Below are 57,671 nucleotides of genomic sequence, written 5' to 3' on the forward strand. Positions count from 1 at the left end.
GCAGGAACGGTCACGGTGCCGGTGGTCTTGCCCGCTTCGATAGTGATGACAGCACCGTTCGACAAGGTCACGGTGACTGGCGAGCCAGCAGCGTTGGTCAGGGTGGCGGTGTAGATGATCGAACCGCCTTCAGCCACGGTGCCGGTCGCGCTGAGCGACAGGTTGGTGGTGTCGATGGTGTCGGTGACAGTCGTCGAAACCGGCGTCTTGTCGGCCACGAGGTTTTCGTAGTTGCCGCCGCTGACGTTGGTGATCGAGTTGGTCAGCGGTGCATGGCCGGTCAACACATCGTTCGGTGCCGTGGTGGTTACGGTGCCAGTGGTTTTGCCGACTTCAATGGTGATCGACTGACCGTTCGACAGGGTCACAGTCACTGGCGAGCCAGTCACCGGGGCACCAACGGTCGCGGTGTAGGTGACAGTGCCGCCTTCGGCCGCGGTTGCGGTCGCGGTCAGCTTCACGGTCGTGGTGTCGATGGTATCGGTCACGCTGGTGACAGCTGGTGTGTTGCTGGTCACCAGATTCTCGAAGTTGCCACCAGTCGCGTTGCTGATCGTTGCCTGAACAGTGCCAGCGTCCTTGTAGACGTCATCGGCTGGCGCAGGAACGGTCACGGTGCCGGTGGTCTTGCCCGCTTCGATAGTGACCACGGCGCCGTTGGACAGGGTCACGGTCACTGGCGAGCCCGCGGCACTGGTCAGCGTCGCGGTGTAGACAATCGAACCGCCTTCAGCGACCGACGGGGTAGCGCTGAGCGACAGATTGGTAGTGTCGACGGTATCGGTGACGTTGGTCGAAACCGGTGTCTTGTCGGCTACAAGGTTCTCGTAGTTGCCACCGGTCACGTTGGTGATCGAATTGGTCAGCGGCGCGTGGCCAGTCAGTGCGTCGTTTGGCGCAGTGGTGGTCGTGGTGCCGGAGGTCTGGCCGACGCCGATGGTGATGGTCTGACCGTTGGCCAGCGTCACCACAACTGGCGAGCCGGTAACCGGCGCGCCTACGGTAGCGGTGTAAACAACGTTGCCGCCTTCAGCCGCTGTGGCGGTGGCCGTCAGCTTCACGGTGGTGGTGTCGATGGTGTCGGTGACACTGGTCACGGCTGGCGTTGTGTTCGGCACCAGGTTTTCGAAATTGCCACCGGTAGCGGTGCTGATCGTTGCCTGCACGGTGCCGGCATCTTTGTAGACGTCGTCCGCTGGCGCCGGAACGGTCACTGTACCAGTGGTTTTGCCCGCTTCAATGGTGATCACGGCGCCATTCGACAGCGTTACAGTCACTGGCGAACCAGCGGCGTTGGTCAAGGTTGCGGTGTAAACAATCGAGCCACCTTCGGCCACGGTTCCGGTCGCGCTCAGCGACAGATTGGTAGTGTCGACGGTATCGGTGACGTTGGTCGAAACCGGTGTCTTGTCGGCCACGAGGTTCTCGTAGTTGCCACCGGTCACGTTGGTGATCGAGTTGGTCAGCGGCGCATGACCGGTCAGTGCGTCGTTGGGTGCAGTGGCGGTCGCGGTGCCGGTGGTCTGGCCGACGCCGATGGTGATGGTCTGACCGTTGGCCAGGGTCACGACAACCGGCGAACCGGTTACGGCTGCACCGACAGTGGCGGTGTAGGTGACGGTGCCGCCTTCAGCCGCCGATTCGGTGGCGGTCAGTTTGACCGTGGTGGTGTCGATGGTATCAGTGACGTTGGTCACGGCTGGAACGGTGCTCGGTACCAGATTCTCGAAGTTGCCACCGGTTGCGTTCGAAATGGTTGCTTCGACTTTGCCTGCATCTTTGTAGACGTCATCCGCTGGTGCTGCGACGGTGACGGTGCCGGTGGTTTTACCCGCTTCGATGGTGATCACGGCGCCGTTGGACAGGGTCACGGTCACTGGCGAGCCAGCGGCGTTGGTCAGCGTGGCGGTGTAGATGATCGAGCCACCTTCAGCGACCGATGGGGTAGCGCTGAGCGACAGATTGGTGGTGTCGACGGTGTCGGTCACAGTCGTGTTGACCGGGGTTTTGTCGGCCACGAGGTTTTCGTAGTTGCCGCCAGTTACGCCAGTAATGGCGTTGGTCAGCGGCGCATGACCGGTCAGTGCGTCGTTTGGCGCATTGGTGGTCACAGTGCCGGTGGTCTTGCCAACTTCGATGGTGATGTTTTGACCGTTGGCCAGCGTCACGACGACAGGCGAACCGGTAACTGGCGCGCCAACGGTGGCGGTGTAAGTAACGGTGCCACCCTCAGCTGCCGATTCGGTAGCCGTCAGTTTGACGGTAGTGGTATCGATGGTATCAGTGACGTTGGTCACGGCCGGTACGGTGCTCGGTACCAGATTCTCGAAGTTGCCACCGGTTGCGGTCGAAATGGTCGCTTCAACCTTGCCTGCGTCTTTGTAAACGTCATCAGCCGGAGCTGGGACGGTGACGGTGCCGGTGGTTTTACCCGCTTCGATGGTGATCACGGCGCCGTTGGACAGAGTCACGGTCACTGGCGAACCAGCGGCGTTGGTCAGCGTAGCGGTGTAGATGATCGAGCCACCTTCAGCGACCGACGGGGTAGCGCTGAGCGACAGATTGGTGGTGTCGACTGTGTCGGTCACGGTGGTGCTGACCGGAGTCTTGTCGGCAACGAGGTTCTCGTAATTACCGCCAGTCACACCGGTAATCGAGTTGGTAAGCGGCGCATGACCGGTCAACGCATCGTTCGGGGCGGTGGTGGTCACGGTGCCGGTGGTTTTACCCACTTCGATGGTGATCTGCTGACCATTGGACAGCGTTACGACCACAGGCGAGCCAGTCACAGGGGCGCCCACAGTGGCGGTGTAGGTAACAGTACCGCCTTCAGCCACGGACGTATCGGCAGTCAGTTTGACCGTCGAGGTATCGATGGTGTCGGTCACTTCGGTCACGGCCGGCGTCGTGCTCGGCACCAGGTTTTCGAAGTTGCCGCCAGTCGCGGTAGAAATGGTCGCCTCGACTTTGCCGGCGTCTTTGTAGACGTCATCAGCCGGGGCTGGAACGGTCACGGTGCCAGTGGTTTTACCGGCCTCGATGGTGATCACGGCGCCGTTCGACAGAGTCACGGTCACTGGCGAACCAGCGGCGTTAGTCAGGGTCGCAGTGTAAATAATCGAACCACCCTCAGCCACGGTGCCGGTCGCGCTCAGCGAAAGGTTGGTGGTGTCGACGGTGTCGGTGACGTTGGTCGATACCGGAGTTTTGTCGGCGACCAGATTTTCATAGTTGCCACCGCTGACTTCGGTAATCGCATTGGTGATCGGCGCGTGGCCGGTCAATGCATCGTTCGGTGCAGTGAAGGTCACGGTACCGGTGGTTTTGCCCACTTCGATGGTGATGTTCTGACCATTGGCCAGGGTCACGACGACAGGCGAACCCGTCACTGGCGCGCCAACAGTGGCGGTGTAAGTAACGGTGCCACCTTCAGCCGCCGACTCGGTCGCGGTCAGTTTGACGGTGGTGGTGTCGATGGTATCGGTAACGTTGGTAACCGCCGGTACGGTGCTCGGCACCAGGTTTTCGAAGTTGCCGCCAGTCGCGTCCTTGATGGTCACTTCGACTTTGCCGGCATCTTTGTAGACGTCATCGGCAGGCGCGGCGACGGTCACGGTGCCTGTAGTTTTGCCGGCCTCGATGGTGATCACCGAGCCGTTGCTCAGGGTCACGGTCACTGGCGTGCCGGCCGGATTGGTCAGGGTCGCGGTGTAGGTGATCTGGCCACCTTCGGCCACGGTACCGGTTGCAGACAGCGACAGGTTGGTAGTGTCGACGGTGTCGGTCACGGTGGTGCTGACCGGAGTCTTGTCGGCGACCAGATTTTCGTAGTTACCGCCGCTGACGTCGGTGATCGAGTTGCTCAGCGGCGTGTGGCCGTTCAATGCATCGTTCGGTGCAATGGTGGTCACGGTGCCGGTGGTTTTGCCGACTTCAATGGTGATGTTTTGACCGTTAGCCAGCGTTACCACGACAGGCGAACCAGTCACCGGCGCGCCAACAGTCGCGGTGTAAGTAACGGTGCCACCTTCAGCCGCCGACTCGGTCGCGGTCAGTTTGACGGTGGTGGTGTCGATGGTATCGGTAACGTTGGTGACGGCCGGAACGGTGCTCGGCACCAGGTTCTCGAAGTTGCCACCAGTCGCGTCCTTGATGGTCACTTCGACTTTACCGGCGTCCTTGTAGACGTCATCGGCAGGCGCTGCAACGGTCACGGTGCCAGTGGTTTTGCCAGCCTCAATGGTAATCACTGCGCCGTTGGACAGAGTCACCGTCACCGGGGTGCCGGCCGGGTTGGTCAGCGTCGCGGTGTAAACGATTGAACCGCCTTCAGCCACCGAGTCGGTCGCGGTCAGGTTCAGGTTGGTGGTGTCGGTGGTGTCCGACACTGCGGTGTCAGCCGACTTGCCGTCGGTCACCAGTTTTTCGTAGTTGCCGCCAGTCGCGCCGTCGATGGTCACACTCAACGAGCTGCCGCCCGCCAACGGGCTGTTCGGCGCAACAAAGTTCACGGTGCCGGTGGTTTCACCGACAGCGATGGTGATGGTCTGGCCATTGGACAGGGTTACGACGACCGGCGAGCCAGTCACTGGCGCGGTCACGGTCGCGGTGTAGACCACTGTTTCGCCTTCGGCGACGTTTGCGGTGGCAGTCAGCGACACGGTGGAGGTGTCGATGGTGTCGTTGACGGTGGTGACCGCCGGAGTCGTGCTGGTGACGAGGTTTTCGAAGTCGCCACCGGTTGCGCCCTTGATGGTCGCTTCAACGGTGCCAGCGTCTTTGTAGACGTCATCTTTCGGTGCGTCGACGGTCACGGTGCCGGTGGTTTTACCGGCCTCGATGGTGATCACCGAGCCATTGCTCAGGGTCACGGTGACGGGCGAGCCTGCTGCGTTGGTCAGTGTGGCGGTGTAGGTGATCTGGCCGCCTTCGTTGACCGAACCGGTCGCAGTCAGCGAAAGGTTGGTGGTGTCAGTGGTGTCGGTGACGGTGGTGCTGACCGGGGTTTTGTCTGCGACCAGGTTTTCGTAGTTGCCGCCGGAAACGTCGGTGATCGAGTTGGTCAGCGGCGCGTGGCCGGTCAACGCGTCATTTGGCGCGGTGGTGGTGACGGTGCCGGTGGTTTTGCCGACTTCGATGGTGATGTTCTGACCGTTGGCCAAAGTCACCACGACCGGCGAACCGGTGACTGGCGCGCCGACAGTGGCGGTGTAAGTGACGGTGCCACCCTCGGCAGCCGACTCGGTGGCCGTCAGTTTGACGGTCGAAGTGTCGATGGTGTCAGTGACATCGGTCACCGCGGGCGTGGTGCTCGGAACGAGATTCTCGAAGTTGCCACCCGTTGCATCCTTGATGGTCACTTCGACCTTGCCGGCGTCTTTGTAGACGTCATCGGCTGGCGCAGCGACGGTTACGGTGCCAGTGGTTTTGCCCGCTTCGATGGTGATGACTGAGCCGTTCGACAGGGTCACGGTTACCGGTGTGCCGGCCGGGTTGCTCAGCGTTGCGGTGTAAACGATCGAACCGCCTTCAGCCACGGTGCCGGTCGCGGTCAGCGACAGATTGGTGGTGTCGACAGTGTCGGTCACAGTGGTGCTGACCGGCGTCTTGTCGGCGACCAGGTTCTCGTAATTACCGCCGCTCACATCAGTGATCGCGTTGCTCAGCGGCGTGTGGCCGTTGAGCGCATCGTTCGGCGCGGTGGTGGTCACGGTGCCGGTGGTTTTGCCGACTTCAATGGTGATCTGCTGACCGTTGGCCAGGGTCACGACCACAGGCGAGCCGGTCACCGCAGCGCCAACAGTGGCGGTGTAAGTAACGGTGCCACCTTCAGCTGCCGTTTCGGTCGCGGTCAGTTTGACCGTGATGGTGTCGACGGTATCGGTGACCTCGGTGACGGCCGGAACGGTGCTTGGCACCAGGTTCTCGAAATTGCCGCCCGTGGCAGTCGAAATGGTTGCTTCGACTTTGCCAGCGTCTTTGTAGACGTCATCAGCCGGGGCTGCGACGGTCACGGTGCCAGTGGTTTTGCCAGCCTCGATGGTGATCACAGCGCCGTTCGACAAGGTCACGGTGACTGGCGAGCCAGCGGCGTTGGTCAGTGTCGCGGTATAGGTGATCGAACCGCCCTCGGCGACCGAATTGGTGGCGCTGAGCGACAGGTTGGTGGTGTCGACGGTGTCGGTGACGCTGGTCGAGACCGGCGTCTTGTCGGCCACCAGGTTTTCGTAGTTACCGCCGCTGACGTTGGTGATCGAGTTACCCAGTGAGGCCTGACCAGTCAGCGCGTCGTTTGGCGCGGTGAAGGTCACGGTGCCAGTGGTTTTGCCGACTTCGATGGTGATGCTCTGGCCGTTGGTCAGGGTCACAACGACAGGTGAACCGGTGACCGGTGCGCCAACTGTGGCGGTGTAAGTAACGGTGCCACCTTCAGCCACGGTGGTGTCTGCGGTCAGTTTGACGGTCGAGGTATCGATGGTGTCAGTGACTTCAGTCACCGCGGGCGTGGTGCTCGGAACGAAGTTCTCGAAGTTGCCGCCGGTAGCGTCCTTGATGGTGACTTCAACTTTGCCGGCGTCTTTGTAGACGTCATCGGCAGGGGCTGCAACGGTCACGGTGCCGGTGGTTTTACCAGCCTCGATGGTGATCACGGCACCGTTCGAGAGGGTCACGGTGACCGGCGTGCCAGCCGGATTGGTCAGCGTCGCGGTGTAGACAATCGAACCGCCCTCAGCCACAGACCCGGTCGCGGTCAGCGACAGGTTGGTGGTATCGACGGTGTCGGTCACCGAGGTCATGGCCGGCGTTTTGTCGGCCACGAGATTTTCGTAGTTGCCACCGCTGGCGCCGTCGATCTTCACGGTCAGCGTGTTGCCGCCGGCCAGTGCATCGTTCGGTGCGGTGAAGTTGACGCTGCCACTGCTGGCGCCGACCGGGATGGTGATGGTCTGGCCGTTGGACAGGGTCACGACGACTGGCGAACCGGTGACCGGCGCGGTGACGGAAGCGGTGTAAACCACCACGCCGCCTTCCACGGTGCTGGCGGTGGCGGTCAGCGAAACAGTGCTGTTGTCGATGGTGTCGGTAACGTCGGTAACGGCCGGAGTCTTGTCGACCACCAGATTCTCGAAGTTGCCACCTGTGGTCTTGGTGATGCTGGCGTCGACTCTGCCGGCGTCCTTGTACACGTCATCGCCAGGTGCGGCGACGGTCGCGGTGCCGCTGCTCGCGCCCTTGGCGATGTTGATCACCGCGCCGTTGCTCAGGGTCACGGTCATGGCCGAGCCGGCCGGATTGGTCAACGTCGCGGTGTAAACGATCGAACCACCCTCGGCGACCGAGCCGGTGGCGCTGAGGCTGATGTTGGTGGTGTCGACGGTATCGGTGACTTTGGTGACGACGGCCGAACGGTCGGCATCGACTTGTTCGAAGTTGCCGCCGCTGTGGCTGGCAATCGCGGTCTGTACCTTGCCGCCGTCGATGTACGGAGTATTCGCAGGCGCGGCGAAATTCACCGAGCCGCTGGTGGCGCCGGCGGCGATGTTGATCACTGCTCCGTTGGCCAGAGTCACGGTCATGGCGGTGCCGGCCGGGTTGCTCAGGGTCGCGGTGTAGGTGATCTGGCCACCTTCGCTGACGGTGTCGCTGGCGCTCAGGGTCAGCGTGGTCTTGTCGATGGTGTCATTGACGGTGGTGCTGACCGGGGTCTTGCTGACATCGAGTTTTTCGAAGTTGCCGCCGCTGGCATCGGTCATGGTCACGGTGAGCTTGCTGACGTCTTTATAGACGTCATCGCTTGGCGCAGCGATGGTCACCGAACCGCTGGTCTTGCCGGCCTCGATGGTGATGGTCTGGCCGTTGCTCAGGTTGACGGTCACCGGCGTTTGCGCGGCGTTGGTCAGGGTCGCGGTGTAGGTGATCGAGGTGCCTTCGAGCACGTAGCTTTCGGCACTGAGGGTCAGGTGCGTGGTGTTGATGGTGTCGGCGACGTTGGTCACCGCTGGCGTCGGGTTGGCCACCAGGTTTTCGAAATTGCCGCCCGAGGTTTCCTTGATGGTCACTTCGAGCTTGCCAGCGTCTTTGTAGACGTCATCGGCCGGCGCCGGAACGGTCACGGTGCCGGTGGTTTTGCCGGCTTCGATGGTGATGGTTGAACCGTTGCTCAGGGTCACGGTTACCGGGGTGCCGGCCGGATTGGTCAGCGTCGCGGTGTAGACGATCTGCCCACCTTCGTTGACGTTGCCGGTGGCGGTCAGCGAAACGGTGGTGGTGTCGACGGTGTCGGTGACGGTGGTGCTGACCGGGGTTTTGTCGGCGACCAGATTTTCGTAGTTGCCGCCGCTGACGTTGGTGATCGAGTTGGTCAGCGGTTCATGGCCGGCCAGCACGTCGTTCGGCGCGGTGGTGGTGACGGTACCGGAAGTTTTGCCGACTTCGATGGTGATGCTCTGGCCGTTGGCCAGGGTCACCACGACTGGCGAACCGGTCACTGGCGCGCCAACAGTTGCGGTGTAGGTGACGGTGCCACCTTCAGCGGCAGTCTCGGTTGCGCTCAGTTTGACCGTCGAGGTGTCGATAGTGTCGGTGACTTCGGTGACGGCTGGAACGGTGCTCGGCACTAAGTTTTCGAAGTTGCCGCCAGTCGCGTCCTTGATCGTGACTTCGACCTTGCCGGCGTCTTTGTAGACGTCATCGGCAGGAGCTGCGACGGTCACGGTGCCGGTGGTTTTGCCGGCTTCGATGGTGATCACCGAACCGTTCGACAGAGTCACGGTTACCGGGGTGCCGGCCGGGTTGGTCAGCGTCGCGGTGTAAACAATCGAACCGCCTTCAGCCACGGTACCTGTTGCGCTGAGCGTCAGGTTGGTGGTGTCAGTGGTGTCGGTGACGGTGGTGCTGACCGGGGTTTTGTCTGCGACCAGGTTTTCGTAGTTGCCGCCGGAAACGTCGGTGATCGAGTTGCTCAGCGGCGCATGGCCGTTCAGCGCATCGTTCGGTGCGGTGGTGGTCACGGTGCCAGTGGTTTTACCCACTTCGATGGTGATGTTCTGGCCGTTGGCCAGGATCACGATAACTGGAGAACCGGTAACCGGTGCACCGACGGTGGCGGTGTAGGTGACGGTGCCACCCTCGGCAGCCGACTCGGTGGCCGTCAGTTTGACGGTGGTGGTGTCGACGGTGTCGGTGACGTCGGTCACCGCTGGGGTAGTACTCGGAACGAGGTTCTCGAAGTTGCCGCCCGTTGCGTCCTTGATGGTCACTTCGACTTTGCCGGCGTCTTTGTAGACATCGTCGGCAGGGGCCGCGACGGTTACGGTGCCGGTGGTTTTACCGGCTTCAATGGTGATCACCGAACCGTTCGACAGGGTCACGGTAACAGGCGAGCCTGCGGCGTTGGTCAGGGTCGCGGTGTAGGTAATCTGGCCGCCTTCAGCCACGGTGCCGGTCGCACTCAGTGTCAGGTCGGTGGTGTCGGTAGTGTCAGTGACGGTAGTGCTGACCGGGGTTTTGTCGGCGACGAGGTCTTCGTAATTGCCGCCGCTCACGCCCGTGATCGCGTTGGTGATCGGTGCATGGCCGGTCAACGCATCATTCGGTGCAGTAGTGGTCACGGTGCCAGTGGTTTTGCCGACTTCGATGGTGATGTTCTGGCCGTTGGCCAAAGTCACGATCACTGGCGAACCGGTCACTGGTGCGCCAACAGTGGCGGTGTAGGTGACGGTGCCACCTTCAGCCGCCGTTTCGGTCGCGGTCAGTTTGACGGTGGTGGTGTCGACGGTATCGGTGACTTCGGTGACGGCCGGAACGGTGCTCGGCACCAGGTTCTCGAAGTTGCCGCCGGTGGCGTCCTTGATGGTCACTTCGACTTTGCCAGCGTCTTTGTAGACGTCATCGGCAGGGGCGGCGACGGTCACGTTGCCAGTGGTTTTGCCCGCTTCGATGGTGATGACTGCACCGTTCGAAAGGGTCACGGTCACCGGGGTGCCAGCCGGATTGGTCAGCGTCGCGGTGTAAACAATCGAACCGCCCTCAGCCACGGAACCGGTCGCGCTCAGCGACAGATTGGTGGTGTCGGCAACGTCAGTCACGGTGGTCGAGACCGGGGTTTTGTCCGCTACGAGGTCTTCGTAGTTACCGCCAGAAACGCCGGTGATCGAGTTGGTCAGCGGTGCATTGCCGGCCAGCGCGTCGTTTGGTGCGGTGGTGGTCATAGTGCCGGTGGTTTTGCCGACTTCGATGGTGATGCTCTGGCCGTTGGCCAGGGTCACAACGACAGGTGAACCGGTGACCGGTGCGCCAACTGTGGCGGTGTAAGTAACGGTGCCACCTTCAGCCACGGTGGTGTCTGCGGTCAGTTTGACGGTCGAGGTATCGATGGTGTCAGTGACTTCAGTCACCGCGGGCGTGGTGCTCGGAACGAGGTTCTCGAAGTTGCCGCCGGTAGCGTCCTTGATGGTGACTTCAACTTTCCCGGCGTCTTTGTAGACGTCATCGGCAGGGGCTGCAACGGTCATGGTGCCGGTGGTTTTACCAGCCTCGATGGTGATCACGGCACCGTTCGAGAGGGTCACGGTGACTGGCGTGCCAGCCGGATTGGTCAGCGTCGCGGTGTAAACAATCGAGCCGCCCTCGGCCACGGAACCGGTGGCGGTCAACGAGAGGTTGGTGTCGTCGATCGAATCGGTCACGGTGGTGGTCGCTGGTGTCGTGTTCGGCACCAGGTTCTCGAAGTTGCCACCGGTTGCACCGGTAATGGTGGTGCTGACAGTGCCGCCATTGTTGTAGACGTCGTTCGGCGCGGTTGGCACGTTGACGCTGCCGCTGGTCTTGCCGGCTTCTATGGTGATGGTCGAGCCGTTCGACAGGGTAATGGTCACCGGCGTTTGCGCGGCGTTGGTCAGGGTCGCGGTGTAGGTGATCTGGCCGCCTTCGACCACGGTGCCGGTGGCGGTGAGGCTCACGCTGGTGGTGTCGACCGAGTCGGTCACGGTGGTGGTCGCTGGCGTCGTGTTCGGCACCAGGTTCTCGAAGTTGCCACCGGTTGCGCCGGTAATCGTGGTGCTGACGGTGCCGCCATTGTTGTAGACGTCATTCGGCGCGGTCGGCACGTTGACGGTGCCAGTGGTCTGGCCGGCCTCGATGGTGATGATCGAGCCGTTCGACAAGGTGACGGTGACCGGGGTCTGCGCCGGGTTGGTCAGGGTCGCGGTGTAGGTGATCTGGCCGCCTTCGACAACGCTGCCGGTAGCGGTCAGGGTCAGGCCGGTGTTGTCGATCGAGTCGGTGATGGTGGTCACCGCCGGCGTCGGGTTTGGCACCAGGTTTTCGAAGTTGCCACCGGTGGCACCGGTAATCGTCGTGGTGACGGTGCTGCCGTTGTTATAAACGTCGTTGGCCGGGGTCGGCACATTGACGGTGCCCGTGGTCTGGCCCGCGCCGATGGTGATGGTCGAGCCGTTCGACAGGGTGACGGTCACCGGCGTCTGCGCCGGGTTGGTCAGGGTCGCGGTGTAGGTGATCTGCCCGCCTTCGGTGACACTCGGCCCGGCCGTCAGGGTGACGGTGGTGGTGTCGATGGTGTCGGTGACCTGGGTCGTGGCCGGGGTGGTCGGCGGGGTCACGGTGATGCCGTTGCCGCCGCTGGTGCCGGTGACCGTCACGTCGATTTGCGATGGATCGTTATAAACCGTGTCGTTCGGTGCCAATGGCACGTTGACGGTGCCCGTGGTGGAGCCGGCCGGGATCACAATCACCGCACCGTTGGACAGGGTGATGGTCAGGTCGGTCAACGGCGCCTGAGTCAGGGTCGCGGTGTACACCAGCACGCCGCCGGCTTCGGTGATGGACGGCGTGGCGCTGAGGCTCAGGGTCGACTCACGCAGGGCGTTGGTGGTGGTGTCGGTGGTCTGGCCGCCGGTGATGTTCTGCGCGGCTTGCGCGCCAGAGTTGATCCCCGCTGTCGGGAAGCCAATGGTCGGGTCGACGCGGCCAGCGGTAGCGTCGAGCATTACGAAGCTGTGGCCACCACCGGCGGCGCCGCCAGTGCCTGCCGCGCTCGGGCCGGCAGCGGTGGCATCCAGGGCGGTGGTCGGGTCGACGCCCGCGGCAATGGCTTGCTGCAGTTCAGCTACCGACGGCGCAGCCTGCGCGGTGGCTTCGGCCAGGTCAGTGCTGGAGTCGGGCGCGGTGGCGCTCCATTGAGTCTCACGGCCCAGATCGAGGGTGCGGCCATCAGCCAGTTCAAGCGACACGGCGCCGGAGAGACCGGTGTCAATCTGATCGCCGACAAACAGTCGGTCGCCTTCAACGAGAACGCGACGCACGCCCTCTGGGGACACCACGAATACCTGACCAACAATGCTTTTGACGATGGCAACAACACTGCTCATTGAAGACTCTCCGGGGTGTCACGTTCAGTTGACTTCCATAGCCTGACGGCGTCTGCGCCGATTCAGTCTGGACGTACTTTAAAAATTTGCGAAACAAGTTTGACGCGCTTTTTCGTCAATAATTTGGCTAGATTCTTTCGCTATTAACTTTATGCCAAACTATTGACCTTCTGGGTGCCATCCTAAACAATCGCCCCACTAATGTCACATTGATATTTCCGCGGCGACCTGTCCTACAACGTGTGATCCAGTTCCTGTTTTGAACTTTCCGACATACGGTCATTCCGGTTGCCAATCATCCGACGCAGCAGCACGTTTCGCTGTGATTCAAGACAAGTAGTTCTGGGAAATCTTTACCATGCGTTCGCACCTGTTCAAGGCTCTACCCTTCGCTCTCGCCGCCTCATTCGTACAAGCACAATCCTTACCAGAAGCCATGCAACAGGCGCTGGATGTCCATCCGGAAATCCAGGCAGGGGTCAACAGTCGTTTGGCCGCGGATTATCAGTTAAAGGCGGCGAAAGGGGGATACCTGCCCAAGGTCGATCTGCTCGGCGGTTATGGCCGTGAAGGCACCGACAGCGTAACCACCCGCGCCAACGGTGGCGGCAATCACTGGGAAACCCTGAACCGCAGCGAGTCAAGTTTACGTCTCTCGCAAATGGTCTTTGACGGTTTTGCGACGTCGAGCGAAGTCGGCCGTCAACAAGCCACCGTCAACTCCCGCGCGTACTCATTGCTCGGCACTTCCGAGCGCACCGGTCTGACTGTCGCCCAGGTTTACCTGGACGTGCTGACCCGTCGCGAATTCGTGCGTCTGGCTGAAGAAAACCTCAAGAGCCACCAGCGCATCTACGATCAGATCCAGCTGCGCACCCAGCGCGGTGTCGGCAGCGGCGCCGACCTCGATCAGGCCGAGGCGCGGATGGCTCAGGCCCGCAACAACCTGATCACCGAGCAAACCAACCTTGCCGACTCGGAAACCAACTTCCTCAGCGCCGTTGGCCAGATGCCCGATCAACTGGAGCGTCCGGCGCCGTTCATGGCGATGATGCCGGCCAATCTCAACGAAGCGCGCCAGCAGATGCTGGAAAACAGCCCGATCCTGCGTTCGGCCGAGTCCGACATCGCTGCTGCCGAGAAGCAGTACGAAACCGCGAAGTCGACGTTCTACCCGCGCTTCGATGCCGAGCTGGGCCGCACCGCCGACAACGATCTCGATGGCCAGAACGGTCACAACAACGAGTGGCAAGCCATGCTGCGCATGCGCTTCAATCTCTACTCCGGTGGCAGCAACAAGGCGGATCTTGAGTCCAAGTCGTACCTGTCGAACCAGGCGCTGGACATCCGCAACAACGCCTTGCGTCAGTTGAACGAAGAACTGGGTCTGGCGTGGAACGCCCTGAACAACGCCAATGCCCAGGTGCCGATCGCCCAGCAATATGTCGATCACAGCACTGCGGTGCGTACCGCTTACCAGCGTCAGTTCAGTCTCGGCGAGCGTACCTTGCTCGATTTGCTCGACAGCGAAAACGAGTTGTTCACCGCTTCGCGGCGTCTGGCTGAAATCAAAAACATTCAGTTATTTACTCAGTACCGAATCAAGGCGACCATGGGCGAATTGCTCAAGAGCCAGGGAGTGGTCGCACCGTTGGCATCCGTTGTGCAGAACGACGTGAAGCCCAAGGTCCAGCTACCCGGGATGAACTGAGTTGTCCCTTTTCAACTGTTAAAGAGTGTCGAGCGTGGAATCAGAAGTCAGTCGAGTTCATCTCAGTCATGATCCACGCGCGTTGCACGACGATCCGTTACTGGATGGTCTGCTCGCCCTTTGCATGCTGCACCAGAAGCCCGCCAGCGCGGCGATGCTGACCACCGGCCTGCCGCTGCCCAAACAACGTCTGAGCGTCGAGTTGCTGCCCCGCGCGGCGGCTCGCGCAGGCCTGCAAGGTCGGGTGTTGCAACGCAAGCTGGAAGAGATTCCGGCGATTGCGATGCCGGCGTTGCTGCTGCTCAAGGATGGCCGCAGTGCCGTGCTGTTGGGCTGGCAGGGCGAGAGCGAAGCGCGGGTGCTGCTCAGCGAAAGCGATGGCGGCGAGTCGCTGGTCAGCCGGGAACTGCTCGCTGACGATTACACCGGCAAAGTCTTCTTCGCCCAGCCGCAACACAAATTCGACGTCAACCACGGCACGCTGATTCCGCGTGCGCGCTCGTGGTTCCGCGACACCCTCAAGCGCTCGCGCTGGCTGTATGCCGATGCGATCGCCGCGAGTTTCCTGATCAACATCATCGCCATGGCCGCGCCGCTGTTCGTGATGAACGTCTACGACCGCGTGGTGCCGAACCAGGCTGAAGCGACCCTGTGGGTGCTGGCGCTGGGCATCACCGGTGCTTATCTGTTCGACCTCATCCTCAAGAGTCTGCGCAGCCTGTGCCTGGATCTGGCCGGGAAGAAAACCGACCTGATTATTTCGGCGACACTGTTCGAACGCATCGTTGGCATGGCGATGAAATACCGCCCGGCACGGGTCGGCAGTTTCGCGCAGAACATCCACGAGTTTCAGAGCCTGCGCGACTTCCTCGCGTCGCTGACCCTGACCAGTCTGATCGACTTGCCGTTCACCATTTTGATCTTCATCGTCATCGCCATACTTGGCGGGCATCTGGTGTGGATTCCGGTGCTGGCGTTTCCGATTGCCCTGGCCATCGGTTATGCGTTGCAGAAGCCGCTGGTGGCAACCATGGAACGCACCATGGCGCTGGGCGCCGAGCGTCAGTCGAGCCTGATCGAAACCCTCGCCGGCCTCGACGCGGTCAAGGTCAACAACGCTGAAAGCGAACGCCAGTATCAGTGGGAACAGACCATCGGCACCCTCAGCCGCCTCGAACTGCGGGTGAAAATGCTCTCCGGTCTGGCGATGAACATCACCCTGCTGATCCAGCAACTGGCCGGGGTGATCATGATCGTCTTCGGTGTGTACCAGATCATCGACGGCCACCTGAGCATGGGCGGTCTGATTGCCTGCTACATGCTCAGCGGTCGCGCACTGAGTCCGCTGGCGTCGCTGTCCGGTCTGCTGACCCGCTATCAACAGGCGCGCGTGACCATGACCTCGGTCGACCAGATGATGGAGTTGCCACAGGAGCGCAATTTCGAGGAGCGCCCGCTGAGCCGCAAGGTTCTGCAAGGCGCCATCGAATGCCGCCAGCTCAACTTCACTTACCCGGAACAACAGAACCCGGCGCTGAAGAACATCAACCTGGTGATTCGTCCCGGCGAGAAGATCGGCATCATCGGCCGCAGCGGCTCGGGCAAGAGTTCGCTGGCCAAACTGCTGGTCGGCCTCTATCAGCCAGATGACGGTGCGTTGCTGGTCGACGGTGTGGATATCCGTCAGATCGACGTCAGCGAGCTGCGCTACAACATCGGCTACGTGCCGCAAGACATCCAGCTGCTGGCCGGCACCCTGCGCGACAACCTGGTGTCCGGCGCCCGTTACGTAGAAGACGAACTCGTCCTGCAAGCCGCCGAACTGGCCGGCGTTCACGAATTCGCCCGTCTGCACCCGCAAGGTTATGAGCTGCAAGTGGGTGAGCGCGGGCAGAACCTGTCCGGCGGCCAACGGCAGAACGTGGCACTGGCCCGGGCGCTGTTGCTCAATCCGCCGATCCTGTTGATGGACGAGCCGACCAGCGCCATGGACAACACCGGTGAAGAACGCCTCAAGCAACGGCTCGCCGCCGTCATCGAAAACAAGACCGTGGTGCTGGTGACGCACCGTGCCTCGCTGCTGTCGCTGGTGGATCGTCTGCTGGTGGTCGACCGCGGGCAGATTCTCGCCGATGGGCCGAAAGCCGCAGTGATGGAAGCGTTGAAGAAGGGGCAGATCAGTGTTGCTTAAGTCGGGTTTCAAGGATTCGATCCGTCGCTACTTCAAAGGCTCTGCTTCGTTGCAGGGGCAGCCGTTGCCAGAGGTCAACAAGGCGCTGATCGAAGACGCCCCGCGCGTCGTGCGCCTGACGATCTGGGCGATCATCGGCTTCTTCGTGTTCCTGCTGCTCTGGGCCAACTTCGCCGTGATCGACGAAGTGACCAAAGGCGACGGCAAGGCGATTCCGTCGTCGAAGATCCAGAAAATCCAGAACCTCGAAGGCGGGATCGTCTCCGAGCTGTACGTCAAGGAAGGCCAGATCGTCGAGGCTGGCGCACCGCTGATTCGTCTGGATGACACGCGATTTGCCTCCAATGTCGGCGAAACCGAGGCTGATCGCTTGTCGATGCTGCTGCGGGTCGAGCGTCTGAGCGCCGAGGTCGATGACCGTCCGCTGAATTTCCCCGAAGACGTGCTCAAAGCTGTGCCGGGTCAGGCCAAGAGCGAAGAATCGCTCTACATCAGCCGCCGTCAGCAGTTGCACGACGAAATTGGCGGCTTGCAGGAGCAGTTGATCCAGCGTCAGCAAGAGCTGCGCGAGTTCACTTCCAAGCAGGCGCAATACCGTCAGCAACTCGGCCTGCAACGTCAGGAAATCAATATGTCCGAGCCACTGGTGGCGCAGGGCGCGGTTTCCCCGGTGGAAGTGCTGCGGCTCAAGCGTGCCGAAGTGGAAACCCGTGGTCAGCTCGACGCCACCACACTGGCGATTCCTCGCGCCGAATCGGCGATCAAGGAAGTGCAACGCAAGATCGACGAAACCCGCGGCAAATTCCGCAGTGAAGCGCTGACTCAGCTCAACGAAGCCCGCACCGACCTGAACAAGGCCCAGGCCACCGGCAAGGCACTGGAAGACCGCGTTAGCCGTACGCTGGTGACATCGCCGGTGCGCGGCATCGTCAACAAGTTGCTGGTCAATACCATCGGCGGCGTGATCCAGCCGGGCAGCGACATGGTCGAAATCGTCCCGCTGGACGACACGCTGCTGGTCGAGGCGAAGATTCGCCCGCAAGACATTGCCTTCCTCCATCCGGGACAGGAAGCGATCGTGAAATTCACTGCCTACGACTACACCATTTACGGCGGGCTCAAAGCCCAGCTGGAGCAGATCGGCGCCGACACCATCACCGATGAAGACAAGAAAACCACCTACTACGTGATCAAGGTGCGCACCGAGCGCAGCCACTTGGGCACCGATGAGAAGCCTCTGCTGATCATCCCGGGGATGGTCGCGTCGGTGGACATCATTACCGGCAAGAAATCGGTGTTGAGTTATTTGCTCAAACCGATCATTCGCGCCCGGGCTGAAGCACTGCACGAGCGCTAGATTTTCATTGGCCTTGCCGGCCTGGTCGCGAACAAGCCCGCTCCCACCGTGGATCTGTGTTGAACGCTTATTTTGTGTTCAGCGCGCACCCCTGTGGGAGCGGGCTTGCTCGCGAAGGCGTCAGTTCAGACACCGCGTACCTGTCAGTAAGTGACAAAAACCGTCACTCACCAAATCGTCCATTCCTCACCAACCGCCATATCGTTATTCGCTAACGGTATTTAATTTCCACTTCTTATATCTATAAAGTCACTCTTCTGCGTACCTGCCGACCAATCGGCGCGCCGCACGACCCGAACCAACACGCAATCCAGCGTGAGTTTCTGATCGACGAGCGCGCCTGTGAGCGCGCCGTGCGTGGGAGATTGAAAGATGTCCGCAGCCACTGCCACCCCAAGCGCCGCGACCGCCGCGCCGCAAACCTTCGATATTCGTCCGTTCAGCGGTGCTGTCGGCGCCGAAATCATCGGCCTCGACCTGACTCGTCCGGTCAACGATGAAGACTTCGCCCGCATTCACCGCGCGCACCTCGATCATCACGTCGTGGTGTTCCGTGACCAACGCATCTCCCCGCAACAGCAGATCGATTTCAGCCGCCGCTTCGGCGTGTTGCAGATCCACGTGCTCAAGCAGTTCCTGCTGGCCAATCACCCGGAAATTCTCATCGTTTCCAACATCGTCGAAAACGGCCAGAACATCGGCCTCGGCGATGCCGGCAAGTTTTGGCACTCGGACCTTTCCTATAGAGAGCTGCCGAGCCTCGGCTCGATGCTGCACGCTCAAGAGCTGCCGTCCGAAGGCGGCGACACCCTGTTCGCCGACATGCACAAAGCCTGGGACAGCCTGCCCGACGCGCTGCGCAATGCCGTCGAAGGCCGCTCGGCTGCGCATTCCTACACTGCGCGCTACAGCGAAACCAAATTCGAAGGCAACTGGCGCCCGACCCTGACCCCGGAGCAATTGGCTCAGGTCGCCGAGGTCGTGCACCCGGTGGTCCGCACCCATCCGGAAAACGGCCGCAAGGCGTTGTTCGTCAGTGAAGGCTTCACCACCCGCATCGTCGGCCTGCCGGAAGACGAGAGCCAACAACTGCTCGCCGAGCTCTACGCCCACAGCGTGTTGCCGCAGAACATCTATCGCCATCAATGGCAGCCCCACGACATGGTGTTCTGGGACAACCGTTCGCTGATCCACCTCGCCGCCGGCTGCCCTGCGCACCTGCGCCGCAAGCTGTATCGCACGACCATTCAGGGCGACGCGCCTTTTTGATTTGCCGGAGATCCGATCATGTCCAAACGTCTTCCATTCGCGCCGCTGGCAGCGGCCATCGGCCTCGGTTTCAGCCTGATCGCCGGCAGCCTGGTGGCGCCGACCGTGGCTCACGCCGAAGGTGAAATCCGTATCGCCGAACAGTTCGGCATTGTTTATTTATTGCTCAACGTGGTGCGTGATCAGGAATTGATCGAGAAGTACGGCAAGCAGGAAGGCCTCGACATCAAGGTCGACTGGACGCAATTGTCGGGCGGCGCGGCGGTCAACGACGCGCTGTTGTCCGGCTCCATCGACATTGCCGGCGCTGGCGTCGGGCCGTTGCTGACTATCTGGGATCGCACCCACGGCAAGCAGAACGTCAAAGCCGTGGCCTCGCTGGGCAACTTCCCTTACTACCTGGTGAGCAACAATCCCAAGGTCAAAACCATCGCCGACTTCACCGAGAAGGACCGCATCGCGGTGCCGGCGGTGGGCGTTTCCGTGCAGTCGCGCTTCCTGCAATACGCGGCGGCCAAACAGTGGGGCGACAAGGAATTCAATCGCCTCGACAAGTACACCATCGCCGTTCCGCACCCGGACGCCACCGCTGCGTTGATTGCCGGCGGCACCGAGCTGACCGGGCATTTCTCCAACCCGCCGTTCCAGGATCAGGCGCTGGAAAATCCGAACGTGCACGTGGTGCTCAACTCCTATGACGTGCTCGGCCCGAACTCGCCGACCGTGCTGTTCGCCACCGAGAAATTCCGCAACGACAACCCGAAAACCTACAAAGCGTTCGTCGAAGCCCTGACCGAAGCCGCGCAATTTGCGCAGAACGATAAAGGCGCGGCGGCGGACACTTACATCCGCGTGACCAAGGCCAAGATCGACCGCGCCGCGTTGCTGAAAATCATCGACAACCCGCAGTTCGAATTCAGTGTCACGCCGAAAAACACTTATCCACTCGCCGAATTCCTCTACCGCGTCGGCGCGATCAAGAACAAGCCAGAGTCGTGGAAGGACTACTTCTTCCAGGACGCCAAACCGCTGCAAGGGAGCTGATCGACATGAACGCCCCTTTGCAAGGCCACGCGGCCAGCAACCTGGTCGCCAGCACGCAAGCGCTGCTGGCGGTCGACAACGTCAGCCTCGAGTACCGCACACCGCAACGTGTCGTGCGCGCCACGCACCAGGTCAGTTTCGAAGTCGATCAGCAGGATCGCTTCGTGCTGCTCGGCCCGTCCGGCTGCGGCAAATCGACGTTGCTCAAAGCCGTCGCCGGGTTCATTGAGCCATGCGAAGGCGAGATCCGCCTGCAAGGCCAGCGCGTCGATAGGCCGGGGCCGGACCGGATTGTGGTGTTTCAGGAGTTCGATCAACTGCCACCGTGGAAAACGGTGAAGCAGAACGTGATGTTCCCGCTGCTCGCCTCGCGCACCCTGAAGAAAAAAGATGCCGAAGAGCGTGCGCTGCATTACCTGGAAAAGGTCGGCCTGGCGGCGTTCGCCGATGCTTATCCGCACACCTTGTCCGGCGGCATGAAGGCGCGGGTGGCAATTGCCCGGGCGCTGGCCATGCAGCCGAAAATCCTCCTGATGGACGAGCCGTTTGCTGCGCTGGACGCCCTGACCCGACGCAAGATGCAGGAAGAGTTGTTGCTGCTCTGGGAGGAAGTGCGCTTCACCTTGTTGTTCGTCACGCACTCGATTGAAGAAGCGCTGGTGGTCGGTAATCGCATCCTGTTGCTGTCGCCGCATCCGGGGCGAGTGCGCGCCGAAGTGCATTGCCACCAATACGATCTGCAAAGCCTCGGCGGTGTGGCGTTTCAGGCGTCGGCGCGGCGCATTCATCGGCTGTTGTTCGACGAAGGGCAGTCGCCGGAAACCGAGCGTGACCACGATTTCAACGATATTCGCATCGCTTATTGAGCGGCCAGGAGGATTGCCCGATGAGCCATTCATCGTCAGCACGACAAGAATTCGAAACGGTTCTGCAGCCGTTGACCAGCGTACCGGTCGAGCGTGAACTGCCGCTCGGCCAACGGCTGTGGCAACAGGGTTGGCTGCGTAAAAGCCTGATCCTGATTTTGCTCGCGATCATTTGGGAAATCGTCGCCCGGGTGCAGAACAATGATTTGTTGCTGCCCAGTTTCGTGCAGACCAGTCAGGCGCTATACGACGGCCTGCTCAGTGGCGAGTTGCTGGGCAAGGTGTGGATATCGCTGGTCGTGCTGCTCAAGGGCTACCTGATCGGCATCGTCCTGGCTTTCGCCCTGACCACGTTGGCGGTTTCGACCCAATTCGGTCGGGACCTGCTGAGTACGCTGACCTCGATGTTCAACCCGTTGCCGGCGATTGCGCTGTTGCCGCTCGCATTGCTGTGGTTCGGTCTGGGTCAGAACAGCCTGATTTTCGTGCTGGTGCATTCGGTGTTGTGGGCGCTGGCGCTGAATACCTATGCGGGATTTCTCGGTGTGTCGGAAACCCTGCGCATGGCCGGGCGCAACTACGGGCTGAAGGGTATGCGGTTTGTGCTGTTCATCCTGATTCCGGCAGCGCTACCATCGATTCTCGCCGGATTGAAAATAGGCTGGGCCTTCGCCTGGCGCACGCTGATCGCCGCCGAACTGGTGTTCGGTGCCACCAGCGGCAAGGGTGGCCTGGGCTGGTACATCTTCCAGAACCGCAATGAGCTGTACACCGACAAGGTTTTTGCCGGTCTGGCGGTGGTGATCCTCATCGGTCTGCTGGTGGAGAACCTGGTGTTCGACACACTGGAGCGGGTGACGGTGAAGCGCTGGGGCATGCAGCGCTGATTTTCTGATCTGCTAGCATTGCGTGCGAATCAATTCAGATCGGCCACGAGTGCTCAGCATGCAACTCCCGGACATGAACCTGTTGGTTGCCCTCGACGCCTTGCTCGACGAGGGCAGCGTGGTCGGCGCTGCGCGGCGGATGAACCTCAGCCCGGCGGCGATGAGTCGTACGCTGACGCGTATCCGTGAAGCCATCGGCGATCCGATTCTGGTGCGCGCCGGACGTGGTTTGGTGCCCACGCCCAAGGCGCTGGAGTTGCGCGAACAAGTGCGCGATGTGGTCGAGCAGGCGGCCTTGCTGTTTCGCTCGGCCGACGAGGTGGATCTGGGCACGTTGCGTCGGCGTTTCAGTATTCGCGCCAATGATTTTTTCATCGGAGTCTACGGCGGCAAGCTGTTCGACACGCTGGATCAGATGGCGCCGCACTGCGAGTTGCGCTTCGTCCCCGAGGGCGATGGCGACGATGAAGCGTTGCGCGAAGGGCGTATCGATCTGAGCGTCAGCAACACCCGCCCGGTGACGCCGGAAGTAAAGGTGCAGAACCTGTTTTCGACCCACTTCGTCGGGCTGGTGCGTGAGGATCATCCGCTGCTCGACGGCGAAATCACCGCAGAGCGTTATGCCGGATTTTCCCACATCAGCATGTCGCGTCGGGGCATTGCCCGTGGCCCGATCGACACGGCGCTGAATGCCTTGGGCCTGGAGCGTCGGGTCGCGGTGATCGCGCCGAGTTTCCATGCGGCGATGTTCGCCTTGCCCGATTCCGATCTGATCCTGCCGGTGCCCAAGGAAGCCCTGCTGAGCGTGCGCCGTCTGGGCCTGAAACTGCGCTCGTTCAACCTGCCGATCCCGTTGCCGACCCTGATGCTGACCCAGGCCTGGCACCCGCGCTTCGACAAGGATCCGGCACACCGCTGGCTGCGTGAAACCCTGAAGACTTGCTGCGACGAAACCTGGCTGGCAGCACAGCCCTGAAGCTGCAACGAATCCCGGTGGGAGGGGGCTTGCTCCCGAAAGCGCCGCCTCAGACAACAGAGTGTTGAATGACACGACGCCTTCGGGAGCAAGCTCCCTCCCACAATGGAAAGAGTGGCTCCAGCACTTCCTTCCCTCGTATGGCCTCTGCATTGTTGCGTCTAGCGCACTTATAACCTGCCAATAAGTCAATTTTCGTCAGCACTAAGCCCTACTAAGATGCTCCGGTATTTTTCTATCCGGAGTTTGCTTGCATGACATCCCTGACGGTCACGGCGCCGATCGCTGCGGCCGGCCCGGCGAAGGCGGCCACGCCTGCGGTGTTCGGAGCGCGGATCATCATCGGTCTGGTCGGCGTGCTACTGGCCGTGCTGGTCTCGGGCCTCAACGAGATGGTGACCAAAGTCGCCCTCGCCGACATCCGTGGCGCACTGGGCATTGGCTACGACGAGGGCACATGGCTGGTGGCCTGTTACGCGGCGGCTTCGGTGGCGGCCATGGCTTTTGCGCCATGGTGTTCGGTGACGTTTTCGCTGCGCCGCTTCACGCTCTGCGCGATCAGCCTGTTCACCCTGCTTGGCGTGCTCTGTCCATTCGCACCGGACTACGAAAGCCTGCTGCTGATGCGCACCCTGCAAGGCCTGGCCGGCGGCGCGTTGCCGCCGATGCTGATGACCGTGGCCCTGCGCTTTCTGCCGGCCAATTTTAAACTCTATGGCCTGGCCGGTTACGCGCTCACCGCGACGTTCGGCCCTGGCCTCGGCACACCGCTGGCCGGGTTGTGGAGTGAGTACGTCGGCTGGCAATGGACGTTTTGGCAAATCGTGGTGCCGTGCCTGATCGCCATGGCGATGGTGGCTTACGGCATTCCACAGGATCCGCTGCGCCTTGAGCGCCTCAAGACATTCAACTGGGTCGGCCTGCTGCTCGGTTTTCCAGCGATCTGCATGTTGGTGATCGGCTTGTTGCAGGGCAATCGGCTGGACTGGTTCGAGTCGAAGCTGATCTGCGGCTTGCTCGGCGCCGGCACGCTGCTGCTGGTGGCGTTTCTGATCAATGAGTGGTCGCAGCCGATTCCGTTTTTCAAGTTGCAGATGCTCGGCATCCGTAACCTGTCGTTTGCCTTGATGACCCTCGCGGGTGTGTTGGTGGTGTTGCAGGCGGTGGTGTTGATCCCGTCAAGTTATCTGGCGCAAGTGCAGGGTTATCGCCCGGTGCAGACTGCGCCGATCATGCTGATCGCGGCGTTGCCGCAATTGATCGCGCTGCCGCTGGTGGCGGCGCTGTGCAACCTGCGATGGGTCGATTGTCGCTGGGTGCTCGGGATCGGCTTGAGCATGCTGGTGATGTCCTGTCTGGGCGGGTCGCAGCTGACCTCGGAATGGATTCGCGACAATTTCTACGTCCTGCAATGGCTGCAGATTTTTGGCCAGCCGATGTCGGTGCTGCCCTTGCTGATGCTCTCGACCGGCAGCATCCAGCCGATGGACGGGCCGTTCGCCTCGGCGTGGTTCAACACCGTGAAAGGCCTGGCGGCAGTGGTCGCGACCGGGGTGATCGAGGCGCTGACCACGTCGCGGCTGCATTTCCACTCGACGATGCTGATCGACAACCTCGGCAACTCACCTCTGGCGGATCGCAGCGATCCAGGCCTTGCCCATCGCCTGCACGAACAGGCGGTGGTGCTGACTTCTTCCGATCTCTACCTGTGCATGGTTGGCGTCGCAGTGGCGTTGATCCTGCTGATTTTCTGGCTGCCGACGCGGATCTTTCCGCCCCGCGCGCCGACCTGATGGCTGTACTGAAACAGAAGGTTTTATGACGACTCAAGCAAAGCAAAAACTCGCGGTCGCCGTGGCGGTTGCATTGGCTGTCGGTGTGCTGCTGTATCTGGCCGTACCGGGCCTGTTTGGCAAACGTACTCAGCAAAACACCAACGATGCCTTCGTCTCCGCCGACTACACCCTTGTGGTGCCGCGTGTGGCCGGATTCATCAAGGAAGTGCTGGTGGAGGATAACCAGCAAGTGAAGGCCGGGCAGTTGCTGGCGCTGATCGATGATCGGGATCTGCGCGCCGCCGCTGAAGCCGCCGACGCGCAAACCCTGGTCGCGCGTGCGCAGTTGCAGAACGCCAAAGCGACGCTGGAGCGCCAGACTTCGGTGATCGCGCAGGCGCAGGCGTCGGTGGTGTCGGCTAAGGCCGAAATGGCCTTCGCCCAGCAGGAATTGAACCGCTACAACCACCTCGCCGGCGTCGGTGCGGGCACCGTGCAGAACGCGCAACAGGCGCGCACCCGGATCGATCAGGCGTCTGCGCGACTGGACACGTCTACGGCGAAACTGGCGGCGGAGCGCAAGCAGGTTGAGATATTGACGGCGCAGCGCGATGCCGCCGAAGGCACTTTGAAACACGCCCAGGCGGCGCTGGAAATCGCCAGTTTCGAACTCTCTTACACGCGCATCACCGCACCGCAGGACGGCATGGTCGGCGAGCGTGCCGTGCGGGTCGGCGCGTATGTGACGCCGGGCAGCAAACTGCTGGCGGTGGTGCCATTGCAGCAGGCCTATGTGGTGGCCAATTTTCAGGAAACCCAACTGACGGACGTGCAGCCGGGGCAGCAAGTGCAGGTTCGCGTGGACAGCCTCGGTAGCGAAGCCCTGAACGGGCGGGTCGAGAGTATCGCCCCGGCCACGGGTGTGACCTTTGCTTCAGTGAAGCCGGACAACGCCACAGGTAACTTCACCAAGGTGGTTCAGCGGATTCCGGTGAAGATTGTGCTGGCGCCGGGTCAGCCACTGGCCGAGCGTCTGCGGGTGGGGATGTCGGTGGAAGCGAGTATCGATACCCGCAGCTCGGCGACGTCGGTGCGTGAGGTGACTCAGCGATGAAAGATGTTGAATCGGCTGACGCCTTCGCGAGCAAGCCCGCTCCCACAGGGGCAATGCATTCCAAAATGTGGGAGCGAGCTTGCTCGCGAAGAGGCCAATGGCAGCGACTCACTCTGGGTGCCTTGCTCGCAGTAAGTCTCACCGCATGCTCAGTAGGCCCGGACTTCCAGAAACCCGAAGCTAAGCAAATCGCCGACTGGGCAAAACCCGAAAAGTCAGCCCCCAGCCAGGCCGTCAGCGAACCCCTCAACGAGCGCTGGTGGGAAGTCTTCAATGATCCGCAACTCTCGGCGCTGACCCAACGCGCCGTGCGCAGCAACCTCGACCTGCAACTGGCCAGCAGCCGCTTGCAGCAAAGTCGCGCCGCGCGCCAGGTCATCACGGCTGATCGCTATCCGAGCACTGCGGCCACCGGCAGCTACGGGCGCAAACGCAATAGCGGCGAAGGCCTGAGCGATCCGTCCGGTCACAACGGTGACTCGGCTTTCAATCTGTGGGATACGGGGTTCTCCGCTTCCTGGGAACTGGATTTCTGGGGCCGTGTGCGCCGCGAAACCGAAGCCGCCGACGCCAACCTCGAAGTCGCCGAAAATGACCGTCGTGGAGTGCTGCTGGCGGTGCTTGCCGACACTGCGCAGAACTACGTTCAACTGCGCGGCGTACAGAACACCCGCGCCGTCACCGAGCAGAACCTCGAGGTGGCTCGGCACAGCCTGAAACTCTCGCAATTGCGTCTGAACGACGGCGTGGCGACCGATCTCGACGTCGCCGAAGCCGCCGCGCAAGTTGCGGCCATCGAGTCGCGCTTGCCTGCGCTGGAGCAACGCCAATCGCAGCTGATCAACGCGATCAGCCTGTTGATGGGCGAACCGCCGCAAGCGCTTACGAAAGAGTTATCCACAGACGCGTCGGTGCCGCAGTCGCCGCTGCAAGTCGCCATCGGCCTGCCGTCGCAACTGGCCGAGCGGCGTCCGGACATTCGTCAGGCCGAAGCGCGTCTGCATGCCGCCACCGCCAATATCGGCGTGGCCAAGGGGGATTTCTATCCACGCATCACCCTGTCCGGCAACCTCGGCTCGCAAGCCATGCAACTCAGCGATTTCGGTTCGTGGGGCTCGCGTGCCTTCGGCATCGGTCCGCAATTCAGCTTGCCGCTGTTCGACGGCGGACGCCTGCGCGGCATGCTGCAACTGCGCGAAGCCCAGCAGCAGGAAGCAGCGATTGCCTATCAGCAAACCGTGCTGCGTGCCTGGCACGAAATCGACGATCAACTGACCGCCTACAACGCCAGTCAACGCCGTCGTGACAGCCTCGCCGAAGCCGTACGCCAGAACCAGATCGCCCTGCGCACCGCGCAACAGCAATACGTCGAAGGCGTGGTCGACTTCGTCAACGTCCTCACCGTGCAAGGCGCGTTGCTGGCCACGCAGGAACAGTGGGTGGAAAGCTCGACCGGGGTTTCGCTGGCGATGGTGGGTTTGTACAAGGCGTTGGGCGGGGGCTGGGAGTCGGTGTATCCGGTGGGGGAGATGGCGCAGCGTTGACGCTCGCGCGGAAAACAAAAAAGCAGGTTGTGCAGCGTTTTGGCTGCTCAACCTGCAAAGTTTTCGATTTTGATTTGCCCATCAGGAAAGGTAGCGATGATTTCAAGCTCGCCGCCCATCGCGCGGATGTAATTGCGCAACGTGCTGATGTACATATCAGTGCGTCGCTCCATCTTCGAGATCGCCGCCTGATTGATGTGCAAGGTCTCGGCAAGTGTCGCCTGACTCAAAGCCTTGGCCTGTCGCAGTTCGTTCAGCGGCATTTCCTTGATGTGTTGTTGGTAGATCGAATCGGCATGTGCCCGGGCTTCGGGTGTCATACGCGCTTCGAGTTCGGCAAATTTCTTAGCCATCTTTGTAACCCTCTTTGCGCAATGTATCGAGGTGCGGGAACGAGAACATGAAGGTTAAGAAATATTCCTTCAAGGTTATATCTTCTATAGGTTGGCCTTGATCGTTACACAAAATTTCGCCAGCCCCTCGGATGAGTGATGGCCTTTCGCTTGACGCTAACTTCCGCTGTCGTAGACTCCGCACATCCGTCAGGGAGTAGCGGTTATGCGGCGTTTTCGTGGTTGGGTTCTCGGATTGACCTTAATAACGTGTGCAGTTCAGGCGCAAATGCCCGGGCCAGACGATCCGCTGCTGGATAGCCCGGCGTCCGCTGCGGCCGCCGCGAGCAGTGAAGCGCGGGGTGTGTTGCGCGCTCGGGATCAGGCGACGCTGGCCAGTGAGTTGTCGGGGCGGATTGTCGAATTGCCGTTCAGCGAGGGCGAGTCGTTCAAGAAGGGCGATACCCTGGCGCGATTCGATTGCTCGGCCTATCAAGCTCAGCTCAATGCGGCGCAGGCGGCCAGTCGTGGCGCAGGTGAAGAGCTGGCGCACAACAAGCAACTGGCGGCACTCAATTCCGTCGGGCGTTTCGAAGTGGCGCGGGCCGAGGCCAAAGTCAGCGAGACCCAGGCGCAATCCCAGGTTTATCAGGTGCAGGTCAAACGTTGCAGCGTGGTTGCGCCGTTCGACGGGCAAGTGGTCGAGCGCAAGGTGCAGCGCTATGAAAGCGTGCCGGCCGGCGCGCCGCTGCTCGATGTCGTCGACAACCGCACCCTGGAAATTCATTTGCTGGTGCCGTCGCGCTGGATGGCCCGGCTCAAGCCCGGCCAGACCTTCAGCTTCGTTCCCGATGAGACCGGCCAGCCGATCGACGCCACTGTAAAACGCCTCGGCGCGCGGATCGACGAGGGCAGTCAGACGCTGTTGCTGGTCGCAACACTGCCCGAAGCCAAAGGTTTGCTGGCGGGCATGAGTGGCACCGCACGTTTCCCGGAGCTTAAGTGAACGCCCCGGTAAGTGGTGGCGCCGAGCAGGTGTTCGCACGGTTTCTTGACCTTGAACGCCAGACCCGCGCGGCCCGTGACGCCTCGCAACTGGCCTACAGCCTGGTCAACGATGGCCAGTCGCTGTTCGGTTTTCGCCATGCGGCATTGTTGATTGCCGGCAAGGTGCAAGCGGTGACGGGCGTCAGTGCAGTCGAACCGAACGCGCCGTTTGTGGCATTCGTCGAGCAAGCCGTGGCGCAGTTGTTCAAGCAGGATGTACTCAAACAGGCCCGGGTGATTACTCCAGAGCTGGTCAGCGACTCGATTCAGGCGGACTGGCGCAGCTTGTCCGCTGCGCAGGTGTTCTGGCTGCCGCTGATTGATCGCGAAGGTCAGGTGTTCGGCGGTTTATGGCTGGCCCGCGATGTGCCGTGGAACCCTTCCGAACAAGTCTTGCTCTCGCAACTCGGCGATACCTACAGCCACGCGTGGCTGTCGCTGCAGCCGCGCAAACCGTGGCGGTTGCGCTGGACGCGTAAACGCCAGGTGGCGCTGGTCGCGGTGCTGTTGCTCGGACTGCTGATTCCGGTGCGCCAGTCAGTTCTGGCGCCGGCTGAAGTGGTGCCCTTGGGCGGGCGCGTGGTGGCGGCGCCGCTGGATGGGGTGATCGCCGAATTTCTGGTCAAACCCAACACGCCGGTGAAAACCGGCGACGTCCTGGTGCGTTTCGAAAGCACCACGCTGAAGGCGCAGGCCGACGTCGCCGAGCGGGCACTGGGGGTGGCCGAAGCTGAACTGAAATCCAATTCCCAACGCTCGTTTGCCGATGCCGAATCGAGTGCCAAAGTCGATTTGCTCGCCGCCCGCGCCGAGCAGAAACGCGCCGAACGTGATTACGCCCGTGAGTTGCTCAATCGCAGCGAAGTGCGCGCCGAACGGGACGGTATCGCGGTGTTTGCCGATGCCGAGCGCTTGACCGGCAAACCGGTGCAGACCGGCGAACGCTTGATGGAAATTGCCGACCCGAACCAGGCTGAATTGCGCATCGAACTGGCCGTGGGCGATGCGATTTCGCTGGAACCAGGGGCCGACATTGCGCTGTTTCTCGACAGCGATCCGTTGAAGCGTCATCTTGCCTCGCTGGAGCGCTCGGCCTACGAGGCGCAACCGACGGCCGGTGGGCAACTGGCGTACCGCCTGGACGCGAAATTCGCCGACGTCCCACCGCGTATCGGTCTGCGCGGCACCGCTAAAATCTTTGGCGACCGTGCGCCGCTGGCGCTCTACCTGCTGCGTCGGCCTCTGGCCGGTCTGCGCCAGAGCGTAGGCCTGTAAATGCACCTGCCGAGCCTGCGTGCCGACCTGCAATTGTCGCCCGCGGCGCCGGCATTGGACGGTTCGCCGCGCTGGACCCTCGCCGACCCGGTGCGCGGACGTTATTTCAAACTGGGCGCGGCAGCGATGCGCCTGTTGCGCCACTGGTCGTTGGGTGAGGCCGAGCAAGTCTTGCGCGCCGCCAATCGCGAACCGGGCCTGCCGCTGGACGGCAGCGAGCTTGAGCAGTTGCTGGCGTTTCTGCGCGGTCACGATCTGATCAGTGCGCTCGACGATCAACAGCGCGCCAGCTATCAACTCAAGGCCTTGGCGCAGAAACAAAGCCTGTGGCAGATCCTCCTGCATCAATACCTGTTTTTCCGCATTCCGCTGTGGCGCCCGGACGCGTTTCTCAATCGTGCCTGGCCATGGCTGCAGCGCTTTGGCCCGAAGCTTTTGCGTTACGGCTTGCCGGCTACGCTTGGCCTGGGCCTGTTTTTGGTCTCGCGGGACTGGCAGCGTTTTGTCGGCACGTTTCCGCACCTGTTCAGCCTCGGTGGGGCGCTGGCGTTCGGTGTGGCGCTGTTCTTTGCCAAGCTGTGTCACGAGTTCGGCCATGCATTCATGGCCAAACGCGCGGGTTGCCGGGTGCAAAGCATGGGCGTGGCATTCATGGTGCTGCTGCCGATGTTCTACACCGATGTCAGCGATGCGTGGCGAGTCAATGATCGCCGTGCGCGACTGCTGATCGGGGCGGGCGGTGTGCTCGCGGAGTTGCTGTTGGCGTGTATCGCGCTGCTGGCCTGGTCGCTGCTGCCCGATGGCCCGGGGCGTACGGCGGCGTTCATGCTCGCCAGTGCGACGTGGATCACCACGCTGGTGGTCAATCTCAACCCGTTCATGCGCTTTGACGGTTATTTTCTGATCAGTGACTGGTGGGAAGTCGACAACCTTCAGGGCCGGGCTTTCGCCTTGTGCCGCTGGCGCTTGCGTGAGTTTTTGTTCGGCTACGGCGCGCCTGCGCCGGAGCCTTGGTCGCCGAAGATGCAACGGCGTTTGCTGATCTGGGGGTACGGCTCGTGGCTGTGGCGTGCGGCGTTGTTTTTCGGGATCGCGCTGGCGGTCTATCACCTGTTCTTCAAGGTGTTGGGGATCTTCCTGATGCTGGTGGAACTGGTGTGGTTCATTTTTCTGCCGATCATGCGTGAGTGGCGCCAGTGGTGGGCGCGCCGTGAACAGGCGCATGGGCCGCGGGTGCTACTGAGCAGTCTGGCGGTACTCGGTTTGTTGCTGGCCTTGATCGTGCCGTGGCGCAGCGCTGTTGAGCTGCCGACGATGCTTGAAGCCGGGCGTGCCAGTGCCTTGCATGCGCCGGTGGCGGCGCGGGTCAAAGCGCTGAAGGTAACGGACGGGCAGACAGTGGCTCAGGGCGATGTGCTGATCGAACTGGAGTCGCCGGATCTTGATTCGCGGCAGGCCATCGTCCGTCGCGAGATCCAGATTCAACAGTTGCTGATGCGCCGTCAGGCTGGCCGCAGCGAAACCGCCGCCGATGCCGGCATCATCGAGCAGCGCCTCGCCGAGGCGGTCGCCGAATTCCGTGGGCTCACCGCTCAGCGCGAACGCTTGCTGCTGCGCGCGCCGCACGCCGGTACGGTGCGCGATCTGCTGCCGAACCTGAGCGTCGGCCGCTGGCTGTCGAGCAAGGATGCCTTGGCGCGGGTGGTCGAGGACGGCGCGCGGTTGCGCGGTTATCTGGCCGAGGCCGAGCTGTGGCGGGTCAAGTCCGGCGCGACCGGGCGGTTCATCGCCGATGATCCGATGCACGCGGCACTGACCGTGCAGCTGGACGAAATCGATACCAACGGTGTGGCTTATGTCGATCAGGAGGCGTTGACGTCTGATCACCACGGGCCGATTGCCGTGCGCCGCGATCAGCAGCAACGGCCCGAACCGGTGCAGGCGCAATACGGCGTGCGTTTGACTACGCTGGATCAGGCATCGACCCCAGTGCAGCCGTTGCGCGGTGTGGTGGTGTTGCAGGGCAGCGGCGAGTCGGTGCTCGGCGTGGCCTGGCGCCGGTTGGCGGCGCTGGGGGTCAGGGAAAGCGGTTTCTAGGGAGCATGAACATGGCGGACAACACAGCGGTGGCGGCAGACGGCCTGGTGGTGCGGCCCTCGCGCGCCACCGACGGGCCGTTTTTGCAAAGTCTCTACCAGTCGGCACGTCCGGATCTGCAATGGATCGACGGCGAGCAGGAAGTGGTGCAGCAAGTGATCGCCCAGCAATTTCAGGTACAGGAGCAGGGCGTGGGTGAAAACCATCCCAATGCCATGCACTACGTCGTGGAAAAACTCGGCACGGCCATCGGCGCACTGAGTACCGACTTCGGCCCCAACGAAATCCGCGTGTTGTACATCGCTTTTATCCCTCAGGCGCGAGGCAAGGGCTACGGTCGCGCGGTGTTGCAAGGCGTGCAAAAAGCCGCGCAACAGGTTCGCTGCCCGGTGGCGACGGTGGTCTGGGCCAATAATCCCCATGCGCGCCAGCATTACCTGGCGCTGGGGTTTGCGGTGCAAGAGAGCAATCCGGCGGCGGAACGCATGGTGTGGTATCCGCAGGGTTGAGTCAGATAATCGAATTGATGTCGAAGGTGTGCGGCGCGCCGATTTTGTGGCCGTAGAGTGTCGCCAACAACGGATCATCCTCCGCGGCATCCGGCGCCATGGCCAGTTGATGTGCGGCGAGGTTTTCCGGGTGGGCCTGCCAGCGCGGCAGGCTTTCGGCCAGACCTTCCGGTTGTTCTGCAAGTACGCCATACACGTCCTGAGCGGTGATGCGCCGGTGGCGGAGGATGGCCAGCCGCTCCCGCGTCACGCGGACTTTTTCGACTTCCCGATTAAGCGCCTCAAGGGTGTTGGCCTGGCTGCGAACGTAGCTGTCCGGGCGCCCGGGCAAACTGTTGCGTCGGGTGCGCAGTTGATCGGTGATGCGCTCGAGGGCGGACTCCACCACGGCGAACTCCCGCTCGGTGACCAGCGAACGCCGAGTCTCCAGCGCCTCCTGCCAACGCCGCAATGCCGCCCAGCACGCCGGAATATACGCACCGGTCATCGAGTGGTGCCCGGCGTCGAAAATCTGCTTGAGCAACGTCGGTCGATCCGGCAGACCGTGGCGCTGCCGGATTGCCACATCGCACGCAGCATGCTGGGTGATGGTGTCGCAACCCGGCTCCCACAGGATCGACGACATCTGCTGGCGCCCGAATTCCACCGGCATGGCGTGCCGCAGGCTGCCGTGATGGTCATAGGCTTCCCCGGTCCAGTTGGTGATGCCGGCGACGAACACCGACAGCCCTACCGGCACATTGACGAACGTCAGCGCCGCCCCGGCGCCGTAGAGGTCGGCCTTGGTGTTCATCCAGCTCCCGGGCACGCTGGGCACCGGGTCGTTGTGGTTGACCATGCGGTGATGCACGAGATCGGCTGCGCCCCTGACGAAATCCGCGTCCCCGGCGCGGGGGGCGCCGTAGGTGTAGAGCTGGATGTTGTAGCCCTCGGGTCGGCGGCGGAGCATTTCGGACAGCAGCAACGTGATAGCGCCGCCGAGGCTGTGGCCGCAGATCAGGAGGGTTTGGCCGGTGTAGAACTTTTCGAGGTATTTGACGGCAAAGTCATAGGCTTTCTGCGCCGCTTCATAGAACCCCCGGTGCACTTGACCGGCGCCTTCCTCGAACGGCACTTGAAGGGCATCGGCATCACGCAGACCATCGACGATTATCTCGGCGGTGCCGCGCACGGCAATCAGGATCAGTTCGTCATTGTGGGTGATGAAGGCTTGGGTGTCGGTGCTGTCCCCTCTTCCGACATCGTCGAGGAAGTGGACGCCGGCCGGATGTTCCGGATCATGTTCTGGTGTATGTCTGTTAATTGCATAGAGGCTCGGATCAAACGGGATGATTTCCAGCCTTCTGGAGTAAGGAACATCTTCATAGAGTGGGTAAAAAGCGTTGGTCTGAGCACTGTCGACTTTCCACAGTTCCTCTCCTTTGGGCAGTGCATCGCCGAACCAATTGCCGACGCTGGGCTGTAGTGGAAACTTCACGGCTCTGGTTTCGTCGGAGGGGATTTCGGGATCCTGGCCGAAAGGGCAGTAACTCAGGGTCGTCATCAAGGCGAGTTGGTACAGATTGAGTGCACAGAACTCCGGAGCTGTGGATAACATCGGTCGCAGTGCGCGTAGCGGGCGCACCTCCAGAACCGTATGACGTTGTGGCATCAGGGCAACGCCATGTTTTCCATGTTCGCGCATGATGGCTGCACACCCGGAGTCGAGGGGATAACTGCGATACACCTCGGGTGGCAGGTGCGAGGCATGTCTGACCAGATGACGGACTTCGACTTGAAAGTAATCCGCACCGTTAGCGATTTCGGGTCTTTCGCGTGTGCGAGTGGTATCTAGATTCAGGTAGCGGGTTTTCTCGGCTCGTACCTGAAGTTCTGTAATTGGTAGGGGGTAGTGAGTTCTTGTCTGCAGATCCTTATAGAGCTTCTCTACTCCTTCAAAATTCTGGCTAAACAACAGAGCAATCGGCCCGGCAAAATGGTTCTCTACTTTTCCGATGCCAGCGGCATCCAGACGTCCCGTGTATCTCATCCCTTCTGAATCCGTTGCGAAATAGGCGAGGCCAGCATACGGCGCTCCTGAACTTGACTCATCGACCAACTGAAAACTGGTCCATCTTCCGCTCTCCGGGCAGGACAACTTGCGGCTACCTAGTGGAGATTGAAGTTCTTCCTCAAGTGATGACATGTTGAGCTCTCCTTTATTCGGTGCAGGTGGGGTAAATGCTGCAGATGCGGCCATCAGGCATTTTGAATGTGCTGAAGTCGGTGTAATTGCCGTTGCAATAGGCATGCGGATCGTCATATCCATGACCCAGGCATCGCTTCCAGCCATTCGGTACTTTCACCCACGTATCCCCCCATCCGGGTTTCTCTTGCTCTGCCAGAGTGATCTTCATCCTCACGGTTTTACCCAGTAGTTGATCCGGGCTAAAAGCCCCGAAGGTCTTACCGTAAGCACGCGCTCCCGAGGCATCGACTGTTCTGCAATCAAGGATTTTTCTGAGAATTCGTGGTTTGCCCGAGGTGCGGAACCACCACTCACACTGACCGTGGAAGGTGCTTTCACCGGCTTCGTTGAATACACCTTTGAACTGCTCCTCCAGATCATCACGGATGAAAACCATGGCTTCGTCACCACTGAAATCGCCCCGTGTTTTGCCGTAGCTCGAATTAATCTCCAGCTCGATTCGCCTCACGACCAACGGACACCCCTTAACCGTCTTGCGAATCGTGATTTCGGCATCCGGTTTGTAGTCCGTGCGCCACTTGCTGTTGAACACCGGGGCAAGGTTGTCGCGTCTGTCGAGGGTGCAGGTCTGGCCCTTCTCGGGGGCGTAGTAAACTGCTGCGACGTAGGCAAATCCTGGCGGCAAATCGGCTGTGAATTTGAACGTGTTGGGCGGTGCGGTCTTACAGCCTCCCAGTGCCGCAAAGCAGCCGATCAAACCGATGCTTCTGAGCGGAATCTTCATGAAGGCACCTCCGTGTTCCGGCTCTTCGAAAACAGGTAAACCCGGTCGAAGTGTTCGTCCGGCGTTTCGTCCGGGTGGGGTTGCCAGTGGGGCGCCAGGTCCGGGGTGTGCAGGCTCTCGATCAGCAGAAACTCAAGCCGCTCCGGCGCCAGCCACCCCCACGTTTCGGCCAGTGCCAGCTGTTCGCGCAGCCAGATGTTCGGATCTTGAGAACACGCGAGTTCGGCGTAGGCCTGCACGTGTTCGGCGAGCAGAAAGCGATGAGCGTTGGCTAGACGAATGTCCATGGCTGGCTCATCTGGCATCGGCAGTTTCAGCCATGGTGGTGCGTCCGGCACGGGGTAGTTGCCCGGCGCCGGGTTGTCGGTCATCTGCCAGTGCGAGCCCTGCCAACAACACACGCTGATCGCCGGGCCGAGATACGCCGGCAATGCTTCGACCGGCAGGTGCGCCAGCGCCCGGCTCAGTACGCGGTTGTCGTGGAAGCGGTACAGCGCCTGATGCGGGCGGTTACCGATGATCAGTCGTTCTTGCCAGTGGCGGGTCCAGGTTTTCAACTCACCCTTGCCCAGACTGGCCAGCCAGCCCCAATGGCTGTCCGGCCTGTCGAGCAGTGCGTCGAGGCGACGGTCGTCGGGTTGGTCGAAGGTGAAGACGAACGGGCCGGTGTCGGCCAGTTCGGCGACAGCGGTTTCGCTGTAGACGCTGGCGTATTGGTCGTAACGACTGCTTTTCAACCAGCGCTGGCGCATGTCGCGCTCATTCTGCGAGTCGAGCACCAGGCACAGAAGACGTTCGGCGCAGTGTTGTTTGATCAGCCAGCGCTGCACGGGGGCGTCGGTCATGCGGCGGCCCCCCGAATCGCGCAGGCACCTGCGCGGCAGGCTTCGCAGATCGGGCAGAAGTCTGCCCCCAGGGTTTTACTGGCAGCCATCAACGCCTGTTGCGAGGGCGCCACCAGTGGCGGCAAAGGCGCCGCTGCCGACAGGTCTTCGATGCCCTCGGGCTGCAACAGTGGGACGCGCAACAAGGGCACGGGCGTGCCGCCGATCAGCAGCTCGCTGCTGCCGAAAAGGCCGCTGTGATCGAGCACGAAATGCTCGCCACCGACCTTCAGGCTGATGCTCTTCGCGGCCTCCAGCACCAGATGATCGCCAGCGCTGAAGCTGACTTGCCCAGCGGCTTCGAGCGTCAGTGATTGACCGATCCGGGTGTGGCTGTCGGCGTTGACGTGCAGATAGTCGCTGGCCTTGAGACGGGTTTTGCGATCACCGGTGAGGGTGTGGTGTTCTTCGCCATGCAGCACGCTGAAGCTGTTGCCCCTGATGGTTTCCCGGCGTTCGTTGCCAACCTCCAGATGACTGTCGTTCTCGACTTTCAGTTGCAGATCGCGCTGGGCGCGCAGGTAGATCAGCTCCTGGCCTGCGCGGTCTTCGATCATCAGCTCGTTGAAACCGCTGTTGTCCGGCGAGCTGCGTGAGCGGAACACGCTGCGGGTCTTGTGCGCCGGCAATTCATAGGGCACCGGGGTGGCGCTGTTGGCCAGGCAACCGCTGATTACCGGTTGGTCGGGATCGCCATGGAGAAAGGTCACCAGCACTTCCATGCCCACTCGCGGAACGATCACGCTGCCGTGGGCGTTACCCGCCCAACTCGTGGCGGTTCGCAGCCAGCAACTGCTCTTGTCGTCTTGCCGGCCGTCGCGATCCCAGAAGAACTGCACCTTGACCCGGCCATAGCGGTCGCAATGAATGTCTTCGCCTGCCGGGCCGGTGACCAAGGCGGTCTGGGTCGAGCCGATGCAGGGTTTGCGGTAGCGCAGCGGCGGGCGGTAGATCGCCTCCCACGGCGTGGCCGTGAAGTGATTGCGATAGCCCTGGATGAACGCGTTCTCAGGATTGGGTGGCGGGTGGCTGCCGGTTTCTTCCAGAACTTGCGGTTGCTTGCCTTCGTGGCGGATTCCGGTCAGCAACCACAGGTCGTTCAATGCCGGATCGGGATGGTCGGCCAGGGACAGAAAATGCCCGGACACCAGCATCGGTTCATCGCTGTCGCCTTCACCCAGGCAGTCATCGGCGCGGTGACGCTCCAGGGCCCGCCGGGCCAGGCGCTTGCCGTGTTCGCGGCCGAGGTAGCGTCCCGGATACTCGTAGACCTCAAGATCGGGCTGCAGGTGTTGACCGGATTGCAGGGCATCCGCTTCCAGCGCTATCCGTGCCTTTTGAAAATCGTAGGCGCGACTGGAGGCATGGTTGGGCCGGGTGTCGAGACGGAAATCGAAGCGCTGGATCACCGGCCTGTCGGCGACCATCGTGTTGTGCGGCTTATAAAGGGTTGGGCGAGGGAGCCTGGGAAATAGGGTCTGATCGTCTCCGAACACCAGCAGATGCCTGTCGCGGCTGTGCCGGAAGTGATAGTGCAAGCCATCTTCCTCGCACAGGCGCTGGATGAAGTGCAGGTCGGATTCGTTGTACTGCACGCAGTATTCGCGATCCGGCAGCGGCTGGCCGAGCTGGAACAGGTAGAGGTCTGCGTGGATGCCATGCTCCTTGAGTATCTCGGCGATGATTCCCGGAACGCTCAGGTGCTGGAAAATCCGTTGATTGACGCGAAGCCGCAGGTTGGCCAGCCGAGGGGCGAGGGTCAGGCTGTAGCGCGTCAACCGCTTGCCGATGTCACCCCGGGCAATGTGCTGGATCTGTCCGTGGATGCCGTGGCCCTGTTCATCGAAAGCCAGATAGGCCTGTTGGTGCATCAGGCCTGGAAGAACGGCATCCGGCCTTGTGCTGACCAGTTCGATCTCGAAGGAAAAGGGTTCGCTGATGGCTTCACTTCCGGTGAAGGACAGCACCTGAAAATCGTGTTTAAAGTCGTCGGTCGTAAGGCTAAAGCGTTCGCTGGCATTGAACATCCGTTGTTCCTTGTCCTGTGACAGATTCGGAACAACGCTATCAAGGTGACCTGCGAAATGATGTCGGACGTTTCCTGAAAAAATGGGTTGAAATGCCCGGATTACAAGGGTGCTGTCTTATTCCTACAGATTTTTCCTACACGGTTCTGCACATAGGCTGTGAGGGTCTGATGGCGCATCAATTGAAGGAAATACAGAAATAACCCAACTGCGGATCCCGGCCCATTGCCGGCACTCGCGAGACGAAGATGTCCTCCACCCGGCCAAGCTCCGGCAGTTCCAGTGCGCACAGGCCGTCGACGAACTCGGTCGGCACCAGGCTGTTGAATTCGAGGCAGAAGGGCATGCGTTCGCTGAAACGGGTTTTCGCGGCGGGCACCTCATCGAGGTGTTCGATCTTGATCGGCAGTGCATGGCCGTCCGGCAGGTGCAGTGTGAGTTGTTGTCCCAGCAGTGCCTGGGCGTGTTGAATCTGAACCGCTTGCAGCATGGTCTGGCTCCAGAGAAGAAACGAAAAGCCCGGAGGCCGGAAGCCCCCGGACGATTGTTCAGTTGCGCGACGGAAAGATTCCGTTCAGGGCAACGCTGAAGTTGACGACCAGAGACGGGTTGACGATGGGCAGCGGCTGACTGCCACCGGTCGAGGAAATGTCCCCGGTGACGGTGGTGGTCACACCTTTGAGAGGCACCGGTGTGGCGCCCTGGGCATCGGAATAGATGTTTGCCGAACCGGGGCCGCCGCTAGAGGCACCGATGTAGGCGTTGGTGGCGGTCGGTACGGTCGCCGGATTGCTCGCCGGTACCGCCAGTTGCAGCGCGGTGTTGGCGGTGAGACCCGTCATGGCGTGGGTGTGGTTGGGCATGTTGGCAATGGTGGCGGTGACGCTTTCGGTGCCATACACCTGACCGATGACACGCGGCGTCAGCCCCAGCCCGTTACCCTGCGCTACAGGCACGCGACCTTGCAGGTTGGGCAGCAGAAAGTTGGTCGTGCCGTTACCGCCGTAGTAGGTGCCCAGCAACGCAAACAACGCGTTGTATTGCGAAATGCTCAGGGTTTGTCCGTTGCACAAGGCCCAGCCATTGGGGGCGAAGTTGAAGGCGAACGGTTGAATCGTACCCATAAAGACTTCCATGGTTCCTCATCCTTCTGTTGTGTGGTCGGCGCCCCGCGCGGTTGCCCTGTTGCCGGGCAGTCGAAACGCGTTGTTGACGCCTTCTCCATGCGCGGGCAGGTCACGCCATGCCGTAGCGTAGACCCGGATCAGCGGACTTGCCGGATGTCGTCGAGACCGCGCATCGTCTTCGTTGCTGGCCTAGAGTGAGCGCTAGGCCGGGGGCCGGTTTTGCACTGCTGACAACAAGGGGAGCCGATGGAAGCGCGTCGTGAAACACCGCTGGGCGATACTCAGGACCCGTTTGCCGCACCGGGTGCGCACCTGCGGCGGTTGCTGCGCTGGGCGCGCCGGCATGGCTTGATTCCGATCCTGTTGCTGGCGACGCTGGTGCGTTTTTATGACCTGACAGCTGCGGCGATCTGGGGTGACGAAGGGTCGAGTCTGTTGCTGGCGAATTATTCGCTGGGCGACATCTGGAACCACGCCGCTTTCGACGTCCACCCGCCGCTGTATTTCATGTTGCTCCATGGCTGGATCGGGCTGTTCGGTGACGGCATCCTGGCGATCCGCAGCCTGAGCGCTCTGGCTGGCATTGCGGCCGTCGGCGTCGGTGTGTGGCTGGTGGATCGCCTGGCCACGCGGCGCGCGGCGATGATTGCCGGAGTGTTGCTGGCGTTGTTGCCGACGGCGGTGCGCTACAGCCAGGAAGTGCGCATGTACTCGCTGCTCGGGTTGCTGCTGCTCGGTGCCACGCTGGCGCTGGTCTACTGGCTGAGAAAGCCGCAGCGCAAGCGTTATCTGGTGCTCTACGCGCTGCTGATGAGCGCGGCGCTCTACACCCATTATTTCGCCGTGCTGGCTGCGCTTAGCCACTGGCTGTACCTGGGCCTGATCCGCCTGCAACGCGGTTATCGTCTGCGGCATATCCAGCGACCGGACTGGTGGCTGGCCAATGTCGTCATCGTCCTGATTTACCTGCCGTGGCTGCCGAACCTGTTCGGGCTGATGCAGCACATGGATCAGCTCAAGGCCGGGGGCGATGTCGGTTGGGAGGATCCTGTCACCCTCGCATCGTTGCCCTCGATGATCTGGACGTGGCTGATTCAGGAGGACGGCGAGCACCTGCCGTTGCTGGTGTTCGGTGCCGGGCCTTTGGCGATGCTGGCGCTGGCGGGCGTGGCGGTGGCCCGCGATCGCAGCGTCAATCGTGGCAGCGTGCTGTTGGCGCTGTACACCGGCGTGCCGTTGTTGCTGGTGTTTGCGGTGTCGTTTATTTCGCCGGTTTTCATCGAGCGATACCTCACGGCTTACGCGCTGGGCTTGCCGATGCTCGTCGGTCTGGCCATCGACCGCATGTTCAGCCGCGCGCGGCTTGTCGCGATGGCCGCTCTGATGGCCGTGGCCGGGGTGGAAATGGTTGGCGTGAACACCAACGCCACGGTCGATCCCGATGACCAGTTCAACCTGATGGTCAATTACGTCAACCAGCACTTTGTCAGCGGCGACCGGATCGTCACCAGCGACATGCTCTGGTACCTGAGTTACGTCTATTACAACCGCGCCGATACCGAGGTGCGCCTGTACACGCCGCCCGCCGCCGATGGCCGTTCGACGCGACCGAACGAATACGGTTTCGGCACCTTGGTCGATAGTGCGGTGTATCTCGATCATCTCGCCGATCTGCCCAAGACCAGTGAGCGGGTCTGGCTGATCGGTGCCCTCGATGAGCCGGACGAGTTCGCGCCGTTGCCTGCCGGGTGGCAGCGCACCAGCGATGTCCATGCCGGCGGCGCCTATGCGCGTCTGTATGTGCGCTCAGGGGCCGGGAAACCGGGGGGATGAGTGCTTAAACGATTCATCTTCGAGCTCATGCGGCGAACTGTCTTTTCGAGCCAGATTTGCTCCGATTTGATATCAAAACACCACTAGTCGAAGGCATTTCCTTGAGCTACGCTTTGTCGGACAAAAGGACTTCCGATTACGGTGAAGGGATTGCAGCAGTTCCACTTTATCTCCGGCTTGCCGCGCTCAGGTTCCACCCTGCTTTCTGCAATCCTTTTGCAGAACCCGCGTTTTCATGCCGGGATGACCAGCCCGGTGGGCTCGCTGTTTTCCGGAATCCTCGAACAATGCAGCGCCGGCAGCGAATTCGGCGCGGTCATCGACACCCCGATGCGCCGTCGTCTGTTGCGCGGGGTTTTCGACTCCTTCTATGCCGACAAGGCCGACAAACCGGTGGTGTTCGACACCAACCGCCAGTGGAGCGCCCGACTGCCGGCGATCAACGACCTGTTTCCCAGGGCCAAGGTCATTGCCTGTGTGCGCAACGTCGCCTGGGTGATGGACAGCCTCGAGCGGCTGTACCGCGCCAATCCTTATGAAAACACCAAGCTGTTCGGCGATGCCGTCGAGCGCAACACCGTCTACAGCCGCTGCGAAACCCTCGCCCAGCGCAATCGCCTGGTCGGTTTTGCCTGGGCGGCGCTCAAGGAAGCCTATTACGGCGAACACGCCGATTCGCTGCTGATCATCGACTATGACTTGCTGACCCAGGCCCCGGAGCGGGTGCTGCGGCTGGTCTACGAGTTTATTGGCGAGCCATGGTTCGAACACGATTTCGAACACCTCGCCTATGACGCCCCGGAATTCGATCAAGCCCTCGGCGTGGCCGGTCTGCACAAGGTCAAACCGAAGGTGGCCCTGCAATCGCGGCGCACCATCCTGCCGCCGGACTTGTTCAAGCAATACGCCGATTTGTCCTTCTGGCTCGATGGCTCAGCCAGCGCCGCCAATGTCATTCGTATGAAGTCCGACGCCGCGATCAGTTGATCGCGGCGTTTTTCATTGATGCATCAACAACTGTGTTCGAGTCCGGGTGAGCAACATGTGGTGGAGCAAGAAACAAGCGCAGGGAACCGCAGGCCAACGCACGCTGGCGACGCCGATGATCATGCCGCTGGAACCGCGCATGCTGTTCGACGGCGCTGTCGCCGCCACCGTGGCCGACACCGCAGCCCAGGCCGACAGCCACCCCACGGCGGACGCGGCCAAGACGCCAACCGCCGATCACCCGTCGGTCAGCAAGGATACCCACGGTCAGGCCGACGCCACCCCTGCCGCCAGCCCGGTTGCGGTGCCGGGCCAGAGCGTGGTGTTTGTCGATTCGCGGGTCAAGGACGCCGACAGCCTGCTCAAAGGGGTCGCGCCTGGCACACAAGTGGTCAAGCTTGACGCGAGCAAGGACGGCTTGCAGCAGATTGCCGATTATCTGGATCAGCATCAGGGCGTCAGTTCGGTGCAGATCATCGCTCACGGCAATGCCGGAGACCTGTGGCTGGGCGACAGTTATCTCTCGGCCGACAACGTCGCGCAACGCAGTGCGATCCTCGCCGAAATCGGCAAGGACATGAATGCCGGCGGCGACATCCTGATCTACGGCTGCTACACCGCCGAGGGTCAGCGCGGTTTGAGTTTCGTCGATTCGCTGGCGCAACTGACCGGCCGCGATGTGGCAGCGTCGAACAACCGCACCGGCGTCGGTGGCGACTGGGATCTGGAAATCGCCACCGGCACCATCGAAAGCGCCAATGTGCTGTCGACCCAGGCGATGAGTGAATACCAGTGGGGCCTGGCCACCTGGACCGCCACCAACAATGCCAATACCGGGGTCGGCTCGCTGCGCGCCGCGCTGGCCTCGGCGCAGAACGGCGACATCGTGACCTTCAGCAGCGGCATGACGGTGCAGCTCACCTCGGAATTGCTGATCAACAAGAACATCACCGTCGATGGCGACTTGAACAACGATGGCGTCGCCGACGTCACCCTCGACGGGCAGTACCGAACCCGTGTGGTGGAAATCACCTCCGGCAGCACGGTGACGCTGGATGGTCTGGTGATCACTCGCGGCCTGGTTTCCGGCAACGGCGGCAATGGCGGTTACGGGGCGACCGGCGCCCTGGGCGGCGGGATTTTCAACGCCGGCATTCTCACGCTGAATAACGTTTCGGTCACCGGTAACGCGGCGGCCGGTGGTGGCGGCGGTGGGGGTGTCACGGGCGCCAACTACGGCGGCGGTGGTGGCGGTGGCGGTGGCCTCGGTGGTCAGGGTGGCGGTCATGGCGGTACGGCCGGGCCGGGCACCGGTACGCTGGGTGGCCAGGCCGGCAGCGGCGGCGTCGGCGGTTACGGCGGTGGCTACGACGCAACGCACATGGGCGGCCGCGGTGGCTCGAGCACCGGCGGCGCTGGCGGTGTGGGCGTGTCCTATTACAGCAACGGCGGCAATGGCGGTACCGCCAGCAACGGCACGATTTCCATTGGCGGCGGCGGTGGCGGTTCTGGCTGGGACAAGGTCGGCGGCGTCGGCGGCAACGCGGCCGGCGGTATTTACAACGCCTCCACCGGTACCCTGAAAATCGTCGGCACCTCGGTCATCAGCAACAACATCGGCGCGGGCGGCGGCGGTGGTGGTGGCAGTGGTCAGGGCAGCAACAACCTCAACGGCGGCGACGGCGGCCGGGGTGTCGGCGCGATCTGGAACCAAGGCGGCACGGTACTGATCACCGCCGCCAACTTCAGCGCCATCAGCGGCAACGCGGCCGGCAGTGGCTCAGGCGGCGCAGAACTGGGCGGCGGTGTGACGGGCTCTGTACCGCTGGCCTTCGCGGCGATCTACAACAACGGCGGCACACTCAACACCGCCTATGTGGAACCACCGACCGCGACCATCGTGATGTCGGACACGGCCCTGAAAATCGGCGAAACCTCGCTGGTGACCATCACTTTCAGCCGGGCGGTCACCGGGTTTACCAACGCCGACCTGACCATCGCCAACGGCACGCTGACATCGGTCAGCAGCAGCGACGGCGGCCTGACCTGGACCGCGACTTTCACGCCGACCAACAACATTACCGACAGCACCAACCTGATCACCCTCGACAACACTGGTGTCGTTGCGATCAGCGACGGCGTGGCGGGCGTCGGCACCACCAACTCGGTCAATTACGCGATCGATACCGCACGGCCAACCGTGTCCATCGTGATGTCCGATACGGCGCTGAAAATCGGCGATACCTCGCTGGTGACGTTCACCTTCAACGAGGCGATCACCGGGTTCACTAACGCTGATCTGACCATCGCCAACGGCACATTGTCGGCAGTGAGCAGCAGCGACGGTGGCATCACCTGGACCGGAACCTTCACTCCGACCGCCAGCGTCACCGACACCACCAACCTCATTACTCTGGACAACACCGGCATCGCCGACCTGGCCGGCAACGCCGGCAGTGGCACCACCGATTCGGCCAATTATGTGGTCGACACCGTGCGGCCGACCGCGACCATTGTCGTTGCCGATACCAGTCTGGCGGCGGGTGAAACCTCGCTGGTGACCATCACCTTCAGCGAAGCGGTCAGCGGCTTCACCACCGCCGACCTGACGGTGGCCAACGGCCTTTTGAGCGGACTGAGCAGCAGCGACGGCGGCATCACCTGGACTGTCACGCTGACGCCGACCGCCAGCATTACCGACACCACCAACCTCATTACTCTGGATAACACAGGGGTAGTCGATCTGGCCGGCAACGCCGGCAGTGGCACCACCAACTCCAACAACTACGCCATCGACACCGCACGGCCGACCGCGACCATCGTGGTCGCAGACACCGTGCTGAAAATCGGCGAAACCTCGCTGGTGACCATCACCTTCAGCGAAGCGATCACCGGTTTCACCAACGCCGACCTGACGATTGCCAACGGCACGTTGACGGCGGTGAGCAGCAGCGATGGCGGCATCACCTGGACGGCGACGTTCACGCCGACCGCCAGCATCACCGACGCGACCAACCTGATCACCCTGAACAACACCGGCATCGCTGATCTGAACGGCAACGCCGGCAGCGGCACTACCGATTCCAACAACTACGCCATCGATACCGTGCGCCCGACCGCGACCATCGTGGTGGCCGACAACAACCTGCGGATCGGCGAAACCTCGCTGGTGACCATCACCTTCAGCGAAGCGGTGAGCGGTTTCACCAACGCCGACCTGACCATCGCCAACGGCACGTTGAGCGCGGTCAGCAGCAGCGATGGCGGTATCACCTGGACCGCGACGTTCACGCCGAGCGCCAGCATCACCGACGCGACCAACCTGATCACGCTGGACAATACCGGCATCGTCGACCTGTCGGGCAACGCCGGCAGCGGCACTACCGATTCCAACAATTATGCGATCGATACGGTGCGTCCGACCGCGACCATCGTGGTCGCCGACAGCAACCTCACTGCCGGTGAAACCTCGCTGGTGACCATCACCTTCAGTGAAGCGGTCAGCGGTTTCACCAACGCCGATCTGACCATTGCCAACGGCACGCTGACGGCAGTGAGCAGCAGCGACGGCGGCATCACCTGGACGGCAACTTTCACCCCGAACGTGGGCGTCAACGACGCGACCAACCTGATCGCCCTGGCCAATACCGGCATCTCCGACCTGTCGGGCAACGCCGGCAGCGGCACGACCAACTCCAACAACTACACCATCGACACCGTGGTGCCGACCGCGACCATCATCATTGCCGACAACTCGCTGAAAATCGGCGAAACCTCGCTGGTGACCATCACCTTCAGCGAAGCGATCACCGGTTTCACCAACGCTGACCTGACGATTGCCAACGGCACGCTCAGCGCGGTGAGCAGCAGCGACGGCGGCATTACCTGGACGGCCACGTTCACGCCGACCAGCAGCATCACCGACGCCAGCAACCTGATCACGCTGGACAACTCCGGCGTGCAAAACCTGTCAGGCAATGCCGGCAGCGGCACCACCGATTCGAACAATTATTCGATCGACACGGTGCGTCCGACCGCGACCATCGTGGTTGCTGACACAGCGCTCGGCGTCGGCCAGACCTCGCTGGTGACCATCACCTTCAGCGAGGCGGTGACCGGTTTCACCAACGCCGATCTGATCATCGCCAACGGTACGCTGAGTGCAGTAAGCAGCAGTGACGGCGGCATCACCTGGACCGCAACGTTCACCCCGGCGGCAGGCATCACCGACACAACCAACCTGATTACATTGGACAACACCGGCATCTCCGATCTGGCGGGCAACGCCGGCAGCGGCACCACCGACTCCAATAACTATGCGGTCGACAGTCAGCGCCCGACCGCGACCATTGTCATGAGCGACTCCAGCCTGCGTCCTGGTGAAACTTCGCTGGTGACAATCACTTTCAGCGAAGCGGTAACCGGTTTCGACAACTCTGACCTGAGCGTCGCCAACGGCACCCTGAGCAATGTCTCGTCGAGCGACGGCGGCATCACCTGGACGGCCACTTTCACGCCGAACATTGGTGTCACCGACCTCACCAACCTGATCGTCCTGAACAACACCGGCATCACCGACCTGGCCGGCAACACCGGCACCGGCACCACCAGCTCGGCCAACTACCAAGTGCAAACCCAAGTGCCGACCGCCACCATCGTGGTTGCCGACACCTCGCTCAAGGCCGGGGAAACCTCGTTGGTGACCATCACCTTCAACGAAGCGGTCAGCGGTTTCGACAACAGCGATCTGACCATCGCCAACGGCACGTTGAGCAACGTCAGCAGCAGTGACGGCGGTATTACCTGGACGGCGACCTTCACGCCGACGGCCAATATCACTGACGCCACCAACCTGATCACCCTGAACAACGTCGGGGTCGCCAACCTGTCGGGCAACAGCGGCGTCGGTACCACCGATTCCAACAACTTCGCCATCGACACCGCGCTGCCGACCGCGACCATCGTGGTTGCCGACAATCGGCTGGGCATCGGTGAAACCACCACGGTGACCATCACGTTCAGCGAAGCGGTGAGCGGTTTCGATCTGTCGGACATCAGCGTCGCCAACGGTGCGCTGTCGAACCTGACCAGCAGCGACGGCGGCGTCACCTGGACAGCGACCTTTACGCCGACTGCCAACGTCAACGACCCGACCAACCTGATCCTGATCGACACCGCCGGCGTTCAGGATCTGGCCGGAAACCTGGGGGCGAGCATTGCCATCTCCAACAACTACATCCTTGATGCCACCCGGCCGACGGTGGACATCGTCGTCGCCAATCCACATCTGGGCATCGGCCAGACCACCACGGTGACGTTCACCTTCAGCGAGGCGGTGAGCAATTTCGACCTGTCCGACCTGAGCGTGACCAATGGCGACCTGAGCAACCTGAGCAGCAGCGATGGCGGCAAGACCTGGACCGCGACATTCACGCCGACGGCCAATGTCACCGACCCAAGCAACTTCATCGCGCTGGATACCAGCAACGTCACCGACCTTGCGGGCAACGCCGGCAGCACGGTGGCGGTGTCGAACAACTACGCCCTCGACAGCGAACGGCCGACAGCCACGGTCGTCATCGCCAACCCGAACATGGGCGTCGGCCAGACCTCGCTGGTGACCATCACCTTCAACGAGGCAGTCAGCGGTTTTGATCTGTCAGACATCAGCGTCGGCAACGGCACCCTGTCCAACCTGAGCAGCAGCGACGGCGGCAAGACCTGGACCGCAACCCTGACGCCGAACGCCAACGTCAACAGCGCCAACAATGCGATCAGCTTCAATAGCGCCGGCGTCAGCGATCTGTCAGGCAACAGCGGCAGCGGTGTCAGCAGCTCCAACAATTACGCGATCAATACAGTGCCCACCACGCGGATCAATGTCGTGATTCCGGATCCGCTGGTTCGCAGCAGCGATCCAGTCGTGTCGCCACCGCCGCCGAATGTGCCGCTGCAACCGATCATTTTTACCCCGCCATCCGGCGATCTCGGTTCTCCGCTGACCTTCAGCCCATTGTTCGAGCAACGGGTGATCGGCAACGGTATCCGGCCGCTCGGCGACATTTTCATGAATCACGGCGCGCTGAGTCCGAGCTTTATCGCGCAGGTTTTTACCAGCAGCGACAGTGGCGGTGACGGTTCCGGCCATGGCTTCCTCGGTTTCGGTGGCGGCGACGGTGGGGTGTTCGGCAGCAGCACACTGGCGAGCCTGTTCAACCAGAACAGCGCCGCCGAGCGTGATTCGCTGAATGCTTTCGGCAGCCAGTCGCTCAAGGCTGGCGATGTTTCCCAGGGCCTGCGCGGCGTTTTTGGCGCGCCGACGTTGGGGCAACAATTGCAACAGCTCAAAGATACCGAGCAGCACCGGGTGGACAACCTGGCGGCGGCTCTGCAACAGGTCGGCATCAGCGAAATTCCGGCCTGAACAAAACAACTACTCAACACTGTGCGGGACCTAGGGGCGATCCAGGGATGAAGAAAAGTCAGAAGTTGTTCGGCGCCAGCCTGCTGGCGCTGGCGATCAGCGGGTGTGCCGTGACCAGTGAGCCGATTGAGCGCAGCGTCAGCGAGCAACGGGCCAGAACCGATCTGCAAAGCATGTACAAGGATCAGGAACCGCTGCGCGGCCCGTTGACCCTGCATCAGGCGATGGCCCGCGCGGTGAAATACAACCTCGAAGGCCGCTTGAAAATCATGGAGGAAGCGCTGGCCAAGCGGCAGCTCGACCTCGCCAGTTTCGACATGCTGCCGCGTATGGCACTGGACGCCGGGTACGTCGGGCGTAACAACGTCAACGCCTCCAGCAGCCAGAGCGTACGTACCGGCACCCAGTCGCTGGAACCGTCGACCTCGCAGGATCGCGACCGTGATGTCGCCGACCTGACCATGGTCTGGAACGTCCTCGATTTCGGGGTCAGCTACATCAGTGCCAAGCAGCAGGGCGACCAGCGTCTGATCGTGCAGGAACGTCGACGCAAGGTGATCAACACCATCGTTCAGGACGTGCGCTCGGCCTATTGGCGAGCGATGGCCGCCGAACGTCTGCTCAAGCAGATCGACAGCCTGATGGCGCGGGTGCAAACCGCGCGAGACAACAGCCAGACCCTGAGCGATCAACGCATTGGCGATCCGGTGCAATCGCTGGGTTATCAGCGTTCGCTGATCGAAGCGACGCGGCAACTGGAAGAACAGCGCCGTGCCTTGTCGCTGGCGAAAACCGAACTGGCGACCCTGATCAACCTGCCGCTGGGCACCCACCTGACACTGGCCACCGATGACGGTTACCAGATCCCCGAACTCAAGGTCGATCTGGCGAAACTCGAACAGGAGGCTCTGACCAGCCGTCCGGAGCTGCGCGAGCAGGACTACCAGACGCGCATCAGCGCCGCCGAAACCCGCAAAGCCATGTTGCGTTTGCTGCCGGGCCTGGAGTTTTCGGCTGGCGGGCATTACGACAGCAACTCGTTTCTCGTTGAACAGGGCTGGGCGGATTACGGCGTCAAAGTCACCTGGAACCTGTTCAACGTGATCTCCGCGCCGGCCGCGATCAACGTCGCCAAGGCCGGTGAAGAAGTCGCCACCGCACGGCGTCAGGCGATGTCGATTGCCGTGCTGGCGCAGCTCTATGTGGCCAACGCCAACTATCAAGAAGCTCTGCGTCAGTTCAAGACCAACCAGCAACTGTCCGACATCGACGGGCAAATCGTCGGTCAGTTGCGTAACCGCCATCAGGCTGCCGGGATCGGCGAACTTGAGTTGATTCAAGGGGAGCTGAACAACCTGCAGGCGGATCTGCGTCGCGATCTGTCGTACGCCGATCTGCGCAATGCTTACGGGCAGATCTTCGCCAGTGCCGGCCTCGATCCGTTGCCGGATCAGGTGCAATCCACCGAAGTGCAATCGATCGCTACCGCACTGGCCAGTCGCGAGTCGGCCTGGGCGTCGGGCGACATTTCGGTGCCTGTGGTGGCCCATGCTCCGGCCCAGTGACGTGCTGGCGCCGAGCGCCAGCATCGTTCGCACGCAACGCGAAGCCCGTAACGGCCATCGCGGCGCGGCGATCCTGCTGACCGGTTTGCCGGCGGCGGGCAAATCGACGCTCGCCCAGGCATTGCATGCGCAACTATTTGGGCGTGGTGTGCAGAGCGTGGTACTCGACGGCGATGGTTTGCGTGTCGGCCTCAACCGTGACCTCGGTTTCACCGACAGTGACCGGCGGGAAAACATTCGCCGTGCCAGCGAACTGGCGGCGTTGCTGGTGGAAAACGGCCAGATCGTGATTCTGGCGATGATCGCGCCGCTGGCAGAGCTGCGCGAAGTCTTTGCTGCACGCCTGGGTGAGGACTATCGCGAAGTCTGGTGCAACGCCGCGCTGGCCGTCTGCGAGCAACGCGATCCTAAGGGGCATTACGCACGGGCGCGGCGCGGCGATCTGCCGGGGTTCACCGGTGTTTCGGCGCCTTACGAGCCGCCAGCCGAAGCGGCGCTGGTTCTCGACACCGGCGCACTGTCGGTCGAGGCTTGCCTTGACCGGTTGTTGACCTGGCTCGGCGAGTCTGCGGTATTGCCCAAGGCATGAACCGCCCAGCGTTCTCACGCCTGCCGGTGATGCTGGATCTGCCGCTGTTGTTGCAGGCGCTGGCCGCGATTGACGAGGCGGCGTGGCGCAGCCACTTCAACACCGGGTATTTCGCCGGGGACTGGAGTGGCGTGGCGCTGATTTCGGCGGCTGATGCGCTGACCGAGCTGTCACCCGGAAGCGCTGCACCGATGCACCGCGCCCCGTGGTTACGTGACGCGCGCTGGCAACAAGGGCTGCGCGATCTCGCGCTGGATATCGTCAGCGCGCGCCTGCTGCGCCTGGGCGCCGGCGCGCGGATTCACGAACATCGCGACTACGATCTCGACGGCGCGGACGCCGACCTGCGCCTGCACATTCCGTTGCTCAGCCCGCCTGCCGTGGACTTCTGGCTCGACGACCAGCGTGTGCCCATGACGGCAGGAGAATGCTGGTTTCTCGATCTGGCGCGGCCACATCGGGTCGACAATCGCGACACGTCGCCACGCATTCATCTGGTGCTCGACTGCCGTCCCGGCCCCGGCCTGCTGCAACTGATTGCCGAAGGATTACCGAGCACCCCCGCAGCTGAGTCGGCGGACACCCCGTTGCAACGCTTTCAGCGGCTGGTGGCAAGCGATGTGGCGCTGGCCGCGACCTTGCAGGCGTTGCTCGATCCTGAGGTTTTCATCCGCCGAACCCTGGCACTGGCCGCCGAACGCGGATTGCTGTTTTCCGAGGAAGAACTGCGCGCGGCGATGCGCGTCGGGCGCCGGCAATGGAACGCGCAATGGAGCGCCTGAATCTCGACGGCTGGTTGCCCATCCGTATTGCCAAGACTGCCGGGCAATGGCGGGTCGATTGGTGCTGGTTTGGCGCGACACCGTTGCATCAGCCGTTTTTTCGCGATGCCGTCGACGCGGCGCTGCGCCTGCCGTTCAATCAGGCTTTTGCCCGACAGACGCCACTGGCAACGCTGGCCGAGTGGCAGGCCCAAAGCCCCGGCCTGGCGCCGAGCGCGTTTATTCTGCACGCCTCGCGCTGTGGTTCGACGCTGATCAGCCAGATGCTGGCGCGCCTCGACGATCACATCGTGGTGTCGGAACCGCCGCCGCTGGACACTTTGCTACGCAGTGACCTTGCGGCGGCAGAGCGCCGCGCTGCGATTGGCGGTTTGCTCTCGGCTTACGGGCAACGACGCGGTGGTCACGAACAACATCTGGTGATCAAGCTCGACGCCTGGAACGTCGGTGAATGGCCGCTGTTGCGCGAGTGCTTCCCTGATACGCCATGGCTGTTTGTCTATCGCGATCCGCTGGAAATCGCCGTTTCTCACCTGCGCCGTCCGGGCATGCACATGGTGCCGGGAATGCTCGGCGAGTGTGTGCTGGATGATGGTTTGCCGTTTGCCGGGCGTGAGGATTTCATTGCCCGGCGCCTGGGGCGGTTGCTTGAGGCCGCTTTAGTGCATTGCCGTGACTCGGTTGGGCTGCCAGTGAATTACTCTGAGTTGCCTGAAGCGATGGCGGGGCGGTTGTCACGGTTTTTCCATTTGAGCGACGAGCAATGCCAGCGAGCATTGGCGGCAACCTCGCAACATGCCAAGCAACCTGCTCAGGACTTCGTGCCCGATGCCGAGGACAAGCGCCGCGAAGCCTCGGCGCTGTTACGGGAACGAGTGCAACACTTCGCGCAGGCTCCCTACGAGGCCCTGGAAAAATGGCGTGCTGCGCTCAGGGCTTCGCCGACAGATCAGCCATGCCCTTGAGCAATTCGATCGGCAGCGGAAAGACAATCGTCGAACTCTTGTCGCCGGCAATCGAACTCAAGGTCTGCATGTAACGAAGCTGCATGGCACCAGGCTGGCGGCCCAACATTTCCGCCGCTTGCATGAGTTTTTCCGAGGCCTGCAATTCGCCTTCGGCGTGAATCACTTTGGCCCGTCGTTCGCGCTCGGCTTCGGCCTGTCGGGCGATGGCTCGGACCATCGACTCGTTGAGGTCGACATGCTTGATCTCGACGTTGGCAACCTTGATACCCCAGGCATCGGTCTGCGCGTCGAGCACTTGCTGGATGTCGATGTTCAACTGCTCGCGCTCGGCCAGCAGCTCGTCCAGTTCATGTTTGCCGAGCACCGCGCGCAGCGTGGTCTGGGCCAGTTGGCTCGTGGCCGACAAAAAGTCTTCGACCTGGATGATCGCTTTCTGCGGATCGAGCACACGGAAATACAGCACCGCGTTGACCTTGACCGAGACGTTGTCGCGGGTGATCACGTCCTGCGGTGGTACGTCGAGGACGATGGTGCGCAGGTCGACCCGGACCATTTGCTGCACCACTGGAATCAGCAGGATCAGCCCCGGGCCTTTGACCTGCCAGAACCGTCCGAGCTGGAACACCACGCCGCGTTCGTATTCGCGCAGGATGCGGAACGTTGAGCCAGCGAGGGCGATCACCAATAAGAGCAGCGCAACAAAACCGATTTGCAGACCCATGATCACTCTCCGAGTGGCGCCGCGTCAGCCGCGGCCACTTGCAACAACAATCCCTTGCGACCCACCACGCGCACGGTTTGTCCGCTGTGCAGCGGTGTGGCGCTGAGCACCTGCCAGCGTTCTCCCTGCAATTGCACCCAACCGTTGCGCGCATCGCCCGGTTGTACCGTGGTGATCGCGGTCACGCTGCCGAGCAGTCCGGCGTCGCCACTGACCGCGTGGCGCGGGCGAGTCTTCAGCGCTCGAATCAACAGCGCGACCAGCAGCAGGGCGCTGATCAGACCGAGGCCAATCATCATTGGCACCGGCAATTCGGCGTTACTCAAAATCAGCGCGCCAATCACGAACATGACAATCCCGCCGAGGCCGATCACCCCGTAATTGGGCAGCGCGGCCTCGGCAATCAGAAACGTGATGCCCAAAGTGATCAGCCACAGACCGAGCGGGCTCATCGCCGGCAACGGCGTGTCTGCGGCGAGGGCGGATCCGCTCAGCAGCAGTAGCAAGGCAGACGCACAACATCGGCTGTTCACGTGACCCTCCGCGAGCGTCATGGCTGGTTCTTTCAGTCTAGTTGAGGGTTGCGCTGGATGAATTTTGATCAATGTGCGCAGGTGTCCGGTGAGCGGATTTCCTTTCGCACGCGGCCTGCCGAACTAGACTCAAAGACACAGGAACCAACGTTCAGCGCAACACCGAGGTGCATCATGCGCATGGCTAGAAAAGTGCAAAGCAGCCTGACCCGGGCGCATTGCGACTACGACATCGTTGCCCATCCGCACTCGTCCAGCAGTCTGGAAACCGCCCGCGTGTCCGGGGTTCCGGCCGAGCGGGTGGCAAAATCGGTGATCCTCGACGATCACCACGGGCACTACCTGATGGCGGTGTTGCCTGCCAGCCGTCACCTGGACTTGAGCAAAGTGCGCAGCAGTGGCGAATGGCAGATCACTCGCGAAAGCAACCTGGCGCACATCTTCGACGACTGCGAACGCGGCGCGGTGCCGCCGCTGGGTGATTCCTACGGGCTGGACATGGTCATCGACCCGCTGCTGACCCGCCAGCAAGACATCTATCTGGAGGCCGGCAACCATCACAACCTGCTGCACATGGGCATGCCGGAGTTTCTGAAAATGGTGCCGCATGCCGAGGTGCGAGAGTTGAGTCACTAAAATCGCGACGCAGCCACTGACGCTTTCGCGAGCAAGCCCGCTCCCACAGGTTGAACGCATTCCCCTGTGGGAGCGGGCTTGCTCGCGAATGATCTTTCACACACAGATTTCTTGAAGGAGATCAGCAATGGAACAACCCACTCACAGCCTTCCCTCCCTGTTCAAACAACTCGGCCTGGACAACGACCCGGTCAGCATTGATCAGTTCATTGCCACCCATTCCCCGTTGAAACCTGAACTGCATTTGGCGGACGCGTTTTTCTGGACGAAGAGCCAATCGCAGTTTTTACGGGACGAGATTCTCGATGATGCCGATTGGGCGGAGGTGGTGGATCAGTTGAATTTGTTGATGCGGAAAGGGCGTTCAGGCTAATCAACTTCTACCCGCTGTCATTTAGCTGGAGTTGCCAGTTGTAGGTGATCGAAAAATAGACCAAAATCAAGACCTAAATTGAGGTCTTTTATTATGCAGAGTGTTTTGGCCGATATGGCTGTCAGTGTTTCCGAACTAAAGAAAAACCCATCCGCCGTTCTAAGCGGCGCTCATGGCGGTGCTGTGGCCGTTCTCAATCACAACCGCGTCATGGGTTACATGGTGCCTGCCGATGTTTACGAAGCAATGATGGAGAGGCTTGATGATCTAGAGCTTGCTGAAATCGTTCGCGCCCGCAGCCATGAGACGCCAATTTCGGTAAGCCTGGATGACCTATAAGCTCGAATTTCTGCCGTCTGCTCATAAAGAGTGGAATAAGTTGGGTCATACGCTTCGAGAACAATTCAAAAAGAAGCTTGGTGAGAGGTTGAAGCTGCCACGGGTCTCTGCCGATGCGCTGCATGGAATGCCTGACTGTTACAAAATCAAGCTTAAGGCTTCCGGTTATCGCCTGGTTTATCAGGTGATTGATGAACGGGTTGTTGTCTCTGTGGTTGCAGTGGGCAAACGTGAGCGCAGTGGTGTTTACGAGAATGCGAAAAAGCGTTGAGTAGCCACTGAGCGAAATTCCTTTCCCCCGAATCAGTTCAATTGTTTCAAAACTTGACTGAATTTCCCCTCCAATGCGATATTGATAGTTAGCAAACTAACAGTGTGCATTGTCCCGTGCCCGATTCCCTCGACGCTCTCCAGATGAACATCAGCAGTGCCATGGTGGTGGCCGCCAGGCATTGGCGGAAGATCTGCCAGACCACGCTGGTCAACTATGGAATTTCCGAAGCCTGCGCCGTGCCGTTGTTGATGATCGGGCGGCTGGGCGAGGGTGTGCGCCAAGTGCAGGTGGCGCAGGCGGCGGGGATGGAGTCGCCGTCGCTGGTGCGCCTGCTCGATCAGCTGTGCCATTCGGGCTACGTCTGCCGTACCGAAGACGCGCAGGATCGCCGCGCCAAGTGCCTGAGCCTGACCGACAGCGGTCGTGAGCTGGTGCAAGCGGTCGAAGTCGAACTGGTGCGCCTGCGTCACGAAGTGCTCGAAGGCATCGATCAAAGTGATCTGGAGGCTACGCTTCGGGTACTGCGCGCTTTTGAGGCGGCGAGTCCGCCAGTGGTGGTCAATTCTTGAACGGTTTTTTCTCCGGTATTCCGCCGGCCCGGGACTGGTTCTACGGGGTCCGAACCTTTGCGGCGTCGATGATCGCGCTGTACATCGCCCTGCTCATGCAAATGCCGCGTCCGTATTGGGCGATGGCCACGGTGTACATCGTCTCCAGCCCGTTCCTCGGGCCGACCAGCTCCAAAGCCTTGTACCGCGCCATCGGCACCTTTCTCGGTGCGGCGGCGGCGGTTTTTTTCGTGCCGATGTTCGTGCAGAGCCCTTATGTTTTGGTGGTGGTCATCGCGCTGTGGACGGGGATTCTGTTGTTCCTGTCATTGCATTTGCGGACAGCCAACAGCTACGCGCTGATGCTCGCCGGCTACACCTTGCCGCTGATTGCCCTGCCGGTGGTGGATAACCCGCTGGCGGTGTGGGACGTCGCGGAAGCGCGTACCGAAGAGATCTTCCTCGGCATCGCCGTCGCCGCTGTGGTGGGTGCGATGTTCTGGCCGCGTCGTCTGGCGCCCGTGTTCAACGATGCCGTGAGCAAGTGGTTCGCCGACGCGACAACCTACAGCCTGAAATTCCTCAGCCGCGACGTGCAGCCCGAAGAAGTCACGGCGCTGCGCATGGCCATGGTCGCCAGCTTCAACAGCCTCGAATTGATGATCGGCCAGTTGCCCCACGAAGGCTCGCGGCCGCAAACCGTGCGCAACACCAAAGAACTGCGCGGGCGCATGATCCATCTGCTGCCGGTGATCGATGCGCTGGAAGACTCGCTCTACGCGCTCGAACGGCGTACGCCAGAGTTGGTGGAGAAATTCGCGCCGCTGCTGGCCGCGACCCGCGAATGGCTCGGGCACAAGGATGCCGATCTCGACCGCTGGCAAGCCTTGAAAGATCAGCTCGAGGCCCTGCAACCAAGCGCCGAAGCGCTGGAAGATCGCAAGCAGTTGCTGTTCTCCAACTCGATTTATCGCCTCGGCGAATTCATCGATCTGTGGCAGGACTGCCGCAGCCTGCAGGATGCGATTCTCTGCGAACGCCAGGACAGTTGGCGCGCGGTATACCGGCACTGGCGACTCGGGCGTCTGACGCCGTTTATCGACCGTGGCCTGATGCTGTATTCGGTGGTCTCGACGATTTTGGCCATCATCGTCGCCTCGACGCTGTGGATTTTGCTGGGCTGGCCTGACGGCGGCAGCGCGGTGATTCTGGCAGCGGTGGCGTGCAGTTTCTTCGCCTCGATGGACGACCCGGCGCCGCAGATCTACCGGTTCTTTTTCTGGACCGGGATGTCGGTGCTGTTCGCCAGCCTTTATCTGTTTTTGATCCTGCCGAACCTGCATGACTTTCCGATGCTGGTGCTGGCGTTTTCGATTCCGTTCATTTGTGTCGGCACTCTGACGGTGCAGCCGCGTTTCTACCTCGGCATGCTGCTGACGCTGGTCAACACCTCGTCGTTCATCAGCATTCAGGGCGCTTACGACGCGGACTTCTTTGCTTTTGTGAACTCCAACCTTGCCGGTCCGATGGGTTTGTTGTTCGCGTTTATCTGGACTTTGATCGCCCGTCCGTTCGGCGTCGAACTGGCGGCCAAACGTCTGACCCGTTTCAGTTGGAAGGACATCGTGCACATGACCGAGCCGGCCAACTTGGCCGAACACCGGCAACTGGGCGTGCAGTTGCTCGACCGTTTGATGCAGCACCTG

General features: G+C 61.6%; 38 protein-coding genes (1 of these 38 running past the window's edge). 28 read left to right on the forward strand and 10 right to left on the reverse strand.

Annotation, left to right across the window (positions count from 1 at the left end; translation table 11 throughout):
* Positions 1 to 12,389: retention module-containing protein (locus F2P67_RS04465; RefSeq protein ID WP_166217838.1), on the reverse strand; the 12,389-nt coding region annotated here is incomplete at its 3' end.
* A 358-nt stretch (positions 12,390 to 12,747) separates the two neighbouring features.
* Between F2P67_RS04465 and F2P67_RS04470 the strand changes: the two genes are divergently transcribed.
* The 11 genes from F2P67_RS04470 to F2P67_RS04520 all read left to right on the forward strand — a co-directional run bounded on the left by F2P67_RS04470 (position 12,748) and on the right by F2P67_RS04520 (position 27,123).
* Entirely contained in the window at positions 12,748 to 14,100 is a 1,353-nt protein-coding gene (locus tag F2P67_RS04470) for a TolC family outer membrane protein (protein ID WP_166217841.1), read from the forward strand.
* Positions 14,101 to 14,134: 34 nt separating this feature from the next.
* Positions 14,135 to 16,291: a type I secretion system permease/ATPase gene (locus F2P67_RS04475; RefSeq protein WP_166217844.1), complete on the forward strand. Its 2,157-nt coding sequence runs from the start codon at positions 14,135 to 14,137 to the stop codon at positions 16,289 to 16,291.
* Positions 16,281 to 17,648, forward strand: coding sequence for an HlyD family type I secretion periplasmic adaptor subunit (locus F2P67_RS04480; protein ID WP_166217847.1), 1,368 nt, complete (start codon positions 16,281 to 16,283; stop codon positions 17,646 to 17,648). The genes F2P67_RS04475 and F2P67_RS04480 overlap by 11 nt, the downstream gene beginning before the upstream one ends.
* A 372-nt stretch (positions 17,649 to 18,020) precedes the next feature.
* Positions 18,021 to 18,917 (forward strand): TauD/TfdA dioxygenase family protein, encoded by an 897-nt coding sequence (locus F2P67_RS04485; protein WP_166217850.1) that lies wholly within the window; start codon positions 18,021 to 18,023, stop codon positions 18,915 to 18,917.
* A gap of 18 nt (positions 18,918 to 18,935) precedes the next feature.
* Positions 18,936 to 19,961, forward strand: coding sequence for an ABC transporter substrate-binding protein (locus F2P67_RS04490; protein ID WP_166217853.1), 1,026 nt, complete (start codon positions 18,936 to 18,938; stop codon positions 19,959 to 19,961).
* 5 nt (positions 19,962 to 19,966) lie between these two features.
* On the forward strand, positions 19,967 to 20,827 hold the full coding sequence (locus F2P67_RS04495; RefSeq protein ID WP_166217856.1) for an ABC transporter ATP-binding protein: 861 nt from the start codon (positions 19,967 to 19,969) through the stop codon (positions 20,825 to 20,827).
* Between the two features lie 20 nt (positions 20,828 to 20,847).
* Positions 20,848 to 21,714: an ABC transporter permease gene (locus F2P67_RS04500; protein ID WP_166217859.1), complete on the forward strand. Its 867-nt coding sequence runs from the start codon at positions 20,848 to 20,850 to the stop codon at positions 21,712 to 21,714.
* A 58-nt stretch (positions 21,715 to 21,772) separates the two neighbouring features.
* Positions 21,773 to 22,690, forward strand: a complete 918-nt coding sequence (locus F2P67_RS04505; RefSeq protein WP_166217862.1) for a LysR family transcriptional regulator — start codon at positions 21,773 to 21,775, stop codon at positions 22,688 to 22,690.
* A 254-nt stretch (positions 22,691 to 22,944) separates the two neighbouring features.
* A complete protein-coding gene (locus F2P67_RS04510) occupies positions 22,945 to 24,483 on the forward strand; it encodes an MFS transporter (protein ID WP_166217865.1) in 1,539 nt (512 codons plus the stop codon).
* A 25-nt stretch (positions 24,484 to 24,508) separates the two neighbouring features.
* Entirely contained in the window at positions 24,509 to 25,579 is a 1,071-nt protein-coding gene (locus F2P67_RS04515) for an HlyD family secretion protein (protein WP_166217867.1), read from the forward strand.
* A gap of 65 nt (positions 25,580 to 25,644) precedes the next feature.
* Positions 25,645 to 27,123 carry an efflux transporter outer membrane subunit gene (locus F2P67_RS04520; RefSeq protein WP_425511013.1) on the forward strand — a complete coding sequence of 493 codons (1,479 nt, stop codon included), beginning with the start codon at positions 25,645 to 25,647 and terminating at the stop codon, positions 27,121 to 27,123.
* Positions 27,124 to 27,170: 47 nt separating this feature from the next.
* Here F2P67_RS04520 and F2P67_RS04525 read toward each other — a convergent pair whose 3' ends face one another.
* A complete protein-coding gene (locus F2P67_RS04525) occupies positions 27,171 to 27,476 on the reverse strand; it encodes an XRE family transcriptional regulator (protein WP_166217872.1) in 306 nt (101 codons plus the stop codon).
* A gap of 205 nt (positions 27,477 to 27,681) precedes the next feature.
* Here F2P67_RS04525 and F2P67_RS04530 point away from each other — a divergent pair, with 205 nt between their 5' ends.
* From F2P67_RS04530 to F2P67_RS04545, 4 genes are read left to right on the forward strand one after another with little or no spacing between them, the layout of a single operon-like run.
* Positions 27,682 to 28,461 (forward strand): efflux RND transporter periplasmic adaptor subunit, encoded by a 780-nt coding sequence (locus F2P67_RS04530; protein ID WP_166217875.1) that lies wholly within the window; start codon positions 27,682 to 27,684, stop codon positions 28,459 to 28,461.
* The gene (locus F2P67_RS04535) at positions 28,458 to 29,777 is read left to right on the forward strand and encodes an efflux RND transporter periplasmic adaptor subunit (protein WP_166217879.1); all 1,320 of its coding nucleotides are present in this window, start codon (positions 28,458 to 28,460) and stop codon (positions 29,775 to 29,777) included. The genes F2P67_RS04530 and F2P67_RS04535 overlap by 4 nt, the downstream gene beginning before the upstream one ends.
* A complete protein-coding gene (locus F2P67_RS04540) occupies positions 29,778 to 31,874 on the forward strand; it encodes an efflux RND transporter periplasmic adaptor subunit (protein WP_166217882.1) in 2,097 nt (698 codons plus the stop codon).
* 11 nt (positions 31,875 to 31,885) lie between these two features.
* A complete protein-coding gene (locus tag F2P67_RS04545; protein ID WP_166217885.1) occupies positions 31,886 to 32,383 on the forward strand; it encodes a GNAT family N-acetyltransferase in 498 nt (165 codons plus the stop codon).
* A 1-nt stretch (position 32,384) separates the two neighbouring features.
* Here F2P67_RS04545 and F2P67_RS04550 read toward each other — a convergent pair whose 3' ends face one another.
* From F2P67_RS04550 to F2P67_RS04575, 6 genes are all read right to left on the reverse strand, one after another.
* On the reverse strand, positions 32,385 to 34,568 hold the full coding sequence (locus F2P67_RS04550) for a lipase family protein (RefSeq protein WP_166217888.1): 2,184 nt from the start codon (positions 34,566 to 34,568) through the stop codon (positions 32,385 to 32,387).
* A 13-nt stretch (positions 34,569 to 34,581) separates the two neighbouring features.
* A complete protein-coding gene (locus F2P67_RS04555; RefSeq protein ID WP_166217891.1) occupies positions 34,582 to 35,355 on the reverse strand; it encodes a hypothetical protein in 774 nt (257 codons plus the stop codon).
* On the reverse strand, positions 35,352 to 36,200 hold the full coding sequence (locus F2P67_RS04560; RefSeq protein WP_166217894.1) for a DUF4123 domain-containing protein: 849 nt from the start codon (positions 36,198 to 36,200) through the stop codon (positions 35,352 to 35,354). Before F2P67_RS04560 ends, F2P67_RS04555 begins: the two co-directional genes overlap by 4 nt.
* On the reverse strand, positions 36,197 to 38,266 hold the full coding sequence (locus tag F2P67_RS04565; RefSeq protein ID WP_166217897.1) for a type VI secretion system Vgr family protein: 2,070 nt from the start codon (positions 38,264 to 38,266) through the stop codon (positions 36,197 to 36,199). Before F2P67_RS04565 ends, F2P67_RS04560 begins: the two co-directional genes overlap by 4 nt.
* 178 nt (positions 38,267 to 38,444) lie before the next feature.
* Positions 38,445 to 38,756, reverse strand: a complete 312-nt coding sequence (locus F2P67_RS04570) for a DUF6916 family protein (protein WP_166217899.1) — start codon at positions 38,754 to 38,756, stop codon at positions 38,445 to 38,447.
* Between the two features lie 58 nt (positions 38,757 to 38,814).
* Complete coding sequence (locus tag F2P67_RS04575) at positions 38,815 to 39,402, reverse strand: phage tail protein (protein WP_166217902.1); 588 nt, start codon at positions 39,400 to 39,402, stop codon at positions 38,815 to 38,817.
* Between the two features lie 237 nt (positions 39,403 to 39,639).
* Between F2P67_RS04575 and F2P67_RS04580 the strand changes: the two genes are divergently transcribed.
* From F2P67_RS04580 to F2P67_RS04610, 7 genes are all read left to right on the forward strand, one after another.
* On the forward strand, positions 39,640 to 41,226 hold the full coding sequence (locus F2P67_RS04580; protein WP_166217904.1) for a glycosyltransferase family 39 protein: 1,587 nt from the start codon (positions 39,640 to 39,642) through the stop codon (positions 41,224 to 41,226).
* A gap of 141 nt (positions 41,227 to 41,367) precedes the next feature.
* Positions 41,368 to 42,213 carry a sulfotransferase gene (locus tag F2P67_RS04585; protein WP_166217907.1) on the forward strand — a complete coding sequence of 282 codons (846 nt, stop codon included), beginning with the start codon at positions 41,368 to 41,370 and terminating at the stop codon, positions 42,211 to 42,213.
* Between the two features lie 55 nt (positions 42,214 to 42,268).
* Entirely contained in the window at positions 42,269 to 48,637 is a 6,369-nt protein-coding gene (locus tag F2P67_RS04590) for an Ig-like domain-containing protein (RefSeq protein ID WP_166217909.1), read from the forward strand.
* A 47-nt stretch (positions 48,638 to 48,684) separates the two neighbouring features.
* A complete protein-coding gene (locus tag F2P67_RS04595; protein WP_166217911.1) occupies positions 48,685 to 50,202 on the forward strand; it encodes a TolC family protein in 1,518 nt (505 codons plus the stop codon).
* Positions 50,186 to 50,791 (forward strand): adenylyl-sulfate kinase, encoded by a 606-nt coding sequence (cysC, locus tag F2P67_RS04600; RefSeq protein ID WP_166217914.1) that lies wholly within the window; start codon positions 50,186 to 50,188, stop codon positions 50,789 to 50,791. The genes F2P67_RS04595 and cysC overlap by 17 nt, the downstream gene beginning before the upstream one ends.
* Complete coding sequence (locus tag F2P67_RS04605) at positions 50,788 to 51,573, forward strand: aspartyl/asparaginyl beta-hydroxylase domain-containing protein (protein WP_166217916.1); 786 nt, start codon at positions 50,788 to 50,790, stop codon at positions 51,571 to 51,573. The genes cysC and F2P67_RS04605 overlap by 4 nt, the downstream gene beginning before the upstream one ends.
* Positions 51,561 to 52,538, forward strand: a complete 978-nt coding sequence (locus tag F2P67_RS04610; protein WP_166217919.1) for a sulfotransferase family protein — start codon at positions 51,561 to 51,563, stop codon at positions 52,536 to 52,538. The genes F2P67_RS04605 and F2P67_RS04610 overlap by 13 nt, the downstream gene beginning before the upstream one ends.
* Here F2P67_RS04610 and F2P67_RS04615 read toward each other — a convergent pair.
* Positions 52,504 to 53,262 carry a slipin family protein gene (locus tag F2P67_RS04615; RefSeq protein WP_166217921.1) on the reverse strand — a complete coding sequence of 253 codons (759 nt, stop codon included), beginning with the start codon at positions 53,260 to 53,262 and terminating at the stop codon, positions 52,504 to 52,506. The two genes, F2P67_RS04610 and F2P67_RS04615, sit on opposite strands and share 35 nt — an antisense overlap.
* 2 nt (positions 53,263 to 53,264) lie before the next feature.
* The gene (locus F2P67_RS04620) at positions 53,265 to 53,795 is read right to left on the reverse strand and encodes an NfeD family protein (RefSeq protein ID WP_166217923.1); all 531 of its coding nucleotides are present in this window, start codon (positions 53,793 to 53,795) and stop codon (positions 53,265 to 53,267) included.
* A gap of 174 nt (positions 53,796 to 53,969) precedes the next feature.
* Here F2P67_RS04620 and F2P67_RS04625 point away from each other — a divergent pair, with 174 nt between their 5' ends.
* The 6 genes from F2P67_RS04625 to F2P67_RS04650 form a co-directional block, all read left to right on the forward strand.
* Entirely contained in the window at positions 53,970 to 54,431 is a 462-nt protein-coding gene (locus tag F2P67_RS04625; protein WP_166217926.1) for an aminoacyl-tRNA deacylase, read from the forward strand.
* Positions 54,432 to 54,558: 127 nt separating this feature from the next.
* Positions 54,559 to 54,804 (forward strand): DUF2789 domain-containing protein, encoded by a 246-nt coding sequence (locus F2P67_RS04630; protein ID WP_166217928.1) that lies wholly within the window; start codon positions 54,559 to 54,561, stop codon positions 54,802 to 54,804.
* Positions 54,805 to 54,897: 93 nt separating this feature from the next.
* On the forward strand, positions 54,898 to 55,143 hold the full coding sequence (locus F2P67_RS04635) for a type II toxin-antitoxin system Phd/YefM family antitoxin (RefSeq protein WP_095122322.1): 246 nt from the start codon (positions 54,898 to 54,900) through the stop codon (positions 55,141 to 55,143).
* Positions 55,133 to 55,414 (forward strand): type II toxin-antitoxin system RelE family toxin, encoded by a 282-nt coding sequence (locus tag F2P67_RS04640; protein ID WP_166217931.1) that lies wholly within the window; start codon positions 55,133 to 55,135, stop codon positions 55,412 to 55,414. The genes F2P67_RS04635 and F2P67_RS04640 overlap by 11 nt, the downstream gene beginning before the upstream one ends.
* A 143-nt stretch (positions 55,415 to 55,557) precedes the next feature.
* Positions 55,558 to 55,986: a MarR family winged helix-turn-helix transcriptional regulator gene (locus F2P67_RS04645; protein ID WP_166217933.1), complete on the forward strand. Its 429-nt coding sequence runs from the start codon at positions 55,558 to 55,560 to the stop codon at positions 55,984 to 55,986.
* Positions 55,983 to 57,671, forward strand: the 5' portion of a protein-coding gene (locus F2P67_RS04650; protein ID WP_166217935.1) for an FUSC family protein. The gene runs 375 nt beyond the window's last position; 1,689 of the gene's 2,064 nt are visible here — the first part of the coding sequence; the start codon lies at positions 55,983 to 55,985; its stop codon lies off the right edge, out of view. Before F2P67_RS04645 ends, F2P67_RS04650 begins: the two co-directional genes overlap by 4 nt.

Source organism: Pseudomonas atagonensis (assembly GCF_011369485.1).
Lineage (GTDB): Bacteria > Pseudomonadota > Gammaproteobacteria > Pseudomonadales > Pseudomonadaceae > Aquipseudomonas > Aquipseudomonas atagonensis.

Bases quoted from the DNA above. Each gene is read 5' to 3' on its own strand.
- F2P67_RS04470 (WP_166217841.1), top strand. From the start codon at position 12,748: ATGCGTTCGCACCTGTTCAAGGCTCTACCCTTCGCTCTCGCCGCCTCA.
- F2P67_RS04485 (WP_166217850.1), top strand. From the start codon at position 18,021: ATGTCCGCAGCCACTGCCACCCCAAGCGCCGCGACCGCCGCGCCGCAA.
- F2P67_RS04490 (WP_166217853.1), top strand. From the start codon at position 18,936: ATGTCCAAACGTCTTCCATTCGCGCCGCTGGCAGCGGCCATCGGCCTC.
- F2P67_RS04495 (WP_166217856.1), top strand. From the start codon at position 19,967: ATGAACGCCCCTTTGCAAGGCCACGCGGCCAGCAACCTGGTCGCCAGC.
- F2P67_RS04500 (WP_166217859.1), top strand. From the start codon at position 20,848: ATGAGCCATTCATCGTCAGCACGACAAGAATTCGAAACGGTTCTGCAG.
- F2P67_RS04505 (WP_166217862.1), top strand. From the start codon at position 21,773: ATGCAACTCCCGGACATGAACCTGTTGGTTGCCCTCGACGCCTTGCTC.
- F2P67_RS04510 (WP_166217865.1), top strand. From the start codon at position 22,945: ATGACATCCCTGACGGTCACGGCGCCGATCGCTGCGGCCGGCCCGGCG.
- F2P67_RS04515 (WP_166217867.1), top strand. From the start codon at position 24,509: ATGACGACTCAAGCAAAGCAAAAACTCGCGGTCGCCGTGGCGGTTGCA.
- F2P67_RS04520 (WP_425511013.1), top strand. From the start codon at position 25,645: ATGTGGGAGCGAGCTTGCTCGCGAAGAGGCCAATGGCAGCGACTCACT.
- F2P67_RS04525 (WP_166217872.1), bottom strand. From the start codon at position 27,476: ATGGCTAAGAAATTTGCCGAACTCGAAGCGCGTATGACACCCGAAGCC.
- F2P67_RS04530 (WP_166217875.1), top strand. From the start codon at position 27,682: ATGCGGCGTTTTCGTGGTTGGGTTCTCGGATTGACCTTAATAACGTGT.
- F2P67_RS04540 (WP_166217882.1), top strand. From the start codon at position 29,778: ATGCACCTGCCGAGCCTGCGTGCCGACCTGCAATTGTCGCCCGCGGCG.
- F2P67_RS04545 (WP_166217885.1), top strand. From the start codon at position 31,886: ATGGCGGACAACACAGCGGTGGCGGCAGACGGCCTGGTGGTGCGGCCC.
- F2P67_RS04550 (WP_166217888.1), bottom strand. From the start codon at position 34,568: ATGTCATCACTTGAGGAAGAACTTCAATCTCCACTAGGTAGCCGCAAG.
- F2P67_RS04555 (WP_166217891.1), bottom strand. From the start codon at position 35,355: ATGAAGATTCCGCTCAGAAGCATCGGTTTGATCGGCTGCTTTGCGGCA.
- F2P67_RS04560 (WP_166217894.1), bottom strand. From the start codon at position 36,200: ATGACCGACGCCCCCGTGCAGCGCTGGCTGATCAAACAACACTGCGCC.
- F2P67_RS04565 (WP_166217897.1), bottom strand. From the start codon at position 38,266: ATGTTCAATGCCAGCGAACGCTTTAGCCTTACGACCGACGACTTTAAA.
- F2P67_RS04570 (WP_166217899.1), bottom strand. From the start codon at position 38,756: ATGCTGCAAGCGGTTCAGATTCAACACGCCCAGGCACTGCTGGGACAA.
- F2P67_RS04575 (WP_166217902.1), bottom strand. From the start codon at position 39,402: ATGGAAGTCTTTATGGGTACGATTCAACCGTTCGCCTTCAACTTCGCC.
- F2P67_RS04580 (WP_166217904.1), top strand. From the start codon at position 39,640: ATGGAAGCGCGTCGTGAAACACCGCTGGGCGATACTCAGGACCCGTTT.
- F2P67_RS04590 (WP_166217909.1), top strand. From the start codon at position 42,269: ATGTGGTGGAGCAAGAAACAAGCGCAGGGAACCGCAGGCCAACGCACG.
- F2P67_RS04595 (WP_166217911.1), top strand. From the start codon at position 48,685: ATGAAGAAAAGTCAGAAGTTGTTCGGCGCCAGCCTGCTGGCGCTGGCG.
- cysC (WP_166217914.1), top strand. From the start codon at position 50,186: ATGCTCCGGCCCAGTGACGTGCTGGCGCCGAGCGCCAGCATCGTTCGC.
- F2P67_RS04605 (WP_166217916.1), top strand. From the start codon at position 50,788: ATGAACCGCCCAGCGTTCTCACGCCTGCCGGTGATGCTGGATCTGCCG.
- F2P67_RS04610 (WP_166217919.1), top strand. From the start codon at position 51,561: ATGGAGCGCCTGAATCTCGACGGCTGGTTGCCCATCCGTATTGCCAAG.
- F2P67_RS04615 (WP_166217921.1), bottom strand. From the start codon at position 53,262: ATGGGTCTGCAAATCGGTTTTGTTGCGCTGCTCTTATTGGTGATCGCC.
- F2P67_RS04625 (WP_166217926.1), top strand. From the start codon at position 53,970: ATGCGCATGGCTAGAAAAGTGCAAAGCAGCCTGACCCGGGCGCATTGC.
- F2P67_RS04630 (WP_166217928.1), top strand. From the start codon at position 54,559: ATGGAACAACCCACTCACAGCCTTCCCTCCCTGTTCAAACAACTCGGC.
- F2P67_RS04635 (WP_095122322.1), top strand. From the start codon at position 54,898: ATGCAGAGTGTTTTGGCCGATATGGCTGTCAGTGTTTCCGAACTAAAG.
- F2P67_RS04640 (WP_166217931.1), top strand. From the start codon at position 55,133: ATGACCTATAAGCTCGAATTTCTGCCGTCTGCTCATAAAGAGTGGAAT.
- F2P67_RS04645 (WP_166217933.1), top strand. From the start codon at position 55,558: ATGAACATCAGCAGTGCCATGGTGGTGGCCGCCAGGCATTGGCGGAAG.